The 55,547-nt window shown below is 62.7% G+C and carries 58 protein-coding genes and 1 other RNA gene (2 of these 59 only partly in view); 34 read left to right on the forward strand and 25 right to left on the reverse strand.

Translation table 11 applies throughout. From position 1 onward, the window contains the following. Positions 1-573 carry the 5' portion of a DMT family transporter gene (locus ACR0LD_RS08620; protein ID WP_170357230.1) on the reverse strand. 336 nt of this gene lie to the left of the window's left edge, so the window shows 573 of its 909 coding nt (coding positions 1-573); it begins with the start codon at positions 571-573; the stop codon falls past the left edge of the window. Positions 574-613: 40 nt separating this feature from the next. Continuing rightward, positions 614-1,213, reverse strand: a complete 600-nt coding sequence (locus ACR0LD_RS08625; protein WP_093964771.1) for a LysE/ArgO family amino acid transporter — start codon at positions 1,211-1,213, stop codon at positions 614-616. An 84-nt stretch (positions 1,214-1,297) separates the two neighbouring features. Here ACR0LD_RS08625 and ACR0LD_RS08630 point away from each other — a divergent pair, with 84 nt between their 5' ends. After that, the gene (locus ACR0LD_RS08630) at positions 1,298-2,182 is read left to right on the forward strand and encodes a LysR family transcriptional regulator ArgP (RefSeq protein ID WP_480636477.1); all 885 of its coding nucleotides are present in this window, start codon (positions 1,298-1,300) and stop codon (positions 2,180-2,182) included. A 21-nt stretch (positions 2,183-2,203) separates the two neighbouring features. On the opposite strand, the gene ACR0LD_RS08635 is transcribed toward ACR0LD_RS08630, so the two are convergent. Both ACR0LD_RS08635 and ACR0LD_RS08640 read right to left on the reverse strand, forming a co-directional pair. After that, complete coding sequence (locus ACR0LD_RS08635) at positions 2,204-3,469, reverse strand: permease (protein ID WP_480636479.1); 1,266 nt, start codon at positions 3,467-3,469, stop codon at positions 2,204-2,206. A 177-nt stretch (positions 3,470-3,646) separates the two neighbouring features. Further along, a complete protein-coding gene (locus ACR0LD_RS08640; RefSeq protein WP_170340180.1) occupies positions 3,647-4,387 on the reverse strand; it encodes a YebC/PmpR family DNA-binding transcriptional regulator in 741 nt (246 codons plus the stop codon). 110 nt (positions 4,388-4,497) lie between these two features. Between ACR0LD_RS08640 and ACR0LD_RS08645 the strand changes: the two genes are divergently transcribed. From ACR0LD_RS08645 to ACR0LD_RS08660, 4 genes are all read left to right on the forward strand, one after another. Beyond that, complete coding sequence (locus ACR0LD_RS08645) at positions 4,498-6,270, forward strand: SLC13 family permease (RefSeq protein WP_170365637.1); 1,773 nt, start codon at positions 4,498-4,500, stop codon at positions 6,268-6,270. A gap of 40 nt (positions 6,271-6,310) precedes the next feature. Further along, positions 6,311-7,045, forward strand: a complete 735-nt coding sequence (locus ACR0LD_RS08650; RefSeq protein WP_170371600.1) for a glutamine amidotransferase — start codon at positions 6,311-6,313, stop codon at positions 7,043-7,045. A 72-nt stretch (positions 7,046-7,117) separates the two neighbouring features. Next, positions 7,118-7,975 carry a bile acid:sodium symporter family protein gene (locus ACR0LD_RS08655; protein WP_480636481.1) on the forward strand — a complete coding sequence of 286 codons (858 nt, stop codon included), beginning with the start codon at positions 7,118-7,120 and terminating at the stop codon, positions 7,973-7,975. Between the two features lie 11 nt (positions 7,976-7,986). Further along, positions 7,987-9,648, forward strand: coding sequence for an FAD-binding dehydrogenase (locus ACR0LD_RS08660; protein WP_480636483.1), 1,662 nt, complete (start codon positions 7,987-7,989; stop codon positions 9,646-9,648). A 13-nt stretch (positions 9,649-9,661) separates the two neighbouring features. Here ACR0LD_RS08660 and ACR0LD_RS08665 read toward each other — a convergent pair whose 3' ends face one another. From ACR0LD_RS08665 to ACR0LD_RS08675, 3 genes are all read right to left on the reverse strand, one after another. Continuing rightward, positions 9,662-10,399, reverse strand: a complete 738-nt coding sequence (locus tag ACR0LD_RS08665; protein ID WP_170460462.1) for a YbaY family lipoprotein — start codon at positions 10,397-10,399, stop codon at positions 9,662-9,664. A 99-nt stretch (positions 10,400-10,498) separates the two neighbouring features. Then, positions 10,499-12,277 carry an SLC13 family permease gene (locus tag ACR0LD_RS08670; RefSeq protein ID WP_480636486.1) on the reverse strand — a complete coding sequence of 593 codons (1,779 nt, stop codon included), beginning with the start codon at positions 12,275-12,277 and terminating at the stop codon, positions 10,499-10,501. A gap of 90 nt (positions 12,278-12,367) precedes the next feature. Beyond that, complete coding sequence (locus ACR0LD_RS08675) at positions 12,368-13,180, reverse strand: TIGR00282 family metallophosphoesterase (RefSeq protein ID WP_480636487.1); 813 nt, start codon at positions 13,178-13,180, stop codon at positions 12,368-12,370. 129 nt (positions 13,181-13,309) lie between these two features. Here ACR0LD_RS08675 and ACR0LD_RS08680 point away from each other — a divergent pair, with 129 nt between their 5' ends. After that, positions 13,310-13,540, forward strand: a complete 231-nt coding sequence (locus ACR0LD_RS08680; RefSeq protein WP_170357220.1) for a putative hemolysin — start codon at positions 13,310-13,312, stop codon at positions 13,538-13,540. Positions 13,541-13,543: 3 nt separating this feature from the next. Here the strand turns inward: ACR0LD_RS08680 and ACR0LD_RS08685 are convergent, their stop codons facing one another. Together ACR0LD_RS08685 and mgtE are read right to left on the reverse strand one after the other, a co-directional pair. After that, entirely contained in the window at positions 13,544-14,101 is a 558-nt protein-coding gene (locus ACR0LD_RS08685; RefSeq protein WP_480636489.1) for a 5-formyltetrahydrofolate cyclo-ligase, read from the reverse strand. Further along, positions 14,098-15,492 (reverse strand): magnesium transporter, encoded by a 1,395-nt coding sequence (mgtE, locus tag ACR0LD_RS08690; RefSeq protein ID WP_170357218.1) that lies wholly within the window; start codon positions 15,490-15,492, stop codon positions 14,098-14,100. Before mgtE ends, ACR0LD_RS08685 begins: the two co-directional genes overlap by 4 nt. A 138-nt stretch (positions 15,493-15,630) precedes the next feature. Here mgtE and guaD point away from each other — a divergent pair, with 138 nt between their 5' ends. Continuing rightward, positions 15,631-16,920, forward strand: a complete 1,290-nt coding sequence (guaD, locus tag ACR0LD_RS08695; protein WP_170440699.1) for a guanine deaminase — start codon at positions 15,631-15,633, stop codon at positions 16,918-16,920. A 7-nt stretch (positions 16,921-16,927) separates the two neighbouring features. Here the strand turns inward: guaD and ACR0LD_RS08700 are convergent, their stop codons facing one another. The 3 genes from ACR0LD_RS08700 to ACR0LD_RS08710 all read right to left on the reverse strand — a co-directional run bounded on the left by ACR0LD_RS08700 (position 16,928) and on the right by ACR0LD_RS08710 (position 19,583). After that, complete coding sequence (locus ACR0LD_RS08700) at positions 16,928-18,262, reverse strand: 8-oxoguanine deaminase (protein ID WP_480636491.1); 1,335 nt, start codon at positions 18,260-18,262, stop codon at positions 16,928-16,930. Positions 18,263-18,375: 113 nt separating this feature from the next. Then, the gene (gene hisN, locus ACR0LD_RS08705) at positions 18,376-19,167 is read right to left on the reverse strand and encodes a histidinol-phosphatase (RefSeq protein WP_480636493.1); all 792 of its coding nucleotides are present in this window, start codon (positions 19,165-19,167) and stop codon (positions 18,376-18,378) included. A gap of 44 nt (positions 19,168-19,211) precedes the next feature. Further along, positions 19,212-19,583 carry a helix-turn-helix domain-containing protein gene (locus ACR0LD_RS08710; protein ID WP_093964756.1) on the reverse strand — a complete coding sequence of 124 codons (372 nt, stop codon included), beginning with the start codon at positions 19,581-19,583 and terminating at the stop codon, positions 19,212-19,214. A 301-nt stretch (positions 19,584-19,884) separates the two neighbouring features. On the opposite strand from ACR0LD_RS08710, the gene ACR0LD_RS08715 reads away from it, so the two are divergent. After that, positions 19,885-20,841 (forward strand): NADPH:quinone oxidoreductase family protein, encoded by a 957-nt coding sequence (locus ACR0LD_RS08715; protein ID WP_480636496.1) that lies wholly within the window; start codon positions 19,885-19,887, stop codon positions 20,839-20,841. A gap of 5 nt (positions 20,842-20,846) precedes the next feature. On the opposite strand, the gene ACR0LD_RS08720 is transcribed toward ACR0LD_RS08715, so the two are convergent. Continuing rightward, positions 20,847-21,728: a LysR family transcriptional regulator gene (locus ACR0LD_RS08720; RefSeq protein WP_093965049.1), complete on the reverse strand. Its 882-nt coding sequence runs from the start codon at positions 21,726-21,728 to the stop codon at positions 20,847-20,849. Positions 21,729-21,855: 127 nt separating this feature from the next. Here ACR0LD_RS08720 and ACR0LD_RS08725 point away from each other — a divergent pair, with 127 nt between their 5' ends. Continuing rightward, positions 21,856-22,071 (forward strand): DUF1127 domain-containing protein, encoded by a 216-nt coding sequence (locus ACR0LD_RS08725; protein WP_170340757.1) that lies wholly within the window; start codon positions 21,856-21,858, stop codon positions 22,069-22,071. Positions 22,072-22,244: 173 nt separating this feature from the next. Then, entirely contained in the window at positions 22,245-22,982 is a 738-nt protein-coding gene (locus ACR0LD_RS08730; protein ID WP_170340154.1) for a Bax inhibitor-1/YccA family protein, read from the forward strand. A 139-nt stretch (positions 22,983-23,121) separates the two neighbouring features. Here the strand turns inward: ACR0LD_RS08730 and ACR0LD_RS08735 are convergent, their stop codons facing one another. Both ACR0LD_RS08735 and rpmG read right to left on the reverse strand, forming a co-directional pair. Next, positions 23,122-23,628, reverse strand: coding sequence for a lipoprotein (locus tag ACR0LD_RS08735; protein WP_170340151.1), 507 nt, complete (start codon positions 23,626-23,628; stop codon positions 23,122-23,124). 219 nt (positions 23,629-23,847) lie between these two features. Continuing rightward, positions 23,848-24,015, reverse strand: coding sequence for a 50S ribosomal protein L33 (rpmG, locus tag ACR0LD_RS08740; protein WP_007799108.1), 168 nt, complete (start codon positions 24,013-24,015; stop codon positions 23,848-23,850). A 292-nt stretch (positions 24,016-24,307) separates the two neighbouring features. Here rpmG and ACR0LD_RS08745 point away from each other — a divergent pair, with 292 nt between their 5' ends. From ACR0LD_RS08745 to ACR0LD_RS08755, 3 genes are all read left to right on the forward strand, one after another. Then, on the forward strand, positions 24,308-24,943 hold the full coding sequence (locus ACR0LD_RS08745) for a DUF1326 domain-containing protein (protein WP_149774645.1): 636 nt from the start codon (positions 24,308-24,310) through the stop codon (positions 24,941-24,943). Further along, positions 24,930-25,784, forward strand: coding sequence for a DUF2182 domain-containing protein (locus ACR0LD_RS08750; RefSeq protein WP_480636498.1), 855 nt, complete (start codon positions 24,930-24,932; stop codon positions 25,782-25,784). The genes ACR0LD_RS08745 and ACR0LD_RS08750 overlap by 14 nt, the downstream gene beginning before the upstream one ends. A gap of 77 nt (positions 25,785-25,861) precedes the next feature. Next, positions 25,862-26,194, forward strand: a complete 333-nt coding sequence (locus ACR0LD_RS08755; RefSeq protein WP_480636500.1) for a GYD domain-containing protein — start codon at positions 25,862-25,864, stop codon at positions 26,192-26,194. A 7-nt stretch (positions 26,195-26,201) separates the two neighbouring features. Here ACR0LD_RS08755 and rnpB read toward each other — a convergent pair. The 5 genes from rnpB to gatC all read right to left on the reverse strand — a co-directional run bounded on the left by rnpB (position 26,202) and on the right by gatC (position 29,853). Further along, an RNA gene (gene rnpB, locus ACR0LD_RS08760) (RNase P RNA component class A) lies at positions 26,202-26,617 on the reverse strand. A 12-nt stretch (positions 26,618-26,629) separates the two neighbouring features. Beyond that, a complete protein-coding gene (locus ACR0LD_RS08765) occupies positions 26,630-27,397 on the reverse strand; it encodes an N-acetylmuramoyl-L-alanine amidase (RefSeq protein ID WP_170357210.1) in 768 nt (255 codons plus the stop codon). Beyond that, positions 27,336-28,034 (reverse strand): hypothetical protein, encoded by a 699-nt coding sequence (locus tag ACR0LD_RS08770; protein WP_093964748.1) that lies wholly within the window; start codon positions 28,032-28,034, stop codon positions 27,336-27,338. Before ACR0LD_RS08770 ends, ACR0LD_RS08765 begins: the two co-directional genes overlap by 62 nt. Positions 28,035-28,074: 40 nt before the next feature. After that, positions 28,075-29,562, reverse strand: a complete 1,488-nt coding sequence (gene gatA, locus ACR0LD_RS08775; protein ID WP_480636502.1) for an Asp-tRNA(Asn)/Glu-tRNA(Gln) amidotransferase subunit GatA — start codon at positions 29,560-29,562, stop codon at positions 28,075-28,077. Positions 29,563-29,565: 3 nt separating this feature from the next. Continuing rightward, entirely contained in the window at positions 29,566-29,853 is a 288-nt protein-coding gene (gene gatC / locus ACR0LD_RS08780) for an Asp-tRNA(Asn)/Glu-tRNA(Gln) amidotransferase subunit GatC (protein WP_005981734.1), read from the reverse strand. Between the two features lie 227 nt (positions 29,854-30,080). Between gatC and ACR0LD_RS08785 the strand changes: the two genes are divergently transcribed. The 3 genes from ACR0LD_RS08785 (at position 30,081) to ACR0LD_RS08795 (ending at position 31,772) form a co-directional block, all read left to right on the forward strand. Beyond that, on the forward strand, positions 30,081-30,242 hold the full coding sequence (locus ACR0LD_RS08785; RefSeq protein WP_170340142.1) for a hypothetical protein: 162 nt from the start codon (positions 30,081-30,083) through the stop codon (positions 30,240-30,242). A 201-nt stretch (positions 30,243-30,443) separates the two neighbouring features. Next, positions 30,444-31,007 carry a DUF4202 domain-containing protein gene (locus ACR0LD_RS08790; RefSeq protein ID WP_480636504.1) on the forward strand — a complete coding sequence of 188 codons (564 nt, stop codon included), beginning with the start codon at positions 30,444-30,446 and terminating at the stop codon, positions 31,005-31,007. Between the two features lie 6 nt (positions 31,008-31,013). Then, positions 31,014-31,772: a class I SAM-dependent methyltransferase gene (locus ACR0LD_RS08795; RefSeq protein WP_480636506.1), complete on the forward strand. Its 759-nt coding sequence runs from the start codon at positions 31,014-31,016 to the stop codon at positions 31,770-31,772. Here ACR0LD_RS08795 and ACR0LD_RS08800 read toward each other — a convergent pair. Then, a complete protein-coding gene (locus ACR0LD_RS08800) occupies positions 31,732-32,418 on the reverse strand; it encodes a ceramidase domain-containing protein (protein WP_170365592.1) in 687 nt (228 codons plus the stop codon). The genes ACR0LD_RS08795 and ACR0LD_RS08800 overlap by 41 nt on opposite strands. 57 nt (positions 32,419-32,475) lie before the next feature. Between ACR0LD_RS08800 and ACR0LD_RS08805 the strand changes: the two genes are divergently transcribed. Together ACR0LD_RS08805 and ACR0LD_RS08810 are read left to right on the forward strand one after the other, a co-directional pair. Beyond that, entirely contained in the window at positions 32,476-33,168 is a 693-nt protein-coding gene (locus ACR0LD_RS08805) for a metal-dependent hydrolase (protein ID WP_480636508.1), read from the forward strand. After that, entirely contained in the window at positions 33,165-34,343 is a 1,179-nt protein-coding gene (locus tag ACR0LD_RS08810) for a M24 family metallopeptidase (protein ID WP_480636510.1), read from the forward strand. Before ACR0LD_RS08805 ends, ACR0LD_RS08810 begins: the two co-directional genes overlap by 4 nt. 7 nt (positions 34,344-34,350) lie before the next feature. On the opposite strand, the gene ACR0LD_RS08815 is transcribed toward ACR0LD_RS08810, so the two are convergent. After that, the gene (locus ACR0LD_RS08815; protein ID WP_480636512.1) at positions 34,351-34,821 is read right to left on the reverse strand and encodes a nucleoside deaminase; all 471 of its coding nucleotides are present in this window, start codon (positions 34,819-34,821) and stop codon (positions 34,351-34,353) included. On the opposite strand from ACR0LD_RS08815, the gene ACR0LD_RS08820 reads away from it, so the two are divergent. The 16 genes from ACR0LD_RS08820 (at position 34,820) to ACR0LD_RS08895 (ending at position 52,113) form a co-directional block, all read left to right on the forward strand. Further along, a complete protein-coding gene (locus tag ACR0LD_RS08820; protein ID WP_480636514.1) occupies positions 34,820-35,695 on the forward strand; it encodes a pseudouridine synthase in 876 nt (291 codons plus the stop codon). The genes ACR0LD_RS08815 and ACR0LD_RS08820 overlap by 2 nt on opposite strands. A gap of 177 nt (positions 35,696-35,872) precedes the next feature. Beyond that, complete coding sequence (locus ACR0LD_RS08825) at positions 35,873-36,787, forward strand: 5-bromo-4-chloroindolyl phosphate hydrolysis family protein (RefSeq protein ID WP_480636516.1); 915 nt, start codon at positions 35,873-35,875, stop codon at positions 36,785-36,787. Between the two features lie 30 nt (positions 36,788-36,817). Then, the gene (locus ACR0LD_RS08830) at positions 36,818-38,008 is read left to right on the forward strand and encodes a toxic anion resistance protein (protein ID WP_170364697.1); all 1,191 of its coding nucleotides are present in this window, start codon (positions 36,818-36,820) and stop codon (positions 38,006-38,008) included. Between the two features lie 13 nt (positions 38,009-38,021). After that, positions 38,022-38,975, forward strand: coding sequence for a DUF2927 domain-containing protein (locus ACR0LD_RS08835; RefSeq protein WP_170357199.1), 954 nt, complete (start codon positions 38,022-38,024; stop codon positions 38,973-38,975). Between the two features lie 22 nt (positions 38,976-38,997). Then, a complete protein-coding gene (locus ACR0LD_RS08840; RefSeq protein ID WP_170357198.1) occupies positions 38,998-40,146 on the forward strand; it encodes an SPFH domain-containing protein in 1,149 nt (382 codons plus the stop codon). Between the two features lie 9 nt (positions 40,147-40,155). Then, positions 40,156-40,473 (forward strand): CPCC family cysteine-rich protein, encoded by a 318-nt coding sequence (locus tag ACR0LD_RS08845; RefSeq protein WP_480636518.1) that lies wholly within the window; start codon positions 40,156-40,158, stop codon positions 40,471-40,473. A gap of 6 nt (positions 40,474-40,479) precedes the next feature. After that, positions 40,480-41,595, forward strand: coding sequence for a TFIIB-type zinc ribbon-containing protein (locus ACR0LD_RS08850; RefSeq protein WP_170365570.1), 1,116 nt, complete (start codon positions 40,480-40,482; stop codon positions 41,593-41,595). A gap of 99 nt (positions 41,596-41,694) precedes the next feature. Beyond that, positions 41,695-42,375 (forward strand): nitroreductase family protein, encoded by a 681-nt coding sequence (locus ACR0LD_RS08855; RefSeq protein WP_170365568.1) that lies wholly within the window; start codon positions 41,695-41,697, stop codon positions 42,373-42,375. Between the two features lie 24 nt (positions 42,376-42,399). Then, on the forward strand, positions 42,400-42,837 hold the full coding sequence (gene dtd / locus ACR0LD_RS08860; RefSeq protein WP_170340719.1) for a D-aminoacyl-tRNA deacylase: 438 nt from the start codon (positions 42,400-42,402) through the stop codon (positions 42,835-42,837). Further along, the gene (locus ACR0LD_RS08865) at positions 42,837-43,940 is read left to right on the forward strand and encodes a glycerate kinase type-2 family protein (protein ID WP_480636520.1); all 1,104 of its coding nucleotides are present in this window, start codon (positions 42,837-42,839) and stop codon (positions 43,938-43,940) included. Before dtd ends, ACR0LD_RS08865 begins: the two co-directional genes overlap by 1 nt. Before the next feature lie 51 nt (positions 43,941-43,991). Beyond that, positions 43,992-45,986, forward strand: coding sequence for a CocE/NonD family hydrolase (locus ACR0LD_RS08870; protein WP_480636522.1), 1,995 nt, complete (start codon positions 43,992-43,994; stop codon positions 45,984-45,986). A 127-nt stretch (positions 45,987-46,113) separates the two neighbouring features. Further along, complete coding sequence (locus ACR0LD_RS08875; RefSeq protein ID WP_480636524.1) at positions 46,114-47,700, forward strand: ABC transporter substrate-binding protein; 1,587 nt, start codon at positions 46,114-46,116, stop codon at positions 47,698-47,700. A 15-nt stretch (positions 47,701-47,715) separates the two neighbouring features. After that, a complete protein-coding gene (locus ACR0LD_RS08880; RefSeq protein WP_170340107.1) occupies positions 47,716-48,672 on the forward strand; it encodes an ABC transporter permease in 957 nt (318 codons plus the stop codon). Further along, on the forward strand, positions 48,669-49,484 hold the full coding sequence (locus ACR0LD_RS08885; RefSeq protein ID WP_170340710.1) for an ABC transporter permease: 816 nt from the start codon (positions 48,669-48,671) through the stop codon (positions 49,482-49,484). The genes ACR0LD_RS08880 and ACR0LD_RS08885 overlap by 4 nt, the downstream gene beginning before the upstream one ends. After that, positions 49,481-51,118, forward strand: coding sequence for an ABC transporter ATP-binding protein (locus tag ACR0LD_RS08890; protein WP_170357191.1), 1,638 nt, complete (start codon positions 49,481-49,483; stop codon positions 51,116-51,118). The genes ACR0LD_RS08885 and ACR0LD_RS08890 overlap by 4 nt, the downstream gene beginning before the upstream one ends. 158 nt (positions 51,119-51,276) lie before the next feature. Further along, the gene (locus tag ACR0LD_RS08895) at positions 51,277-52,113 is read left to right on the forward strand and encodes an alkaline phosphatase family protein (protein WP_480636525.1); all 837 of its coding nucleotides are present in this window, start codon (positions 51,277-51,279) and stop codon (positions 52,111-52,113) included. A 6-nt stretch (positions 52,114-52,119) separates the two neighbouring features. Here ACR0LD_RS08895 and ACR0LD_RS08900 read toward each other — a convergent pair whose 3' ends face one another. The 3 genes from ACR0LD_RS08900 to ACR0LD_RS08910 all read right to left on the reverse strand — a co-directional run. Further along, on the reverse strand, positions 52,120-53,043 hold the full coding sequence (locus tag ACR0LD_RS08900) for an alpha/beta hydrolase (RefSeq protein ID WP_480636527.1): 924 nt from the start codon (positions 53,041-53,043) through the stop codon (positions 52,120-52,122). A gap of 12 nt (positions 53,044-53,055) precedes the next feature. Further along, the gene (locus tag ACR0LD_RS08905; RefSeq protein ID WP_170369560.1) at positions 53,056-54,945 is read right to left on the reverse strand and encodes an acyl-CoA synthetase; all 1,890 of its coding nucleotides are present in this window, start codon (positions 54,943-54,945) and stop codon (positions 53,056-53,058) included. A gap of 154 nt (positions 54,946-55,099) precedes the next feature. Further along, a protein-coding gene (locus tag ACR0LD_RS08910) for an ABC transporter transmembrane domain-containing protein (protein WP_170340700.1) crosses the window boundary here: on the reverse strand, positions 55,100-55,547 show its 3' portion. Its footprint extends 1,373 nt past the window's final position; only the last 448 of its 1,821 coding nucleotides appear in the window; the start codon falls outside the window, past its right edge; the stop codon is at positions 55,100-55,102.

Genomic DNA, 55,547 nt, shown 5'->3' on the forward strand with positions numbered 1-55,547 from the left:
CGTCCAGATCGACAGATGCGCCACAACAACCGAAGGCCGCACGTCCTGCACCATCGCTTTGGCCAGCAGGTACGACCCCCCCAACATCAGCGAGGTGCCCAGCATCGCCAGATGTCCGGCGGAAATCTCGCGGAACCCGGGTCGTAGAATGATCACAGCGCCCACGATGGCGACAAGAACGGCCGCGATACGGCGAAAGGCCATCGTCTCGCCCAGAAAAAGCGCGGCGCCCAAGGTCACATAGACCGGCGTCAGGTAGTTCATCGCAGTCACTTCCGCCAGCGGGATACGGGTCATCGCAAAGAACCACAACATGACCCCGACCGCATGTATGGCCCCACGCAGTCCAAACAAGGCGATATGCCGGCGGGTCAGATGCGTGGTCAGGATCGCCCGCATGGCTGGCAGCAGAAAGACCAGCCCCAAAGCATAACGCAGGAACGCAGCCTCAATCGGATCCATCGAGGTACCCAGAGATTTGACCAAGGCTGTCATCGCCACAAAAGACAGCCCAGCGCTGAACATCCAGAACATTCCGGCAAGCGGGCGGGATTGGGTGGCGATCGTTGTCATGGGTCCGGTTGAACACGGAAACCCGGCGACGAACAAGCCTCTACATTGCGACCAGCTTCCAGGCGATCGCCAACATGACGATACCAATCAGCACATCCAGCACCTGCCATGCCCTGGGCCTTGCGAAAATGGGAGACAGCACCCGGGACCCATATCCCAGAGAGAAGAAGAAAACGAAACTGGCGGACATGGCGCCGATGGCGAAACCCATCCGGTCTTCATACTGCGCCGAAATCGAACCGATCAGCACCACCGTGTCCAGATAGACATGCGGATTGAGCCAGGTGAAAGCCAGAACGGTCAGCAAGGCCGCGCGCAGACTTGTACGCTTCGCCTCTCCGACCTCAAGCGCGGCGCCGCCGCGCCAGGCTGACGCCAGACTGCGCAGTCCGTACCACGTCAAGAACAGCGCGCCGCCGTATCGCATCATCGGCTCGAACCACGGCGCCGCAGTTGCCAGGCTGCCGAAACCCGCGACACCTGCGGCGATCAGAATGGCGTCCGACACGGCGCATGTCAGGCACAACACAAAAACATGCTCGCGCCGGAGCCCCTGCCTGAGGACAAACGCATTCTGAGCGCCGATTGCCAGGATCAAACTGAAGCCAAGCGCAAAGCCGGCGATGACGGATGTAGACATGGACCCTCCTGTTCAGGTCCGTTGACTACGCGACAGATACGCATGTATCAAATTAAAGAGAATGAGCCATAATTAGTCTTTCTAATGCACTTGGACCCACATCACCTGGCCGCGTTGGCCGCTATTCTGCGGCATGGCAGCTTTGACGCCGCCGCTGCGGAACTTGCAGTAACGCCATCTGCGATTTCGCAACGGATCAAGGCGCTGGAGGATCGGGTCGGCGTATCGTTGATTCACCGCGGCACACCCTGCACCGGAACCCCGGCTGGCTTGCGGCTTGCCCGCCATGCCGAAGACATCGGCCTGCTTGAAGCGCAACTCAATCGCGAGCTTTCGCTGGAACAGGGCACAGGCCCCACCCGGGTCAGGATCGCGGTTCCGGCGGATGTTCTGTCCACCTGGTTCATAGACGCGATGGCAGCCGTTGGTGATATGCTGTTTGACCTTGTGATCGACGATCAGGATCACTCGGCAGAATGGTTGCGGCGTGGAGATGTCAGCGCTGCCATCTCGGTCGGCGGGCAGACCGTCCCGGGATGCGATTCCATTGCCCTCGGCACGCTCAGATACCTGCCGACGGCAAGCCCCGAGTTCATGGCTCGTTGGTTCTCTGGCGGAGTGAATGCTCAGAGCCTGTCGCAGGCACCCTGCCTGACCTTCAACAGGAAGGATGCCCTGCAAAAGGCCTGGATGCATGCGCAAACGGGTAGCCGGCTGTCTCCGCCGACCCACTTTCTGCCCTCGTCTCACGGGTTCGTAGCCGCTGCTGCCGCAGGTTTGGGTTGGGGGATGAACCCCGCGCATCTGGTCCAAAGCGCGATCGCGGATGGCCGTCTGCGCGAGCTTGTGCCCAACACCCCGTTGGATGTGCCTCTGACCTGGCAGGTCGGGCGTATCCTTGCACCGGCGCTTTCACCGTTGACGCGAGCGGTCCGGAAAGTTGCGGCGCAAGTGCTGGCAAACCCGTAACACCACGCTGTGATCGATGGCTCAGGTGGCGCGTTCCGCATCCTTCCGCTGCGGCGTGACCAGACGATAGCATGCGATTGCCGACCAGAAGCTGCACAGGGTGAGGAAAGCGACCGCCAGTGCGACCTCGTTCATATGCGCAACCGCCGCCAACCCGGCCGACCCGACAATCGCCACGAGTCTGCAAATGCTCTTGATCGCGGCCGACGCCTTGACCCGCTGTTCCTTGGGCGCGGTGTCGATGAAATACAGCTTGCGCGCACTGCCGATGCCGGTTGTCGCGACGGTCGCCACGAACAGGGCGATCGCGTGCAAGTGAACGTCGTGGTCAAGGTGCAAACAGTGAACCGCAACCAGAACGACGCCCGTCACCCCCACCATCAACGACCCGGCCACCATGACCGCCCGGTGTGACTTCATGTTCACGAGCTGCCACAGGGGCGCGGCGACCAGATAGCCGGTCGCCGACGAAATGATCAACGCCGTCAGTCCCTTGGCCGATCCATGATGCGCCTCGGCTGCGATCAATGCAAAGAACGGCACCGACAGAGAAACCCCGACCAGCGGCAACCGCATGGTCAGATACCGTCGGAACCAGGCGAATTCGAACATGGCCCGAGCGTCCGACAGGAACTGCCCCGCCGCTCGACGACCGGTTTGCGCCTGGGGTTGCGACCGCGACAGTTCGGCCAGGGCAAGAATGGACAATCCGGACAGCACAAAGAACCCGGCAGACACCGCGATCACGGTCGAGTGACGCGAGAATGGCGGGTTGTCCGAAGTCAGATGATGCAGCGTCAGTGTCAGCCCGATGGCCCCAAGCCCCCCTGCCCCCAGTTGAAGATAGCTCATCCAGATCCGGGATTTCGAGCGCAGGTGATCCCCCCAAAGGTCAGTGAACATCAGCGCCTGGACCTCTTCGATCATGCCGATTGCAAAGAAGGCTAGGACGAAAGCCGCAGCCACCACGGGCGAGCCCCCGATCGCCGCAACCACGATGGCTGCCAGAAGGCACGCACCAATCGCGACCTCGGTCAGGGCAATGGAACGTTTCTTCTGCTGCTTCGCGGACACAGGGACCGCAAAGAACATGTCCGAAATCATGTTGCCTGCCTGACGCACGGAAACCAGCGCCCCGGCAAGAAACATGGGCATCTCCAATGAGACCGCCAGAAACGGCAAGACGATCGAAGGGCTGCCCATCGTCCACGCGACCTGGGACAGCACGCTTTGGCTTGCCAGAACCGGCACATTTCGCCGCTCCAATTCCGTGGATTTGCCTGTCATGTCCTGTCGTGCCGGCCCCGACCTGTCTGTCGCAAGGTCTCTGCCAGCTCCTTTGTGCGCGGTTCAACCCTAAGGGTATGCGCAGGACCCATATGCGCCAAGGACCAACTGCGACGCAGGCAAAAAAAGAAACCCGGCCGTGTTCGGCCGGGCTCCAAAAACAACCGAGTGCGACGCTTAGAGTTGCGCCATCACCTCGTCGGTGGCCTCGAAATTGGTGGTCACGCGCTGAACGTCGTCATCGTCTTCTAGCGCCTCGACCAGCTTCATCAGGCGCTGCATGTCCTCAAGGCCCAGTTCGGTGGTGGTCGTGGGTTTCCACACCAGCTTGGTGGATTCAGATTCACCCAGAGCCGCCTCGAGCGCACTGGAAACTTCGTTCAGGTCGGTATCCGCACACCAGATGATATGACCGTCTTCCGAGCTTTCCACATCCTCTGCCCCAGCCTCGATGGCCGCCTCGAAGATCGTGTCGGCATCGCCCGCCGATGCGGGATAAATCACTTCGCCTTTCCGGTCGAACATGAACCCGACCGAGCCGGTCTCGCCCAGGTTTCCGCCATTCTTGGAAAAGGTCGACCGCACGTTCGACGCAGTGCGGTTGCGGTTGTCGGTCATCGCCTCGACGATCACGGCCACACCGTTGGGACCGTAGCCTTCGTACCGGATTTCTTCGTAATCCTCACCGTCGCCCGCCTGGGATTTCTTGATCGCGCGTTCGATCACGTCCTTCGGCACCGAGTTCGACTTGGCCTCTTTGACCGCCAGACGCAAGCGCGGGTTCTTGTCGGGATCGGGGTCGCCCATCTTGGCGGCCACGGTGATCTCTTTCGACAGCTTGGAAAACAGCTTGGACCGCGCGGCGTCCTGGCGCCCCTTGCGGTGCTGGATGTTGGCCCATTTTGAGTGGCCTGCCATGTCGCGTCCTCGTAATCGTGATTGCGTATTCGCCGCACATATAGACTTTTGCGGGGCAAAGGATCAAGACACCCGCTTGCTCGTGCAGTCAGCGCGTTTATGGTGGCCCAATGACGACAGATCAGATCATTCTCTTTGCACTCTTTATTACGGTATTCGGTCTGCTGCTTTGGGGGCGGTTCCGCTATGACCTTGTGGCGTTTGCCGCCTTGATGGTCGGCGTGATCCTGGGCGTTGTTCCGGTTGACAAAGCCTTTGCAGGGTTTGGCCATCCGGCCACGATCATCGTGGCGCTGGTGCTTGTGGTCTCGGCCGGGTTGGTGCGGTCGGGTGCGGTGTTCCTGATCACCCGCACGCTGGTCGATGCCTCGCGGGGTCTGGGTGCGCATATCGCGCTGATGGGCGGGATCGGAGCGGTTCTGTCCGCCTTCATGAACAACGTGGCGGCGCTTGCGCTGCTGATGCCTGTCGACATTCAGACCGCGCGCAAGGCGGGGCGTTCAGTTGGGCTGACGCTGATGCCGCTGAGCTTTGCCACCATTCTGGGCGGCATGGCCACGTTGATCGGCACACCGCCCAACATCATCATCGCGTCGATCCGACAGGAAACCCTGGGCGAGCCGTTCCACATGTTCGATTTCGCCCCGGTTGGCGGGCTGGCGGCCATCGCAGGTCTGGCCTTCGTCGCCCTGATCGGCTGGCGACTGATCCCCAACCGCGGCGAACAGACCGAGAGTTCGGAAACGCTGGCGGAATATATCGCTGAACTGACAATCCCGGCCGAGTCACCCCATATCGGCAAGCGCGTCGCCGAGCTGGACGAGGTGGCCGAGAAATCCGACGTCGCCATCATCGGCCTGATCCGGGACGGCAAGCGCCGCTATGGCCGGGCGGCAAACGCGATCCTTCAGGAAGGTGACGCTCTGGTGCTGGAAGCCAGCCCCGAGGCGCTGGACGAGTTCCGTGCCGCGCTGAACCTGGATTTCTCGGATGCCCGCCGGCAAGAGCTGCTGACCGCGGCCGGCGACGGGTTGGAGGTGATCGAAGTCGTCGTACCCGAAAGCGCCCGCATCAATGGCCGAACGGCACAGGGGCTGGGGCTGGCCTGGCGGCAGAACACGATCCTGATGGGCATTTCCCGCCAGGGCCGGCGCATCACCCAACAGGTCCGCAAGACCGAGGTACAGCCGGGCGACATCCTGCTGTTGCTGTGCCCGCGCGACCGGGGCGCGGACGTGACCGAGTGGCTCGGCTGCCTGCCTCTGGCCCAGCGCGGCCTGAACGTGACCGCGAATGACAAGGCGTGGCTGGCGATCGGCTTGTTCGCCGCTGCCGTTCTGGCCGCCAGCATCGGCCTGATCTACCTGCCGATCGCGCTGGGGCTTGTGGTGATCGCTTATGTGCTGACCAAGATCATCCCGATCACCGAGATCTACAATCAGATCGAATGGCCGGTCGTGGTCCTGCTAGGCTCGATGATCCCGCTGGGCAGCGCGCTGGAAAGCTCGGGCGGGACGGAACTGATCGCGAACGCGCTGGTCCAACTGACCGACGGCCTGCCGGCATGGGCCATCCTGACGGTTCTGATGGTCGTGACCATGACGCTGTCGGACGTGCTGAACAACACAGCAACCGCCATCGTGGCCGCGCCGGTGGGCATCCAGATGGCGCGCACGCTCGAGGTTTCACCCGATCCGTTCCTGATGACGGTGGCGGTGGCCGCCTCGGCGGCGTTCCTCACCCCGATCGGGCACAAAAACAATACGCTGGTGCTGGGGCCCGGCGGCTATCGTTTTGGCGACTATTGGCGTATGGGCCTGCCGCTGGAAATTCTGATCGTGGCGGTTTCGGTCCCGGCGATCCTCGTGTTCTGGCCGCTGTGAGGGCTTGCGTGACTGCCGGACCGCGCGCTAAGGGCAGCGCATGAAACGCTTTCTGATCCTGCAGCTGCGCCCCGAGACCGATGCCTCGGACGCCGAATATGCCTCGATCCTGAACCGGTCCGGGCTGACACCCGAGCGTACCCACCGCATCCGTCTGGATTGCGAGGCCCTGCCCGAAGGTCTTGACGTGACCGACTATGCTGGCGTGATCGTGGGCGGCGGGCCGGGCTGCGTCAGCGACGACCCGGCCAGCAAATCTCAGATGGATGCCCGAATCGAGGGCGCGATCATGGGGCTGATGCCGCAGATCACGGCGCACGATCATCCTTTCATGGGCTGCTGCTATGGCCTGGGCATTCTGGCCGCGCATCTGGGCGCGCCGGTCAGCAAGGACCGCTATGGCGAGCCGGTCGGCCCGTCGCGCTGCCACCTGACCGAGGATGGCGCCCGCGACCCGCTGACCGCCGGGCTCGAGCCCGACTTCGATGCCTTCGTCGGTCACAAAGAGGCAGTGCAGGCCCTGCCCGCGGGCTGCGTGCATCTGGTCGCGTCAGACCCCTGCCCGTTCCAGATGATCCGCTGGGGCCAGAATGTCTATGCCACGCAGTTCCACCCCGAAGCCGACGCCAAGGACTTTGAACAGCGCATCCACATCTACAAGGACCACGGCTATTTCCGTCCCGAGGACGCCCAGCCGCTGATCGAACGCTGCCACGCGGCCGAGGTCACGCAGCCCGGCGAAATCCTGCGCCGTTTCGCCCAGCGCTACGGGTGACCCAACGGCGCGGTTGCCTGACCGGGGACCGCGCGCTTAGGTTGGACCGAAACGACTTTGGGAGGGGTTGTTTTGGATCTTTTGATAAACGTGGGCCTGCCGGTTTCGCTGGCCATCATCATGCTGTCTCTGGGCATCGGGCTTGAGGTGGCAGATTTCCGGCGGGTGATCAGTCGGCGCTATCCGTTTGCGATCGGCGCGGTCTGCCAGGTGGTTCTGCTGCCGGTCGCGGCCTTTGCCACGGTCAAGCTGTTCGCGCTGCCGCCGGCAATTGCGGTCGGGTTCATGCTGCTCAGCTTTTGCCCGGGCGGCGTCACCAGCAACATCCTGTCAAAATTGGCGAAGGCCGATGTGGCGCTGTCGGTCAGCCTGACGGCGGTGATCAGCCTGCTGTCGATCGTCACGGTGCCGGTTCTGGCGGCTTGGTCGATCGACCACTTCCTGGGCGAGGACGCACCCGAAGTGTCGATCAGCGGTCTGGCGCTGGCGATGTTCTTGATCACCACACTGCCCGTCGCCATCGGCGTTGGCCTGCGCCATTTTGCAACCGGTTTTGCCAACCGGATCGACGGCCCCCTTTCGAAACTGGCCACCATCCTGTTCGTGCTGATCGTGATCGCTGCGCTGGCTGGAAACTGGCAACTGTTCGTCGACAATCTGGGCATCATGGGCGCCGGGCTGATCTCGCTGAACCTCGCGCTGCTGCTGATCGGATTGGGGTTGGCGCGAGTGGCGAAACTGTCGTGGAATGAGGCCAAGACCATCTCGATCGAAACCGGCATCCAGAACTCGACCCTGGGCATCACGCTGGCTGCCCTGATCACCGGAACCGAAAGCGGCTTCAGCCCGCTGGCCCTGCCCTCGGCCGTCTACGGGATCACCATGTACGCCGTCGCGATCCCCTTCATCGCCTGGTACCGCAACCGCTGAAAGGACAGAGCATGACCGAAAACACTGCTGATGCGATCGTCGTGGGCGGCGGGCTGGCCGGGCTGGCCGCGGCAGCCGAACTGGGAGACCGCGGCAAGAAGGTGATCGTGCTGGACCAGGAACCCGAGCATTTCCTGGGCGGTCAGGCATTCTGGAGCCTGGGCGGCCTGTTCATGGTCGACACGCCCGAGCAGCGCCGTATGGGTATCCGCGACAGCCGCGACCTGGCCCTGCGCGACTGGATGGGCAGCGCCCAGTTCGACCGGGACGAGGACGCCTGGCCCCGCAAATGGGCCGAGGCCTATGTCGAATTCGCCGCCGGTGAGATGCGCCCCTGGCTGCACCAGATGGGCCTGCGCTGGTTTCCCGTGGTCGGCTGGGCGGAACGCGGCGGGTCCTATGCCGACGGTCACGGCAACTCGGTCCCGCGGTTCCATATCACCTGGGGCACCGGCCCGGGCGTGCTGGAGCATTTCATCCGCCGGGTCCGCGAGCATGTCAGCGCCGGCCTGATCCAGTTGAAGTTCCGCCATCAGGTCAGCCACATCATCATGCAGAACGGCGAGGCCAAGGGCGTCTCGGGCGAGGTTCTGGCCGATGACGCGGCCCAGCGCGGCGGCAAGACCAACCGCGACGAAGTGGGCGAGTTCGAGGTCTATGCCCCGTCGGTCATCGTCACCTCGGGCGGGATCGGTGGCAATTTCGAGATGGTGCGCCAAAGTTGGCCCCGCGACCGCCTGGGGGAACCGCCCAAAGACATGGTGGCGGGTGTGCCCTTCCATGTGGATGGTCGGATGATCGCCATCAGTGAAAAGGCCGGCGGCCACGTGATCAACGGCGACCGCATGTGGCACTACACCGAAGGCGTGCGCAACTGGGACCCGATCTGGCCCGCGCATGGTATCCGCATCCTGCCCGGCCCCAGCTCGATGTGGTTCGATGCGCGCGGCAACCGGCTGCAGCCCCCCTGCCTGCCCGGGTTCGACACGCTGGGCACCCTGCGCGAGATCCTGAAAACCGGCTATGAATACAGTTGGTTCGTTCTGACCCAGAAGGTCATCAAGAAGGAATTCGCCCTGTCCGGGTCTGAACAGAACCCCGATTTCACCTCGGGCAGTTGGAAGGAAGTGATCCGCCAGCGGGTCCTTTCGGGGTCGAAGGCCACCGGGCCGGTCGAAGCGTTCAAGGAAAAGGGCGAGGATTTCGTCGTCGCCAACACGCTGACCGAATTGGTGAACGGGATGAACCATCTGGGCGGCGGCCTGATCGACGAGGCGCATCTGCGCGCCCAGATCGAAGCCCGCGATTCACAGGTGGACAATCCGTTCTCGAAAGATGCGCAGATGATGGCGATCCTGGCGGCGCGGAACTATCGCGGTGACAAGCTGATCCGCACCGCCAAACCGCACAAATTCCTTGATCCGAAAAACGGGCCGCTGATCGCGGTCAAGCTGCATGTGCTGACCCGCAAGACGCTGGGTGGTTTGCAGACCAATCTGGACAGTCAGATGATCGGGGCGGACGGCCACATGCTGCCCGGCCTGTTCGCGGCCGGCGAAGTCGCGGGTTTCGGCGGCGGGGGCTATCACGGCTACAACGCGCTCGAGGGCACGTTCCTGGGCGGATGCATCTTCTCGGGCCGCAATGCCGGGCGGTCGAGGGCCGTCGCCTGACGGCCCTTGCGCGCTATTGGTCGCGGCGGAACTGCAAAACCGGGTCACCTGCCGCATCGAGCAGAACCAGAGTGTCCCCGCGCTGAACAAAGCTTGCGACCTTTGGCAGAGCAGCAAGGAATTCCCGCTCAACCTCGTCCAGCGGCGGCGGGCAGGCCATCAGGGTGGCGGCCATGTTGTCGGGGAAGGACATCGACTTGCCCGATATCTCGGCCTGTCCGCTGAACCGGTTGCACCCGCCCGTTCCCCCAAAGGCTCCGCCTTCGGCAAAGGTAATCTGCGGGCGTTTCTCGGTGTCCAGCGCAACGCCGTTCACCTCGGTTGCGGTCCATTGCGTGTTCTCAAGCATCGCCGCACCCCGTTCCTGCACCTTGACCATGACCAGATCGACCGAGTTTCCGGCGTCGTTGGTCAGAACCGGGTAAGCGGTATCGGTGGTGAACAGCAGTTTGCCGTCCTGATGCACCGAGGCTCGCACCACATAGCGGTGCCGATCCTGAATCAACGCGTCGTCATAGGTCAGCGCGAACTGGGCAGGCACGCCCGTCAAAGCATAGCGCTGCGCAGCCAGCGTGACGGCTGGCGCGTCAGCCAGTGAAACGTCCTGCAGTTCGACGAACAGGGTTGCCCCGGGCGGAACCGCGATACGTTCGCGATATGTGGCTGTTCCCTCAACGGTCCCCGCCTGGGCGGCGCCCCACACGGCTGCCCACAACGCGGTTCCTGCCAGCAGGCTTTTTGCGGTTTGCATTGTCCGATCCCTTTGTCACCAGTTTCCAGCACAAAAGATCGGGACATCAGCGCGATTTACAAGGTTTTTCAGTTCCAAGCGGCAAATTCGTGCCGGAGATCAAAGCGGCCAGAGGAACGGGATGATCAGCGAAGCCAGCAATCCAACCGTCAGGTTCAGCGGAATCCCGACCTTCATGAAGTCCGTGAACCGGTACCCGCCGGGGCCGTAGACCATCATGTTGGTCTGATACCCGATCGGCGTTGCAAACGAGGCCGAAGCCGCGACCATCACCGCCACCACCAGTGGCCGCGGATCCACCCCCACAGCCTGCGCCAGACCGATGGCGATCGGCGTCACGACAACCGCCACGGCATTGTTCGAGACCAGTTCCGTCAGCACAGAGGTCAGCAGATAGATCGCCCAGACGATGAGGAACGGCGGCAGGTTGGCAAAGGACGGTGCAATCGCGTTGGCGATCAGGGTGACCGCACCCGAGCTGTCCAGCGCAGCCCCGATCGCCAGCATGGCAAAGATCAGCGCTAGCAGACGGCCTTCGACAAAGGAAAACGCCTCGTCCGCGTCGATGCATCGCGTCAGCAGCACAACCGCAACCGCCAGAATCGACAGCAGGAAAATCGGCGCCACGCCGAGCGCCGCCAACACCACGATCCCAATCAGCGCAGCAATCGCGATCGGAGCATGACCGCGCCGGAAGGCGCGGGCCGATGGCTGGGTGACGTCGACCATGTCCATGTCGGCAGCCAGTTTGCTGATATCGGCCGGCGAGCCTTCAAGCAGCAGCGTATCACCAACCCGGACGACCAGATCGTCAAGTTGCCCCCCGATATTCTGATTTCGCCGGTGCACGGCCAAGACGTAAACCCCATAGCGACGACGCAGCCGCAACGCACCCAATGTGCGCCCGACCATGCGACAACCGGGGGTGATCAGAACCTCAACCGTACGTGTTTCGACCGCCGAAACTTGATCAACGCGCTTGAGTTCCTTGTTGCTTTGCAGGCTCAGCAGCTCGGTCATTTCCGTGCGCAACACCACGCGGTCACCGACCTTCAGTTCGACCCCTTTCAGGTTCCGCCGCAATGACTCGTCGCCGCGGATCACGTCGATGAGCCGCACACCCGGACGTTTGAACAGCTGCACGCCGGTCACTTCACGGCCAATCAGGTTGCTGTCGGGCGGAATGACCGCCTCGGTGAAGAATTTCATCTTCGACCGATCGCTGAGCATGGTTGCCATGCTGTTACGTTCGGGCAGAAGGCGCGGCGCGATGAAGCGCAGGTAAATCATACCGTAAATGACAAGAATGATGCCCAACGGCGTGACCTCGAAAATCGTGAAGGCCGGCAGGCCCTGTGCCCTGGCCACACCATCGACCAACAGGTTCGTCGAGGTTCCGATCAGGGTCAGCGTCCCGCCGAGAATCGCAGCGTAGCTGAGCGGGATCAGCAGCTTCGACGCTGAAATATTCAGCGTGCGGGCAATCTGGATGAACACCGGGATCATCACGACGACGACGGGCGTGTTCGACACGACCGCCGAGGCCAGGACGACAAATGCCATCAGCAAACCGATGGCAATGCGCGGGTTGACCTGCGCCTGTTTCTGCGCCGTCGCTGTAAAGGCGTGCAGGGCACCGGTCCGGACGAGGGCGCCCATGATGATGAACATCGCCGCGATGGTCCAGGGCGCCGGGTTCGACAGAACCGCCAGTGCGCTTTGGTAGGGAAGCACGCCGGTGACCAGCATCACCGAGACGCCGCCTATGGCAACGACCTCGGTCGGATAGACCTCGCGCATGAACATGATGAACATGCCCGCAACAACCGCCAGCGCAAGTATCGCGCTGCCCATATCTGACAATTGAAGGAGTTGCATTCGTGGTGTTCTGTCCGAAACCTGTCCCGGCCCAAGCGCCTGAGAGTCAGTTTCACGTATTGCAGGCCGCAGAGCAAGCCTGACGTGCGTTCACGGTGCTGCCTGCTGCAGGCGCCCGCCAACCCGGACCAAGCTGATTTTCTTGGCTTGCCCGTCACGGTCATCAGTTTCTACGAAAACGCCGCTTAGCGTCGCTTCGCCATTGGCCGGGGTGAACCGAGCCTTGGGCATCCCCGTGATGAAGCGGCGCATCGGCTCCTGCTTGTCCATACCGATTACCGAGTCATAGTCGCCGCACATGCCCGCATCGGTCAGGTAAGCAGTGCCGCCGGGCAGGATCTGGGCATCGGCAGTCGGGACATGGGTATGGGTTCCCACGACAAGGCTGGCGCGTCCGTCGCAGTAGTGGCCCATGGCCATCTTCTCCGAAGTCGCCTCGCAATGCATGTCCACGATGATGGCCTGCGCCTGACCGCCCCGCGGGTGAGACTTCAGGATCGGTTCCACCGCCGAGAACGGATCGTCGAACGGCCGTTTCATGAACACCTGTCCCAGCACCTGAACCACCAACACCTTGCGTCCGCCCGGCGCGGTGAACAGTCGATGTCCGCGACCGGGAGCACCCTTGGCGAAATTAACAGGGCGCACGATCCGGGGTTCGCGTTCGATGAATTGCAGCATGTCTTTCTGGTCGAAAGCGTGGTCGCCCAACGTCAGACAATCTGCGCCTGACTCCAACAGCAGCTTGGCATGATCGCCGGTCAACCCCATGCCGTTCGAGGCATTCTCGCCGTTGACCACCACGAAATCCAGCCGCCACTCGTCGCGCAGACGGGGCAGATGCTGTTGAACGGCGGCGCGGCCCGCGCGCCCCATCACGTCACCCAGGAACAAGATTCTCATATCGCGGTCCTAGGCCCTGCAAACGGCAATAACAAGGCGGAACGATGCAATTCGCGGGCCGCATGCGGGTTGAATTCCGGTGGAAACCTGCAATTCTGGCGCAACCGGTTTTTTCACTCGGAGATTTCGATGAAACGCATAGTCCTGACCGCAACTGTCTCTCTCGCTATATCGGGCAGCTTTGCTCACGCGACGACCAAGACCACAATGGCAAATCCGGCCGCGACCTTCTGCATCGAAAACGGCGGCGAATATCAGATCCGCAAAAACACCGATGGATCGGAATACGGCGTGTGCATCCTTGAGGATGGAACCGAGGTTGATGCCTGGGACTATCTGCGGAGCCACTTTGAGAACTGACGCCTAAAACGTCAGGACCCTGGTCTCGGTAACGATCATGTCCAGCGGCTGGTCCGTCGGTTCCAGCGGCAGGGATTCGGCCTCTTGCGCGTCGAAGGCGAATCCGATGGCCAATGTGGGACGTTTGGCGCGCAGCCCTTCAAGCGTGCGGTCATAAAACCCGCCCCCATAGCCCAATCGCCCGCCTTGCGGATCGAATGCCACAAGGGGCACGATCAGGATTTCAGGGTCAAAATAGTCGTCCGTCTCGGGCACCTTGGCGCCAAATGGACCATCTTTCAGCGGTCCTTCGGGTGTCCAGCGCGAAAACCGCAGAGGCCGTCCGGCGCCCTGGATGACCGGAACACCCACGGGACCATAGGCTGCGGCCTCGGCCATCGCGGGCAGAGGGTCGATTTCGGTGCGGATCGGCATGTAGCCAGTCAGCGGAACCCCACGAAATCCGGCCAGCACCTCGGACAGGCGGCCCGCGGCGGCCGGCGGCCCCGCGTCAAAGGCCGCTTTGCGTCGGGCAAAGGCAGCCTTGCGCGCTGCGGCCTTGATTTCGGTCAGATCGGTCACAGCAGCACCACGCTTGCAAGCCCTAGAAAGATGAAGAACCCCATCACATCCGTCGTCGTCGTAACGAAGGTTCCCGAGGCCAATGCCGGGTCTACACCCAGGCGATCCAGCACCACCGGTACTACCGTACCCGCGAACCCGGCGATGATCATGTTCACGACCAAGGCGGAACCGATCACGACACCCAGCAGCGGGGATTCAAACCACATCATCCCCACCGTCCCCAGAACGATGGCGAAACACAGCCCATTCAACATGCCCACCAGCAATTCTCGGCGGATGACTCGCGCCACGTTCGAGCCCGTCAGGTCGCGGGTCGCCAACGCCCGTACGGCAACGGTCAGCGACTGTGTTCCGGCGTTGCCACCCATCGAGGCAACGATGGGCATCAGAATTGCCAGCGCCACGATCTGCTCGATTGCCGCCTCGAACTGTGAAATCACCAGCGAGGCACAAATGGCGGTACACAGGTTGACCGTCAGCCAGGGCAAACGACGACGACTGGTTGCTGCAACACTGTCTGAAATCGAGCTGTCATCACTGACACCTGCCAGTCGCAGCATGTCTTCCTCGATTTCTTCATCCAGAACGGCCATCGCGTCGTCAATCGTGATGACCCCGACCAGCCGTTTGTCACTGTCCACCACCGGCGCGGAAATCAGGTGGTATTGGTTGAAAGCATAGGCAACGTCTTCTTCATCCTGATCGACCGGGATGATGTGGAACTCGTCCTCGGCGATGTCCTGCAACTTGGTATCGCGCCGCGCGGCCATCAACTTGCCCAACATGACCTGCGCCACCGGCTTCAGCCGCGGATCGACCAGAACAACGTGATAAAACTGCTCGGGCAGATCGTCCTGCGAGCGCATATAGTCGATCGCCTGCCCGACCGTCCAATGATCGGGAGCCATGACCACTTCGCGCTGCATCAGTCGGCCTGCCGAGTTCTCGGGATAGGCCAGCGCCTGCAGGGCCGCGATCCGTTCCGAGGCCTCAAGGGCCTCCAGCACCGCTTCCTGCTGCGGCTCCTCCAGATCCTCCAGAAGGTCCACGACATCGTCGCTTTCCATCTCTCGTACGGCCTCGGCCAGAACGTCGGGCCGCAGAACTCCAATGACCTCTTCGCGGACGGATTCGTCCAGTTCAGACAGAATGTCCCCGTCGAATTCCCGGTCATACAGGCGGATCAGCCGCGCCCGGTCGTAGGGGTTGATCTGTTCCAGAAGGTCGGCAATATCGGCCGCGTGCAGCGGCTCCATCAGCTCGATCAGCTTCTCGCGATCCTCGACATCCACGGCGTAAAGGATTGCGGCCACCGTTCGCCGGTCCAGCGCATAGACGTCATCATCGCGGGAGGGGTCGGTTCTGTTGTCTTCGGTGCCGGTCGTCATGCGCTGCCCCTTGTTCTGGGAATTGGCCCCTAAATAGAAGAAGCTGCTACCGGAAAACAATGACAATGGTGCGATTTACCCGCATCTTTCACATGCCTATGCTGCAAGCCGGATTCACCAAGGCGGAGATCACGGCGGATGGCGCAAAAGACGCTTCTGACAGGGCGCGTACTGAGTTTCGAACACTCCCCCTTCGAAACGCAACCGGATCAGGCGGTCCGGCTGCACGAAGCCGTTCTGATCGAGGGCGGGAAAATCCGGGAGTTGGGAAGTACCGCTGATTTGCAAACCGCGCACCCCGAGGCGGCCATTCATCACCATGGCGAAAACCTGATCCTGGCTGGTTTCATCGACCCCCATGTCCACTACCCCCAGACGGCGATGATCGCGAGTTGGGGCAAACGGCTGATTGATTGGCTGAACACCTACACTTTTCCAGAAGAGATGAAGTTCGGTGATGCAGACTACGCTGCCGAGATTTCGAACCGATATCTTGACCTGACCGCCGCACACGGCACCACGACCATGTGCAGTTTCTGCACCATTCATCCCGAAAGCGTCGATGCCTTTTTCACGGCCGCCCAGCAGCGCGGTCAGCGTGTCGTGGCCGGGAAGACCTGCATGGACCGCAACGCGCCCGAAGGTCTTCGGGACACGGCCCAAACAGCCTATGACCAGTCGAAGGCTCTGATCGGAAAATGGCAAGGTGTCGACCGGATTTCCTATGCGATCACGCCGCGGTTTTCCCCGACCTCGACCCCCGAACAACTTGAGGCGATGGGTGCGCTGTGGGCGGAACACCCAGATTGCCTCATGCAGACGCATCTCAGCGAGCAGACGGACGAAATCGAATGGGTTCGGTCGCTGTTCCCCGAGGCGCGCGACTACTTGGACACCTATGAAAAATTCGGACTGCTCGGCGCGAACGGCCTCTATGGTCACGTGATCCATCTGGAACCGCGCGAGCGAGACCGCCTGCGTGAGGTCGATGCGTCGCTGATCCATTGCCCCACCTCGAACACTTTCATCGGTTCGGGTCTGTTCGATTTGCACGGGCTGATGCGGGATGGCCATCGTATCGGCCTGGCAACCGACACCGGCGGCGGGTCCAGCTTTTCCATGTTGCGGACCATGGCGGCCGCCTATGAAATCGGCCAATTGCGCGGACATCCGCTGCACCCGGCGCAACTGCTGTGGCTGGGCACCGCAGGCTCGGCCCGGTCGCTGCGGATGGACGACCGCATCGGCAATATCGCCCCCGGAATGGAGGCGGACCTGATCGTGCTCGACCTCGCCTCGACCCCCGCGATTGCCCAGCGAGAGGCCAATGCCGAGTCCCTTTGGGAGGCGGTGTTCCCGACAATCATGATGGGCGACGACCGCGCCATCGCCGATGTGTGGATCGGCGGACGGCGCGTTTCGACCTGAGGGCAGATCAGACTTGCAAGGCGAGGGCCAACCTGTTCTGCCGTTCGATCGCGCGCGGCAGGTCGAATGTGGCAATGTTGCCGTCCCGGACGACCTGTCGCCCCTCGACAAACAGGTGTTTGACGTGCACCGGACCTGCCAGCAGCAGGGCAGCCGGGTCCCAACTGCCTGCGCATTCCACACCCCTTGTGTCCCAAACAGCGATGTCCGCGCGTTTGCCCGGCATCAGGCGGCCGCAGTCCGGCCGGTTCAGCACGTCCGCCCCACCCCGCGTTGCGATTTCCAGAGCCTCGCGCGCCGACATGGCATCGGCACCGTTCGCCACGCGTTGCAGAAGCATCGCCTGCCGCGCCTCGGCCATCAGGTTGCCGCTGTCGTTGCTTGCGGAACCGTCAACGCCCAAGCCAACCCTTACCCCGTTGTCACGCATCGCGCGCACCGGCGCGATCCCCGAGCCCAAACGGCAATTCGAACAGGGACAGTGCGCCACCCCGGTGCGTGACCGAGAGAACAGGTCGATCTCTGCCCCGTCCAGCTTCACGCAATGGGCGTGCCAGACATCGGGGCCGGTCCAGCCAAGTTCCTCGGCATACTGGCCGGGTCGACAGCCGAACTGGGATTCTGAATACAGGATATCCTCGTCGTTTTCCGCCAGATGGGTGTGCAGCATGACCCCCTTGTCCCGTGCCAGCAGTGCGGCGTCGCGCATCAGATCCCGACTGACCGAGAAGGGCGAACAGGGCGCAAGTCCAACCCTGCACATTGAGCCTTCGGACGGGTCATGGAACGCATCGACCACACGGATCATGTCATTCAGGATGTCGGCCTCGGCCTCGACCAACGTATCGGGCGGCAGACCGCCGTCGCTTGCGCCGATGCTCATCGCGCCGCGGGTCGGATGGAACCGCAGCCCCACCTCCGCAGCGGCCGCGATCGTGTCATCCAAGCGTGACCCATTCGGATACAGGTACAGATGGTCGGAACTGAGCGTGCAGCCCGACAAGGCCAACTCGGCCAGACCGATCTGAGCCGAAGTGAACATTTCGTCAGGACCGAACCGCGCCCAGATCGGATAGAGCGTCTGCAGCCAGCCAAAGAGCAGCGCATCCTGGCCCGCGGGAACAGCTCGGGTCAGTGTCTGGTAGAGATGGTGGTGGGTATTGACCAACCCCGGCGTCACGACACAGCCGCCAAGGTCATGCACCTCTCCGTCGGTGGTCAAATCTTGGCCGATGCGGGCAATTTGCCCGTCACGGATCATCAAATCTGCGCCGGCCAGTTCTTGCCGGCTGTCGTCCATGGTCAGGATCGCATCGGCGTTTCTAAGAAGGATTTCGGGCATCTCGCACTCCTGCATCTGCCCGCCTCATGCCAGAAATGCGTGTGCCGGTGGAAAACGGGCGCAAGAACCGGCGCTCTGACCCTAGTCAATCGCGGCCGCAGCGGCAACCGTCGTCAGAAGTCGCGCAGAATCTCGAGGGCCGCGGCGTGGATTTCAGGGTTCGCAGCCGCCAGTGCCCGCCCCCCCTGATGGGCCGGCCCGCCCTGCCAGTCGGTCACTACGCCGCCGGCGGCCTCGATCACCGCTATCGGTGCCTGAATGTCATACGCGTTCAGTCCAGCCTCGATCACCAGGTCGACCTGCCCGGCCGCCAGCAGCGCGTATGCGTAGCAGTCCATGCCGTAGCGCGTCAGTTGCACCTGTCCAGCCACGGCGCGAAAGGCGTCTCCTTCGGCGGTCGTGCCAACTTCGGGGAATGTCGTGAACAGGATTGCGTCCCGCAAGGCATCCGTCCGACGGGTCGCCAAGCTGGTTCTGCCCAGGGGACCGGTCATGAACGCACCGTCTGCATGACCCACAAACCGTTCGCCGATATAGGGTTGGTCAATCACCCCCATGATCGGCCCGCTATCGTCGCCTAGCGCGATCAGAACGCCCCATGTCGGTGTGCCGCTGACGAAACCGCGGGTGCCGTCGATCGGGTCCAACACCCAGGTTCGTCCCGATTTGCCTTCGAGCGCACCGTACTCCTCGCCCAAGATGCCGTCGTCGGGGCGAAGCTCGGCCAGAACGGATCGCATGGCCTGTTCGGCTGCGCGATCGGCCACGGTCACTGGGTCATATCCGCCTTGCAGCTTGTTTGAGGTTTCAAGATTCGACTGGCGAAAATACGGCAAAATGGCCGCACGCGCCGCGTCGGCCATTTTCTCGGCAACTTCAAGGTCACTTGCGGAGGCGTTGGTCATGCGCCACTGGTGCGCTCAGCCCTGTGCGAAGTCAAGTCCCGGTCTCAGGCCACGTCGCTGAGAACGCGCGCAAGCTCAAACAGGCGCCGGCGCTGGTTTTCCGGGATCGCGTAGTAGGACCGAACCAGATCCAACGCTTCCTTGTCGCCCATCAGATCAGCGGGAACCGATTTCTTGCCCGAGTCTTCCTTCTGGGCGTCCTCCAGACCTTCAAAGAAAAAGCTGACCGGAACGTCCAGAGCTTCGGCAATGTCCCAAAGGCGTGATGCGCTGATGCGGTTGGCCCCGGTTTCGTATTTCTGGATCTGCTGGAACTTGATACCGACCTGCTGTGCCAGCTGCTGCTGCGTCATGCCAATCAACCAGCGGCGATGCCGTACGCGCTTGCCCACATGGACATCGACGTGATGGGTCATTGGTATTCTCCTCTGTTACACACAACCGCCCGGGAAAACGCTAACTGAACCATGACCGCACACTAGCGAGACGCTTGTAAAGAACTCTCTAATACGGAACGTGCCCCCCGAAACAGCACTGACAAGCAATATTGCCGCTTTTTGGAAAATTTTCAAGATGGTTGAATCTGCGCGCCTGAAGGAAGGTTTACGGTTGTGCACGATTTGGCCTGTGCGACAAAGACGCCCCGGCCATTCCCTTCCGGAATGATTGACAAGTCAGGGGCGGCCCCGATCAATGGCACCAACATGGAGATTTGAGATGCTGGCCTACCAGATCCAGTCTGCCGGAGAGCAGGCCAAATTGCGCGAGATACCCGTTCCTGCACCCGCCGAAGGCCAGATCCGCGTGGCCATTCGCGCCTGCGGGCTGAACTTTGCCGATCTTCTGATGCAGAAGGGCACGTATCAGGATACGCCAGCGGCCCCTTTCACATTGGGGCTTGAGGTTGCGGGGGTCGTAGACGCGATCGGCGCAGGGGTCAGCCATCTGAAGCCCGGAGACCGGGTCGCGGTATACTCAGGCCAGGGTGGATTGGCGCAATACGGGGTTTTTGACGCCGACCGCGCCGTGCTCATGCCCCAGTCGTGCAGCTTTGAAGACGCGGCAGCCATCCAGATCGCCTACGGCACCAGCCATATGGCGCTGGACCATCGGGCGCGACTGCAGCCGGGCGAGACCCTCTTGGTGACCGGTGCCGCTGGCGGGGTCGGGCTGACGGCGGTCGAGATTGGCAAGCTTATGGGCGCGACGGTGATCGCACAGGCCCGGGGCGCCGATAAACTGGCGGTCGCCCGCGCGGCCGGGGCCGATCACCTGATCGACGCGGACGAAGATCTGCGCGAGCGCGTGCTGGCATTGGGCGGCGCAGACGTTGTCTATGACGCCATCGGTGGCGATGTATTCAAGGCTGCCTTCCGGGCGACCAATCCCGAAGGCCGCCTGCTGCCGATAGGTTTTGCCGGCGGCGAAGTCCCGCAGATACCGGCCAATCACTTGCTGGTGAAGAACCTGACCGTGATCGGGTTCTACATCGGTGGCTATCTGAGGTTCCGGCCCGAGGTCGTTCGCACCAGCTTTGAGACCCTCTTCGTCTGGCATGCCGAGGGACGCATCCGGCCCCATATCAGCCATACCCTGCCGTTGTCCGAAGTGGCGCAGGGCATGGCTATGCTCAAGGAACGAAAGTCGACCGGGAAAGTCGTCATCACGATCTGACCGGATCAGCCCACCACGGCGCGCAGCGGTGTTCCGCCAAGCATGTGGAAGTTCTGCCGCACCAGCGCGGCGAGGGCCTCAACCACTTCGCCGCGCCCCTGATCGCCTCCGTAAAGGTTGATCATATGCGCCGGCAATTCGGGCAGAACCCCACCTGAATCGATCTTCTCCAGATGTGCCGCCTCGGTCCCCTCAAGCATGGCGTGGACGGCGAGGTCCGCGCTGACGGTTGCCTCGATCGTGCGGTCGTTCTCGGTTTCGACCGACAGCTCCCATGGAATGCCTGCTGCATCCAAGGCGGCAATGACCTGAGGCCGGAAAAGGCAGCGCCGACCCAGCGCCAAAGGAAGCGGCCGGCGCCGCCAAGCCGAGCCTCCTGACGCGCCGATCCAGCGCAGGGGTAGCTCTGCAATGGTTTCCCCGCCATCCGAGTTCGCAGCCTCAGTCGTCAGGATCACGTCGCATTCGCCACGCCGAAACATCTCTTTCAACTGGATTGAATAGGATGAAACCAACTGCACCCGCACGCGCGGGAAGTCGGCATTGAACCGCTGCAGAACCCGTGGAATAGCCGGGTAGACGATATCGTGCGGCACCCCGAGCACCACCTCGCCTTCAAAGGCCTGATCGGTCAGTTTCGAGATGACCTCGTCATTCAACGCCACCATTCGCCGGGCATAAGCCAACAGCTGTTCGCCAGAGGCCGTCAACGCGATGGTCCGCCCAGACCGGTCCAGCAATTCCAGGCCCAACAGCTCTTCCAGACGCTTCAGCTGCATGGACACAGCCGACTGTGTCAGATGCAGGAAACCGGCGGCGCGCGTCACGCCCCCGTGGTCCGCGACCGCCACGAATGAGCGCAGGGTGGTGATGTCCAGGTTCCGCATCATCAACAATCCTTATGGATCAATTCAAAAACATTCATTTTCAAAATATGCCACAACCGGCCATATAGTTCAAGGAAGTTGATGCGAAAACAGCTTTACATCACCGACCGATGAAAGGACACAAGTCATGACCCAAATTGCAGCACACCGACCCTGTGCCTCGGCATCGATCAGAACGGGCAATTGGTTTCAGCGTATGCTTGCGGCCGCTCATCAACGGCGGGAGCTGGCTCGGCTGGATGACCGCGCCCTGCAAGACATCGGGATCACCCGATCAGAGGCCCTGACAGAAGCATCCCGCCCGTTCTGGGACGCGCCCGAAACCTGGCGCAAGCGGCCCTGAATGCGCAACCTGGAACGGATTTCAGCGCCACCTTCCAAAGCGGCGCTGAAATTGTTGACCATATTGCTGAGTTTTGGCCCCAAAACCCTTGAAACATGCGCTACACTCTCCGATATTTGCAGGGAAATCGCCCCGCAACCGGGGGCTGAAAGCTGAATCCAAGGGAGACCTCTATGGCACAATTCGATACGATCCGGACGGCGACTGGCGCGCGCGCTGCCGAGATTGACGAGGGCCTGCGCGCCCACATGAACAAGGTCTACGGCACGATGTCCGTGGGCATGCTGATCACCTTTGCGGTTGCATGGGCCGTCGGCACCAGCCCGCAGCTGCTGTCGGTATTCCGCGATCCGGTGACCCTCAGCCCGAACATTCTGGGCTGGATCGTCATGTTCGCCCCGCTGATCATGGTGTTTGCCTTCGGCGCGGCCATCAACCGCCTCAGCGCAGCTGGCGCCCAATTGTTCTTCTACGCCTTTGCGGCGGTGATGGGCCTGTCGCTCAGCTGGATCTTCGTGGCCTTTACCGGCATTTCGATCGCCCAGGTCTTTCTGGTGACCTCGATCGCCTTCGCCGGTCTGTCACTGTACGGTTACGTCACCAAGAAGGACCTGTCCGGTATGGGCACCTTCCTGATGATGGGTGTGATCGGCCTGATTGTGGCCATGGTCATCAACCTGTTCCTGCAATCGCCAGCCATCATGTTCGCCGTGTCGATCCTGGGCGTTCTGATTTTTGCGGGCCTCACCGCCTATGACACCCAGAAGATCAAGACCACCTACATCCAGATGGCCCATGCGGGCGATCAGGAGTGGCTGGGCAAAGCCGCCATCATGGGTGCGCTGAACCTGTACCTGGACTTCATCAACATGTTCATGTTCCTGCTGCAGCTGCTCGGCAATCGCGAGTAAGACTGCCGGAACACCAAATCAAAGGGCGGGCCCGAAAGGCCCGCCCTTTTTTGTTCCGGCGTCAGCAAAGCCAGCCCAAAGAAAAAGGCCCCAGCCAAATGGCAAGGGCCTTACATCATTGTAATCGCAACGGATCCGATCAGCTGCAGTTCAGCGGAACCGCGAAACCCGAGCTGCGCGACGACCCGCCCTTGCGGTATACGTCGCCGGCAGGCAGACAGCCGGTAAAGCGCTCGGTCTGGCTGCCGAACGCGGCCCCAACCGAGTTGTCCACCTTGGTGCTGTTGTTTTCGGTGCGCAACACGCCGAACAGGGTTCCGTTCACGCTCACCGTGCTCAGGAACATGGTGCTGCTGCTGCCGGTCAACTGTACGGCCGTGGTGTCGGACCGTCCGCCATTGTCGATGGCAACGCCCGCGACCTTGTCGAATTCTGTCTTGTCAGTGCTGGCCTGAATGGTCGGCAATTCAGCCAACTCAGCTGGGACGTTCGTCGCAGGCGGAACAAAGGCAACGGCGCCTTTGACGTCCGAAACGGTTCTTGGTTCGCCATCAATGCCGGTGAACCCGACGCCTTGGCGGTTGAACGGGTCCTCACAGGCCGAAAGTGTCAGAATGGCGATTGCGGGCAACAAGATTTTTTTCATGGCGCTCAACATTTTGTGGCGGTTTGCTGAACCGTACTGGCAGGCGGGGCAAAAAAGCAAGCCAACACCAATCAGAATACCTGTCGGCCTGATGCGCCTCTGCAACGGCCCTAAACGGCCGGATCGGGCGGCGTCAGGGCTACACGACACGGTCAAAACAACGAAAAAGGGTCCTGCCGAAGCAGAACCCCCTAAGCTTTCGCGTCGAAAAAAGGCAGATTACTTGATCTTGCCTTCCTTGTACTCGACATGCTTCCGAACGACCGGGTCGTACTTACGAACGGTCATTTTCTCGGTCATGGTGCGAGCGTTCTTTTTGGTCACGTAGAAGTGGCCCGTGCCCGCGGTCGAGTTCAGACGGATCTTGATTGTCGTCGGCTTCGCCATGGTTATCTCCTGCGTCCGGAAAGGCAGGGGCCTTTCGGTTGAATTCCTATGAGCGTGCGCTTTTACCCGGTCGCGCGCCCGAGTCAACCGGAATCGGCGGTGTTTCAACACAAATCACAGTATCCGACACACAGTGGATCAGCGCCCGGTTTGGACAGGTCACGGTTTCGTGATATGATCGCGTCACAGCATCCCAGAACGCCGCGGTCCAAGGTTGTGCGGCGTGAGGCAGCGAAACCGGGCAAGACCCTCTGTCAGCAGAGTTTTCTTGTACGTCTGCTTGGGGGAAATCATGACAGAATGGAAACTTCAGGGCGAGACTCTGGCCAATTGCAACTGTGATTTCGGTTGCCCCTGCCAGTTCAGCAGCCTGCCCAGTCACGGGAATTGCGAGGCCGTGGTCGTCTTTGACATCACAAGCGGCCACTACGGGGACACGGATCTTTCCGGCCTGCGGGCTGCGGGTGTCTACCACTGGCCAGGCCCGATTCACGAGGGCAACGGGCAGATGCAACTGATCATCGACGAACGGGCGGACGCCGATCAGCGGGCCGCCCTGCAGGCCATCATGTCCGGTGAGGACACCGATGAAATGGCCACCATGTGGTATGTCTACAGCGCCATGGCGCCGACCAAGCATGAGACACTGTTTGCTGAAATCGACGTGAACTGGAGCCGCGAAGACCGGACCGGCTACGCGAAGGTCAAGAACGTGTTCGATGTGGACGTCAAGCCGATCGCACATATCGTCTCGGGCCAACCGCATCGCGCGTCGATCCAGTTGCCGCATGGATTCGAATACCGCCACGCCGAGGTCGCCTCGGGAACGGCCAGGACAAGCGGTTCAGCCATAGACCTGACCTTCGAGTCCTCACATGCCCATCTGGCGCATTTAAATATCTCAGGTCATGGCGTTGTCGGGCCATAGCGCGGACGCGTCGGAACAGGCCCGCCCTGCCCGAACGATCAGCCTCGAGCGAGTGCTGCAAAAAGAACGTCTGATCGTCGCTGGAAGCGTCCTTCTGATCGTTTCGGGTGCGGTCTGGTACACGGTCGCCGGTGTCGGGATGCAGATGTCGGCCGTCGAGATGACCCGAATGGCCGGTCCAATTGGCCAGCCCATGTCGATGGGGGCCGGTGCCGTCTGGACGCTTTGGTACGCCGCATTGGTCTTTGCCATGTGGTGGGTGATGATGGTCGCGATGATGACGCCCAGCGCGGCCCCGACAGCGCTGTTGTTTGTGGCGTTGAAACGGGTTGGGCCCGACAGGCAGCGCAGCGCCAGCTTCGGATTGGCCTTTCTGTCGGGGTATCTTTTTGCCTGGGCCGTGTTCAGCCTTGGGGCAACCGGACTGCAATGGGGCCTGCAACAGATCGGAGCGATGGATGGCCCGATGATGACCATCCGGTCCGGAATCTTGGCGGGCATCGTTCTCTGTGCTGCCGGGATGTATCAGTTCAGCGGGTTGAAATCCGCGTGCCTCCGCCATTGTCAGAGCCCGGCTGCCTTTCTGACCCGCCACAACCGGCCCGGGCATTGGGGTGCGTTTCGATGCGGCGCCCTGCACGGAGCCTACTGCTTGGGCTGCTGCTGGGCCTTGATGGCACTGCTGTTCGTCGGCGGCATCATGAACCTTTGGTGGATCGTCGCAATCGCCGTCTACGTCGCGCTGGAAAAGCTGTTGCCCCGGGCGGGATGGCTGACGCCGGTCGTCGGTGTCGTTTTGATCGGATTGGGAGCCTGGGTGTCGATCACCGCATTGGTTTGATGCGGCAAGCCTGTCTTCCGGGCCAAGGAGCCGGCCAATTGGAGCGCTCTGCACATTTCGTTCACGAGGAGATCGTCATGCCTGTCTTCGTCACTTATGCCTCTTATTCCAACGCCGGTGTCAAAGGGATGCTGAAGAAACCGGAAAACCGCACCGGGCCGGTGGCGGCGCTGCTGGAGAAGGTTGGCGGCAAACTGCTGGCGTTCTACGTGACGACCGGAAGCAATGACGTGGTGGTCATCAGCGAAGCTCCGGACGGAACGGATGCCGTGGCCGTTGGTATGGCCGTTGCGGCTTCGGGGGCGGTTTCGCGTGTCGAAACGGTTCGGGCCTGGTCGGCCGACGAATTTGTTGCCATCACCGAGAAAGCCTCGAAACTGGTCGCGGCCTACACACCGCCCGGAGGATGAAGAAAATACGCGCGGAGGGCCTGTAAGCCGGATCCTGTTCCGGGGTTGCCCCCTTCGATGACCATTCCTCTAGGCCGAGCATTGCTGCGCGGCTCGAGCTGCCAACCCGGTCCCTCTCGGCCAAGGCGAGCCTAGCGGCGGTATCGGCTGACGCCGACCGGCCCGCGCGGGGACCCTATTCGGCATTGCTCCCGGTGGGGCTTGCCGTGCCGCCGCTGTTGCCAGCGGCGCGGTGGGCTCTTACTCCACCGTTTCACCCTTGCCATGATGTGCCGGAGGCGAACCTCCGATCCGTCATGGCGGTCTGTTTTCTGTGGCGCTTTCCGTCGGGTTTCCCCGCCCGGGCGTTACCCGGCACCGTTGCCTTGTGGAGTCCGGACTTTCCTCTCGGGCCTGAGCCCCAGCGGCCATCCGGCCCTCCGCGCGGTTGTCGGGTTAAACGTCCACCCGAATACCGTCAAGGTGTTCCATCAAACCAGCCAGTCGTTCGATGTCGCCCATATCCTTCTTGGACAGGGGCCCGCGCCGCCACGGGGCAAACCGGCTTCGGAACGCTTTCAGCAGATCCGCAGCAGGGGCTTTGGGGTACCCGGCCCTCTTGGCAACCAATGCAAAGTATTGGTCGTCTGGCGGCAATTCATCAAGGCATATACCCTTCAGAACGGCCGGCCCCGCTGCCATTTTTTGTTGCGCGAGACGATCCCAATCAAACTTGGGACCGGGATCAAGCTTTCGCTCGGGGGCCATGTCCGAATGGGCGATAACGTTCCAGGGCTTGATCCCCAACCGCTCTTGCAGATGTGAAAGCAGGTTTTCCAATACCGCCATCTGCGGTTCAGAGAAAGGATGATCGCCGCGATTGTCGAGTTCGATCCCGATGGAGCGGGAATTGATGTCGCTGAACCCCCGCCACGCACCTGCACCGGCGTGCCAGGCACGATCTTCCTCACGGACCATCTGCCAGAGCGTTCCGTCGCAGCCGATCAGATAGTGGGCCGATACCTCGGTGGCCGGGTCGCACAAACGCTCGAGCGCGGCTTGAGCGCTGTTCATCGCGGTGTAGTGAAGCACCACCAGCGACGGCTTCAACCCATCCCGGCGGGGGCCGAAATTGGGGGATGGGTGCCAGATCGGCGAGAGCTCAGTTGCCGACGGCACTGCGGAACGGGCTGGGGTCCCAGCCGCAGGCAAATCCGTCGCCATCCGGGTCCAGGCCCTTGCGGTCGCGCTGGGGGCCACCATTGGCCAGGAAATCGATCTGTGCCTGGTCAGGCGATGCGTATCCCGCGCAGTTGCGTTGTGCCTTGGCCTGCAAATTGAACCCGGCTCGGCTGTAGAGCTGTGTGCCAACCGGATTGGTCGTGGTCAGAGCATATTGGACGATATTGGGCTGTCCGTCCGACCCGCGCTGAGGAACCGCCGTCGGCGCGACAACCTCGTATGTCTGACGGTTCTGCTGAATCAGCGCGGCATCATCCTGGATGCTGCGGCTGCTTGAAACCGCTGCGAAATCCTGCTCGTTCGAAATGCCGTTTGAGCTTACGGCCACCGGTGCAGTCGGCTGCGCCGATGTGCTCGCCAATGCCGCCGCGGTCTGGTTGGCAATGTCCGTGGCGCTGTCGCCCGTCGTGAAGGGGGCAGGACCGGCTTCGGCATTCAACTGCTCCTGCGAAATGGCCGGGGGCGGCAGCAGCGGGTTGCCTGCTGCGCCCTGCCCGGCCAGCTGCGCCTCGCGTTCGGCCTGATACTGCGGCGTGTTGAAGCCGGAGTCCGTGACTGGCGCCACGGTATCGCAAGCCGCGACGAACCCGAAGGCCGGAATGAGAAGCATTTTGCGCATGGAACTGCTCCGTCCTCGCGTTGTTACCGCTGCCTGAGGGTTACCACCATTTGCCCGGCTTGGCCACAAACCCGGCGGCATTCTCAAGCGCGTAGGCGGTATTCAGAAGGTCACCTTCTTCCCACGGGCGACCGATCAGCTGCAGCCCCAGTGGCAAGCCCTGCCCGTTAAGACCGGCGGGCACCGAGATACCCGGAAGACCCGCGAGGTTGACGGTCACGGTGAACACGTCGTTCAGATACATCTGCACCGGGTCGGCCTCGGTCATTTCGCCCAGACCGAACGCCGCCGAAGGTGTCGCCGGTGTCAGGATCGCATCGACGCCTGCGGCAAAGACATCCTCGAAGTCTTTCTTGATCAGGGTCCGCACCTTGCGGGCGCGGTTGTAGTAGGCGTCGTAGAAACCGGCTGACAGCACGTAAGTGCCGACCATGACGCGGCGCTGCACCTCGTGGCCAAAGCCCTCGGCCCGGGTTTTTTCATACATCTCGGTGATGCCGTCGCCCTGCGCCAGCTGCGCACGGCGGCCATAGCGCACGCCGTCATAGCGCGCCAGGTTCGACGACGCCTCGGCCGGCGCGATTACATAGTAGGCCGGAAGCGCGTATTTGGTGTGCGGCAGCGAGATGTCGACGATCTCGGCCCCTGCGTCGCGCAGCATCTCGGCGCCGTCGGCCCAGAGCTTTTCGATCTCGGCGGGCATACCATCCATCCGGTATTCCTTTGGAATGCCGATTTTCTTGCCCTTGATGTCGCTGGTCAGCATGGCCTCAAAATTCGGAACAGCCAGCTCGGCGCTGGTCGAGTCCTTCGGATCGTGCCCGCACATCGCCTCAAGCATGATGGCTGCGTCGCGCACGTTCTTGGTCATCGGCCCGGCCTGATCCAGCGAGGACGCAAAGGCCACGATGCCCCAGCGCGAGCAACGGCCATAGGTCGGCTTGATGCCGGTGATTCCGGTAAAGGCGGCGGGCTGCCGGATCGAGCCACCGGTGTCGGTGCCGGTCGCTGCCAGGCACAGATCGGCTGCGACGGCAGACGCCGAACCACCCGAGGAACCGCCCGGGGTCAGCTGCGCGTCATCATTGCCGCGCCGCCAAGGGTTCACCGCATTGCCATAGACCGAGGTTTCGTTCGACGAACCCATGGCGAACTCGTCCATGTTCAGCTTGCCCAGCATCACCGCGCCCGCATCGGCCAGTTGCTGCGAGACCGTGGATTCGTATTCGGGCTTGAACCCGTCCAGAATCTTGGACGCAGCCTGCGAGGGCACGCCCTTGGTGCAGAACAGATCCTTGATGCCGATCGGCAGGCCACACATGGCAGGCGCGTCGCCCGCCTTGATGCGCTCGTCTGCGGCCTTCGCACGCTCCAGCGCGATTTCCGGGGTCTTGTGCACGAAGGCATTGAGCGCATCGGCTGCGTCGATCGCCTTCAGGCAGGCCTCGGTCAGCTCGACCGAGGTCACATCTCCGTTGCGCAGGGCATCGCGGGCCTCGGCAAGGCTCAGTTTGTTCAGATCGGACATGTCTTACTCCACCACCTTGGGAACCGCGAAAAAGCCTTCGCGCGCGTCGGGAGCATTGGACAGGATCTTGTCCTGCATGTTCCCGTCGGTCACCACGTCCTCGCGCCGCTTCAGCCGCATCGGGGTCACCGAGACCATCGGCTCGACCCCTTCGACGTCAACTTCGTTCAGCTGTTCGATGAACCCCAGGATCGTATTGAATTCCGAGGCCAGCGCGGGCAACGCGTCATCCTCGACCTTGATCCGGGCCAGTTTGGCCACCTTGGCGGCGGTGCTTTGGTCAATCGACATGGGAAACCTCATATGCGTTACAGGGGCATTTACCCGTCTGATGCAGCAGTCGCAAGACCACTGAGCCACAGCGATTTGTCCAAAGTCCACGCGGTTGCCGACAAGCCAAACAATTTTGAATACCCGCTATGCAAAAAAGTGAACGAATTAGTTCACTTTGATGATTGAAGCCGGCGCAAAAAGTTACTTTATGAACTGAACGAAACCGTTCAGTCCGGAGAATAATCATGAAACGCATGTTGATTGCTGTGTCCGTTGTTCTGACAACCGCTGCCGCACCGGCGCTCGCGCTGGGGGTTCCCATGGGCGACCTGACACCGACGCTGACCTTCCCCGATCAGCACCCCTCGGACCAGGTGAGCCAGGAGAAATCTTCGCTCCGCAACTAACCGTACCGCTTCCCTGTTGGATCGGGCCGGTTCTCCCCCCTTTTTCCGCCCCGATCCTGCACCTGCCCTCGTGGCGCCGCCGGCCCTGAATGGGTCGGCGCTTTTTTGTTGAAGCACGGTGCTCTATCGTTCATTCACTCAAGAGTTTCAGGTCAGCATGACCGAATGTCCCGAGGTGCCGTTGCCAAAGCAGGAGATGCCATGACAGAGCGCAAGCAGAAGGTTCTGGATGCAATTGATACGGCCAATTCGGCCGATCCCACCCAGGAAGACGGCCGCCCCGCCGCGCTGCTTTATGGCGAACGGATGAGCGCTGAGTTGGATCGACTGTTCCCCGACGCCTCCGAGCCGTTGCAGATCGCCGCCCGAGGCCAGCATGTCGAGCGCTGGAAGCTGGCCCGCTCGGAATACCCTGAAGGGCGCGCGGGTTATCTGGCCTGGCGCAAGGCCCAGGCCGAGCATCACGCGCAGGTCGTGGCCGAGTTGATGTCCGAGGCCGGTTACGATCAGGCCGAGATCGACGCCGCCCGTCGCATGTTGCGCAAACAGGGCATCAAGCGCGACAACGACGTTCAGGCGCTGGAAGACGTGATCTGCTTTGTCTTTCTGAAATGGTATTTTGCGCCCTTCGCCACGAAACACTCGGACGAAAAGGTCCAGCGCATCGTCGAAAAGACCGCCCGCAAGATGTCGGCCGAGGCGCGCCGACGCGTGCTGGACGAGTTCGACCTGCCCGAAGACCTGGCCAGCGCCTTCAAGGATTGACGGGTCATGACTGATGACATGCAGCTGTTGATCGACCTGCACCTGCCCAACGACCGGCAAGGCCCCGGCAGCGACGCGGCAACGCAACTGGCGCTGACGCTGGCGGGCGTACAAGCCGATCCCGGACTGAAGGTCGCCGACATTGGCTGCGGAACCGGCGCTGCGGCCTTTTGCCTTGCGCGCCATCTCGGCGCATCGGTGACGGCGGTGGATTTCCTGCCGGAGTTTCTGACCGAGTTGAACAGACGCGCGCAGGGCTTGGGTCTGGCGGCCCGGGTTCAGACGCTTGAGGCGTCGATGGAGGACCTGCCCTTCGACGATGCCAGCCTTGACGTGATCTGGTCGGAAGGCGCGATCTACAACATGGGGTTCGAGAACGGCCTGAACGCCTGGCGTTGGTTCCTGAAACCAGGCGGGGTCCTGGCTGTGTCCGAGCTGACCTGGCTGACCGATCGACGCCCCGAACCGCTGACAAGGCACTGGGATGCCGCCTATCCCGAAGTTGCAACCGCCGGAGAGAAGATCCGCCAGATCGAGACCGCTGGCTATGAACCAGTCGGCTATTTCCCGCTGGGCACCGACTGCTGGATGGAGAACTACTACCTCCCCCTTCAACGCAGCTTCCCTGCCTTCCTCGACCGGCATGGCCATTCCGAGCAGGCCAAGGCGCTTGTCGATTCCGAACAGGCCGAGATCGCATTGTATGAAACCTATTCCGACTTTGTCAGCTATGGGTTTTATCTGGCGCGGCGTCTGCCGGACTGACCGCATCCGTCATGGCCCGGCGATAAACCTCGATCATCCAGCCCAGCATGGTGGCGTTCAGGATGTGCCACATGAAATGCGTTCCCATCGGGATGCGGGCGCAAAGCGGAGCATCGAGCGCACGGAAGGTGATCGACGCGATCAGGATCGCAGCCCCGACCGCCAGACCCCGGGCCACTTGCGGCCTGCGCACGCGCAAAAGATACGCATAGATCAGGATCAGCAACGGCACCGGAGCATAGGCGGCCGACCCGCCCAACCCGGGAACCAGCTGAAACGCCGGAATGGTCAGCGCCGCATAGGGAATGAACAAGGCCGTTAGCCCCGCCGCCTTCGGCGTGGATAGCTGCCAGATGTCCCGGTTCACCGCGAAGATATAGATCAGGATGAACAGCAAGATCGGCGTCGTATCCGCCAGCGCGGCCCAGACCTGCGCATGGGTATGAAACAGATAGCTGCCAATACCGATCACCGCCAGAATGGCGACCAGCAGGCGGGCCAAGGGCAGACCCTGCCCGTGCACCCGCCGCCACATCACCCATGCCGCCAGCAGAAAGGCCGCGTTGGTCACGGCGTTTACGGGTTCGGCCCAATAGGTCGGCGACAGGCGCTCGCAATAGCCGTCGATTTCTCGCATCCAGTCCATGGATTTTTACATAGCCGATGCTAGGCTGACCCTGAACCGGTTTCAGGAGGGTCTTTCATGAAAATCATCTGGTTGGGGCATGGCAGCTTCCGAATTCACGCGGCAGGACAGGTCCTGCTGATCGACCCCTGGCTCAGCGGCAACCCGATGCTGCCCGAGGATCAGCACGAGGCCGCCGTCCAGGGCGCCACGCATATCCTGCTGACCCACGCACATTTCGACCACGTTGCCGACGTTCTGCCGCTGGCCAAACGCCTGAACATTCCCGTCGTGGGCCAATACGACGTCATGGCGCATTGGGCCGAGGCCGAAGGGATCGAGACCATCGGCTTCAACAAGGGCGGCCGGGTCGATCTGAACGGGGTCAAGGTCGACATGGTGCCGGCCTCGCACAGCTCGACCTTTGCTACGCCCGACGGCCCGCGCGCCGGTGGGTCCGAGGTGGGGTTCATCCTGTCGGCCGATGGTCACACGGTCTATATCTCGGGCGACACCACGATCATGGCCGACATGGAGTGGATCGGCGACTATTACAAACCCGATATCGGCATCCTGTCGGCGGGCGGCTATTTCACGATGGACATGAAAGCCGCCGCCTATGCCTCCCGGCGGTATTTCGACTTCAAGACGGTGATCCCCTGCCACTATCGGACTTTCCCGATCCTGGAACAATCCGCCAAGGACTTGGCGGACGGGCTACCGGGCGTAACCGTCATCGAGCCGGAGGTCCTGCAGGAGATCGAGCTTTGACACCCGCGCTGGCCTTCTCGGCGGAAGAATACGCGGCGCGGCTGGCCAAGACCCGTTCCGCGATGGCCCAGCGGGGTGTCGAGACCCTGCTGGTTGCCGACCCGTCGAACATGGCCTGGCTGACGGGCTATGACGGCTGGAGCTTCTACGTCCCGCAGATGGTGATCGTCCCGCGCGACGGCGTGCCCCTGTGGTGGGGCCGGACGCAGGACAAGCCCGGCGCGGCGCAGACCACCTGGCTGGACCCCGCCGACCTGTTCGACTGGCCCGAAGAACATGTGCAGCACCCAGACCATCACCCGGTCGAGGCGCTGGCATCGCTGCTGCGCGCGCGCGGCTGGACGACCCATCTGGGTGTCGAGATGGACAATTATTACTACTCGGCCGCCAGCCACCGGATCCTTGAGACCGCGTTCGGCCGGGATGCGCTGATCGACTCGACCGGGTTGGTGAACTGGCAGCGCGCGGTCAAAAGCGAGGCCGAGATCGCCTTGATGCGCAAGGCCGGGCAGTTGACTGCGCATATGCACGCGGTGCTGCGCGACGGGTTCCGCGCCGGGATTCCCAAGAACGTGCTCGTGGCCGAGGTTCAGGCGGCGGGCATCGCCGGGCTTCCGGGTCTTGCGGGCGACTATCCCGCGATCGCGCCCATCGCGCCTTCGGGGGCCGAGGCCTCGGCCTCGCACATCACCTGGAACGACCGTCCGCTGACACCGGGCGAGGCGACCTATTTCGAAATCTCGGGCTGCCACCGCCGCTATCACTGCCCGGCCAGCCGCAGCCTGTTTCTGGGCGACCCGCCCGCCGATATCCGGCGCGCGGAAACCGCGATCCTCACCGCGATCGAGGACACGCTGGCCGCCGCCCGCCCCGGCGCCACCTGCGAAGAGGTTGCCGCCTGCGTCTATGACAGCTTTGCCCGGGCCGGCTATGTCAAAGGCAATCGCACGGGCTATCCGGTGGGCCTGAGCTATCCGCCCGATTGGGGCGAGCGCACCATGAGCCTGCGCCCGGGCGACAGCACCGTTCTGCAGGACAACATGACCTTTCACCTGATGCCGGGTCTGTGGACCCCCGACTGGGGGCTGGCCATCACCGAAACCTTCGTGGTCACGCCGACGGGCGGGCAACCCTTGGCCGACATTCCCCGCGAACTGGTCGTGAAACCGGCCTGAGCGCGCCTCAGCCCTTGGACCCGCCAACACCGCGCTGCGCGGCAAAGAAATCGCGCAGCAACTGGGCGCAGTCCTCGGCCGCAATTCCGTCATAGACCTCCGGGCTGTGATGGGCCTGAGGGTGCGAGAACACCCGCGCCCCATGCGCCACGCCGCCCGATTTCGGATCGGCGGCCCCATAGTAGATCCGCCGGATCCGCGCGGCCGCCAGCGCCGCGGCGCACATGGCGCAGGGCTCCAGCGTGACATACAGGTCATGCCCCGTCAGCCGCTCGGACCCGACGGCCCGGCAGGCGGCGCGCAGGGCCAGGATCTCGGCATGCGCGGTCGGGTCGTGCAACTCGCGCGTACGGTTGCCGTCTGCCGCGATGATCCGGCCATCGGGCGCCACAATCACCGCGCCCACCGGAACCTCGCCCCGATCACCCGCCGCGCGCGCCTGTTCCAGCGCCTTGTCCATATGCGTTCTGAAGACCATGCCCCTGACTGCCCCAGAAACCCACCTTTCGCAAGCCGCGCCGATGCGCTATGCGCAGGGCATGAGCAACACCCCTCCTCCTGGCGACCGGATCGCCAAAGTGCTGGCCCGTGCCGGCATCGCCTCGCGCCGCGAGGCCGAACGCATGATCGAAGCGGGCCGCGTAACCGTGAACGGCAAGACCATCGACAGCCCGGCGCTGAACGTCACGCCCGGCGACAGGATCACCGTCGACGGCAAGCCCGTGGCCGAGCCCGAACCCGCGCGCCTGTGGCTGTATCACAAGCCAACCGGCCTTGTGACCACGAACCGCGACGAAAAGGGCCGCCCTACGATCTTCGACAATCTGCCCGAGGACATGCCCCGCGTCATGAGCGTCGGCCGGCTGGACCTGAATTCCGAGGGCCTGCTGCTGTTGACCAATGACGGGGCCATCAAGCGCAAGCTTGAACTGCCCTCGACCGGCTGGCTGCGCAAATACCGGGTGCGGATCAACGGCCGCCCCAAGGATGAGGATTTCGCCCCCCTGCGCCAGGGTCTTGTGATCGAGGGCGACAAGTTCCAGCCCATGACCGTGACGCTGGACCGCCAGCAAGGCGCGAATGCATGGCTGACGATCGGACTGCGCGAGGGCAAGAACCGGGAAATCCGCCGCGCGATCGAAGACATCGGCTTTACCGTGAACCGGCTGTTGCGCGTGTCCTACGGGCCATTCCAGCTGGGCAATCTCAAACCCGGCGAGGTCGAGGAAATCCGCCGCCGCGTTCTGCGCGACCAGTTGGGTCTGGAACCTGAAACCCCACCGGCTGCTGCGAAACGCCCAAGCCGCCCTCAAAGATCCCGCAGGCCGGTCGGCAAGAAATCACGCAATTGACGCGGGTTATCGAACCTTCCCCCTAGCGCCAAGCCCCTTGATCCCCTAGGTTTTCAAGGGGACAACCGCAGTTGGAGGACGTCATGTCCGGGACCGGAGTGCAAAAAATGGCCTACGCGGCCCTACTGGTACTGTTGTTCGGCGTCTGCACCGGTTGGCTTGGGGGGCTCTGACGCCATGGCCAAACGATACGGCGGAAAGTTCAGCCCCGACGGCCAGTCCGACACCGACGCGCCCGCCCCGCGCGGGCAATACGATGGTGCCCGAGTGAACCCGGTCGGCGCCCGCGCCAATGTGATGTTCGTTCCGGCGATCCCGCTGGTCTTTCTGTCGCTCAACGACGGCGCGATCGGGATGACACTTGGATTGGTCGCCGCCGGCATTCTGACCGCTGCGGCCTTTCTGCTGCGCGAAGGGTTGAAGGCCGAGGATGCCTACAACGCACGCCGCACCGCGCGCCGCCCAGCCTTTCCCCGCAAGATCTTCTCGTCGGTGTTGACCGGGCTGGGGGTGGGTCTGGCCGCTTATCGCAACGACTATCTGGATGCCGAGACCGCCAGCCAGGTCAGCCTGCTGGCGCCGGTCTTGTTCGGCGGCGTGGCAACGGCCCTGCATTCCGTCGCCTTCGGGCTCGACCCGATGAAAAACAAAGGCATGGAAGGTGTGGACACCTATCAACAGGACCGGGTCGCCCGCGTGGTCGAAGATGCCGAAGCCCATCTGAACCAAATGACGGATGCCATCAAACGGGCCGGCGACCGCAGGATCGAAGCTCGGGTCGAGCGGTTTCAGACCACCGCTCGCGATCTGTTCCGCACGGTCGAGGAGGACCCGCGCGATCTGGCCGGTGCCCGCAAATACCTGACCGTCTATCTGCAGGGCGCCCGCGATGCGACGATCAAGTTTGCCGATGTCTTTGCGCGCACCCGCGACCCGCAGGCTCTGTCCGATTACTCGGCGCTGCTGGACGACCTCGAGCAGAATTTCTCGGCCCGCACCCGAAAGATGCTATTGGATGACCGCAGTGATCTGACGGTCGAAATCGACGTGCTGCGTGAACGACTGCAGCGCGAAGGCGTCCGGCTCGACTGACCGGCCAAACCAAGAACAGGGAAGCTTCTCATGTCTGACGAAATCAAGAAAAAGGCGGCCGAGGCCGAAACGCTGGTTCAGGAAGTTGCAGCAGTCTCTTTGCCCGAGCCGAGTTCCGAGATCGTGCCGTTGGAAGAGGCCGACGAACCGGTGGGCGCCGAAATCCGCAAGCGCATGTCCGAAATCGACATGGGCGACACCAACTCGATCGTTGCTTTTGGATCGGCTGCGCAGGCCGAGCTGCAGGAAATCAGCCAGGCCATGCTGGCTGACGTGCGCAACAAGGATGTCGGCCCCGCCGGTGACAGCCTGCGCGACATCGTCACCACGATCCGCGGCTTTTCCGTGTCTGAACTGGACGTGCGCCGCGAGCGCAGCTGGTGGGAGAAACTGCTGGGCCGCGCCGCGCCTTTCGCCAAGTTCACCGCGCGCTACGAAGAGGTGCAGGATCAGATCGACCGGATCACCGACAACCTTCTGTCGCACGAGCACACGCTTCTGAAGGACATCAAGTCTCTGGATCTGCTGTATGAAAAGACGCTGGATTTCTATGATGAACTGGCGCTGTACATCGCGGCCGGCGAAGAGAAGCTGACCGAACTGGACAGCCATGACATCCCCGAGAAAGAGGCCGAGGTGCAGGCCGCCCCGGAAGATCAGCAGGTGATGAAGGCGCAGGAACTGCGCGACCTGCGGGCCGCCCGCGACGATCTGGAACGGCGTGTGCATGACCTGAAGCTGACGCGACAGGTGACGATGCAATCGCTGCCCTCGATCCGGCTGGTTCAGGAAAACGACAAGTCGCTGGTGACCAAGATCAACTCGACGCTGGTGAACACCGTGCCGCTGTGGGAAACCCAGCTGGCGCAGGCGGTCACCATCCAGCGCAGCGCCGAGGCCGCCGCCGCCGTGCGCGACGCCAACGATCTGACGAACGAGCTGCTGACCTCGAACGCCGCGAACCTGCGCCAGTCGAACAAGATGATCCGCGAGGAAATGGAGCGTGGCGTGTTCGACATCGAAGCGGTCAAGAAGGCCAACGAGGATCTGATCGGCACGATCAATGAAAGCCTCGCCATCGCCGACGAGGGCAAGGCCCGCCGCGCCGCCGCAGAAGAAGAGCTGAAGAAGATGGAAGCCGAACTGCGGGACACCTTGGCTTCGGCCAAGGCTCGGAAAGACGGGCTGGGCGACACGGCCGGAACCGCCGTTCCGGGCTGAGGAGAGATCGCAGGTGCGGCTTCGGAGATTTCTAGGGCACGGGTTGGGGGCAGCTGCATTGCTGATCTTGGCCAATTGCGATGACGCGCTCGAGTCCTCGATTGCCCCGCAGGCGCGCCCGTCCCAGCCGCAGTTGGCCAATGCTTATGTCGAACCTTCGGCCGCAAGCCGGGATCTGGCGCGATATTATCAGCGCGTCGAGCGCGACCTGTTGACCCGTGGTCTGATGCGTACAGACGGTGGCGGGCCGGACACCCCGTTTGATGCGGATGATTTGGCGCGGAATTTCGAAGCCATCGCGTTCTACAGCGAGTATCCCGGCGCCGCCGTATCCGGCAGCAGCCAACGTACCATCGGAAGGCTAAGCCGCTGGTCTGGCCCGGTCCGGATACAGGCAGAGTTCGGGCCGTCAGTATCGCCAGACCAACGTGCGGCCGACAAGGAACAGATCCGGGCCTATTCCGAACGCATGTCGTCCTTGACTGGCCACCCGATCTCGACCGTAACCAGAAACGCGAACTTCCATGTGTTCGTCTCCGGCGATGATGATACGGAATTCGTGCAAACGCGACTGCGCCAGTTGTTTCCCAATATCGGACAGGCTCAGTTGAACCTGTTTCAAGATTTACCGCGCTCGTTCTATTGCTTTGTCTTCGCCTCGGCGTCGAACGGGGCACCCAACACCTATACTGGTGCGGTTGCGTTGGTGCGGGCCGAGCACCCTGACTTGATGCGGCTGAGCTGCATCCATGAGGAAATCGCCCAGGGGCTGGGCCTGCCCAATGACAGCCCACGGGCGCGGCCGTCGATCTTCAATGATGACGACGAATTCGCCCTGCTGACCAGCCATGACGAAAAGCTGCTGACGATGTTGTATGATCCGCGCCTGAAACCCGGCATGACCGCGCAAGAGGCCGCGCCGGTGGTGCGGATCATCGCCCGTGAATTGATGGGGCAGTCGCTCTGACCCCGATGACAGGAGAACCCAGATGGGAATTTTCGATTTTCTGACCGGAGAATTCATTGATGTCATTCATTGGGTGGACGACACCCGCGACACGATGGTCTGGCGGTTCGAGCGCGAAGGCCACGAGATCAAGTATGGCGCCAAGCTGACCGTGCGCGAGGGCCAGGCGGCCGTATTCGTGCACGAAGGCCAGCTGGCCGACGTGTTCACGCCCGGCCTCTACATGCTTGAGACCAACAACATGCCGATCATGACGACGCTGCAGCACTGGGATCACGGGTTCCAGTCGCCGTTCAAGTCCGAGATCTACTTCGTCAACACGACCCGGTTCAACGACCTGAAATGGGGCACCAAGAACCCGATCATGCTGCGCGACCCGGAATTCGGCCCGACCCGGATCCGCGCCTATGGCACCTACACGATTCGTGTCAAGGACCCGGCCCGTTTCCTGGTCGAGATCGTCGGCACCGATGGCGAATTCACCATGGACGAGATCAGCTTTCAGATCCGCAACATCATCGTGCAGGAATTCAGCCGGGTCATCGCAGGCTCGGGCATTCCGGTTCTGGACATGGCCGCCAACACCGCCGATCTGGGCAAGCTGATCGCGGCCGAGGTCTCGCCTGTGCTGGATGGCTACGGGCTGGAAATGCCGGAATTCTACATCGAGAACATTTCGCTGCCACCGGCGGTCGAGGCGGCGCTGGACAAGCGTACTTCGATGGGGCTGGCGGGGGATCTGGGCAAATTCACCCAGTATTCCGCGGCCGAGGCGATGACGGCGGCCGCCAGCAACCCGAACGGAGGCGGTGGCATGGGTGCTGGCCTTGGTATGGGAATGGGCATGGCGATGGCGAACCAGATGTCGAACATGGCAGCGGGTCAGCCGTCTGGCCCGTGGGGCGCGCCCGCGCCCGCTGCCCCGCAACCATCAGCGCATGCGGCCCCGCCGCCCCCGCCGCCAGTCGAGCATGTCTGGCATATCGCGGTGGATGGCCAGACGAGCGGTCCGTTCTCGAAGGCCAAGATGGGCCGCATGGCCAGCGAGGGAGAAATTACGCGGGACACTTTCGTGTGGACGCCCGGTCAGGACGGCTGGAAGAAAGCGGGCGAGGTGCAGGAACTCGCGCAGCTGTTCACGATCCTGCCGCCTCCGCCGCCCGGGGCGTGAGGCATCGGCATGCCCGCATCGCGGAAACGCTCGAAGACAGGCGGGCGCAAAGCGCCGCAGCCGCCGCAATTCATCTGCCCGTGCTGCGGTTATGTCACCCTGGCCAAGCGCGGGGCCTACCTGATCTGCGCGATCTGCTTTTGGGAGGACGAGGACATTCTGTACGACAAGAACCCCCGCGAGCCCTCTGCCGCCAATCACGGCCTGACGCTGGCCGAGGCGCGCGAGAATTTCAGGGCGATCGGGGCCTGCGAAACGGCGATGCTGCCGCATGTCCTGCCTGAGGAGCAGCGCGCAGCCTATCTTCACTTTCCCCTCGACACGTGACCACCCATGACACAGCCCCCTGCTCCGCCACCCGGTTCTGCGGAACATCGTTTTCCATGTGACAATTGCGGCGCGGACTATCGGTTCGACCCGCAATCCGGCACGCTGACCTGTGACCATTGCGGCCATTCCGAACCGATCGGGGCTGGCCCCTGGGGCGGCGCCAGCCTGCGCGAACTGGACTTCGACGCCGCCATCGCCGACCGCTTGCCCGACAGCGAGATCGAAGAGACGCGGGTTCTGACCTGCCCCAACTGCGCGGCGCAGGTCGAGTTCGACCCCAACACCCACGCCGCGGAATGCCCGTTCTGCGCCACCCCGGTGGTGACCGATACCGGCGTGAACCGGCACATCAAACCGCGCGGCGTTCTGCCCTTTGCGCTGGACGAACGCGCCGCGCACAAGGCCATGAGCGACTGGCTGGGGCGGCTGTGGTTCGCGCCGAACGGGCTAAAGGACTATGCCCGCAAAGGCCGCAGGATGCAGGGCATCTATGTGCCCTACTGGACGTTCGACGCCGATACGAAATCGGCCTATCGCGGCGAACGGGGCGTGGTCTATTACGAAACCCGGACGGTGGTGCGTGACGGCAAGCGGGTGCAGCAGCAAGTGCCCAAGGTGCGCTGGACGCCGAAATCCGGCCGGGTGGCCCGGTTCTTCGACGACGTGCTGGTGCTGGCCTCGCAATCGCTACCCAAGTCATACACCGACGCGCTGCAACCTTGGGACCTGCCCGCGCTCGAGCCCTATCAGCCCGAGTACCTGGCCGGGTTCCGGGCCGAGGCCTACACGGTCGATCTGCAGCAAGGTTATCAGGAAGCCCGCGGCCACATGGCCCGCGTGATCGAGCGCGACGTCCGCTTTGACATCGGCGGCGACCGGCAGCGCATCCACGCGATCGAAACCGAGATCTGCGACGTGACCTTCAAGCACATCCTGCTGCCGGTCTGGATGGCCGCGTACAAGTATCGCGGCCAGACCTATCGCTTTGTCGTCAACGGTCGCACCGGTCAGGTGCAGGGTGAACGGCCCTGGTCGGCGATCAAGATCACGATTGCGGTGGTCCTGGGCCTGCTGGCGGCAGCCGGCATCGGGTATCTGGTGGCGACCGGACAGCAATGACCGCTGGGTTCCGCCGCCGAAAACTCTGCCTCGGAACCCCTTGAACATCCCAGCCTTCTCACCCATCCTGCCGCCGGCTGCCCCGGAGGAGAGGACGACGTGACCCTGGCCGATCTGAACACGCTTCTGACCGCGCGCCAGTCCTGCCGCGCCTTCCGGTCCGATCCGGTGCCGCGGGGTGACATCGAACAGATTCTGACCAGCGCCGCCCAAGTGCCCAGCTGGTGCAACGCGCAGCCCTGGCAGGTGGTCGTGACCAGCGGCGCGGAAACGGATGCGTTCCGCAGCGCCTTGCGGGCCGAAGCCAAGACCGGCCAGGCGCAGCCCGACCTGCCCTTTCCGACCGGCTATTCCGGCGTCTATCAGGACCGGCGCCGCGCCTGCGGATGGGCCCTGTACGAGGCCGTGGGCGTGGAAAAGGGCGACCGCGCTGGATCGGCCCGGCAGATGATGGAAAACTTCAACCTGTTCGGCGCCCCGCATTGCGCCATCCTGTCCAGCCCGGCGGAACTCGGCCCCTATGGCGCGATGGATTGCGGCGGGTTTGTAACGGCTTTCACCTTGGCTGCACAGGCCTTGGGCATCGCCACGATCCCACAGGCGGCGGTGGCCGCCTATGGGCCGTTCCTGCACCGCTATTTCAACATCCCCGATGACCGGCTGATCCTGTGCGCGATTTCCTTCGGCTATCCGAATGTCGATCATCCGGCCAACCAATTCCGGACCGAGCGCGCCACGCTGGACGAGTTCGTCAGTTGGCGTGAGGCGCCGGCCGAGTGAGCGGAGTTTGAGAAAGACACTGTCATGCGCGCATTGATACAAAGGGTGTCCGAGGCATCGGTCTCGGTCGAGGGGGAAGTCATCGGCCAGTGCGGGCCGGGGCTACTGGTGCTGGTCTGCGCCATGCAGGGCGACGACGACTCGCACGCCGAGCAACTGGCGGCCAAGATTGCCAAGCTGCGGATCTTCAAGGATGACGCGGGCAAGATGAACCGGTCGGTGTTGGATATCGGCGGCTCGGCCCTTGTGGTCAGCCAGTTCACCTTGGCCGCCGACACGTCGCGCGGGAACCGGCCCGGATTTGCGGCGGCGGCCGATCCGGCAACCGGTGAACGCCTGTACGAACACTTTGCCCGCGCGCTGGCCGCGCTTGGGGTTCCGACCGAAACCGGGTCTTTCGGAGCGGATATGGCGGTGTCCCTAGTCAATGACGGCCCGGTTACGATCTGGATGGACATGTGATGACGATGCAGGATCAGGCGATCGCGATCTGGAAGGCGGGCGTTGCCGCCGTTGACGGCTATGGCGCGGTCAAGGCGGCACTGCCTAATGTTCCGCGCCCCGATTTGATTCTGGCGGTGGGCAAGGCCGCGGCGGCGATGATGAATGCGGCGCAGGATCATTTCGGCAGAACACCGGGCCTTGTGGTCACGAAAGACGGCCATGCCGAAGGGCTGCCGTCACATCTGCAGGTCATCGAAGCCTCTCACCCCGTGCCCGATGCCCGCAGCCTGAAGGGTGGCCAGGCCCTGCGCGCGGCTGTTCAGGCCATGGAGCCTGGCACGCATCTGTTGCTGCTGGTCTCGGGCGGTGCGTCTTCGCTGGCCGAGGATCTTGTGCCGGGGGCCACCCTCGAAGATCTGGCGCGGCTGAACGCGCAGTTGCTGTCCGAGGGGCTGGACATCACAGCCATGAACGCCTGCCGGCGCGAGATGTCGCGGATCAAGGGCGGCGGTCTGCTGACCGGTTTCGGCGGAGCGCGCGCGACGGTCCTGGCCATTTCGGACGTGCCGGGGGACGACATCGGCGTCATCGGATCGGGCATCGGCGCCTTGCCCAACGCCCCGCAATTCGAAGCGAGTGTCGAAATCATTGCCTCGAACGCCCATGCGCGCTGCGCCGCAGCCGACGCGGCACGTGCCGCCGGTCTGGACGTTTTGGCTGAGGAAGAGGCCCTGCACGACGACTATCTGTCCGTCGCCGCAGATATCGGCGCGCGGCTGCGTCAGATGCCGCCGGGCGCGATGATCTTTGGCGGAGAGCCGACGGTCGTCCTGCCCGAAAACCCGGGCCGAGGCGGGCGCAACCAGGCGCTGGCACTGGCGTTGGCGCGCGAGATTCAAGGATGCGAGGGGCTGTGTGTCGTGGTCGGTGGAACCGACGGCACCGACGGGCCGACTGATGCGGCCGGCGGTGTCGTGACCGGCGCGACATGGGCCGATGGGGCGGACCCAGCCTTGCGCGAGGCCGATGCGGGGACGTTCCTTGAGCGAGCCGGCGCTCTGCTGGTGACCGGCCCCACGGGAACCAATGTCATGGATCTGCTTGTCGCAACGAAGGAATGAATTGACGCTTTTCCTCGCACACCATCCGCCGATGCGCCTGAGACTAGGCACATGACTCAGGCGAAGAACTCACTGGCCGAGATCGAAGACGTTCCGGATCAGGGCATCATTCTGTCGGACGGCTGCCGCCTGTCGGCGCGGATCTGGCGGCCTGTCGATGCGCCGCAGCACCCGGTGCCCGCCATTTTGGAATACCTGCCTTATCGCAAGCGCGACGGCACGACGGCGCGCGATGCCCTGACCCATCCCTGGTTTGCCAAACGTGGATACGCCTGCATCCGCGTCGACATGCGCGGCAACGGCGACAGCCAGGGACTGATGGAGGATGAATACACCCAGCAGGAACTGGACGACGCCGTCGAAGTGATCGAATGGCTGGCCCAACAGCCCTGGTGCAGCGGCGCGGTCGGGATGATGGGGATCAGCTGGGGCGGCTTCAACGCGCTGCAAGTGGCGGCGCTGCAACCCGCGCCGTTGAATGCCATCATCACCCTGTGTTCGACCGCCGACCGTTATGCCGATGACATCCATTACAAGGGCGGCTGCCTTCTGAACGAGAATCTGGGCTGGGGGGCCACCATGTGGTCGTATTCGTCCCGCCCGCCCGACCCGGCGCTGCGTGACGACTGGCGCGAGATGTGGCTGCAGCGGTTGACGGCCGAACCGTTTCTGCCCTCGGTCTGGCTGCGGCATCAGACCCGCGATGCCTATTGGCGACATGGGTCTGTCTGCGAAGACCCCGGCGCGATCCGAGCCGCGACACTGGCGGTGGGCGGCTGGGGTGATGCCTACAAGAACACGGTGCCCTGGCTGGTCGAGAACCTGACTGCGCCGGTCAAGGGCATCGTCGGCCCCTGGGTGCACAAGTACCCGCATTTTGCCGTGCCCGAACCACGCATCGGCTTCCTGCAAGAGGCGCTGCGCTGGTGGGACCGCTGGCTGAAGGGCAAAAAGACCGGAGTTGAACAGGACCCGGCCTATCGCGCCTATCTGATGGATGGCGTGCGCCCGGCGCGCTGGTATGCCGAACGCCCGGGCCATTGGATCACCGAGGATGCCAGCGCCACGTCCCACCTGCCGACGGTCACCCTTCCGCTTTCCGAAGCCGGGCTGGGTAAGGACGGCCCCTTGGATACCAAAATCCGCTCGCCGCATCATTGCGGCATGGATGGCGGCGAATATTGCGCCATCTGGCTGGGTCCGGACATGCCGGGCGACCAGCGGGCAGATGACGCTCTGTCCGCCTGTTTCGACACGACCCCTCTGACCGCAGATCTGGACATTGTCGGTGCCCCGCGCCTGCGCTTGAAGCTGAGTGTCGACAAACCACAAGCCCAGATTGCCGTTCGGCTGAACCAAATCCACCCCGACGGAGCTGCGACTCGGATCACCTATGGTGTATTGAATCTGACCCATACGGAGGGGCATTCGTCCCCCAAAACGTTGATACCCGGACAGGTCTACGACATCGAAGTTGTGCTGGACCACGTCGCCTACCGGGTTCCCAAGGACCACAGCCTGCGCGTTGCCGTCTCAAGCGCCTATTGGCCGCTGATCTGGCCTTCGCCGGAAACAGCGGAGCTCCACCTGACAGGCGGCACGTTCACGATCCCCCAGCGCGACAGGTCGGATCGGGATGAATGGCAATTTGCCCCACCCGATGCGGACTCTCCGTGGCAAGTGACCCAATTGCGAGAGGCGACCCATGCGCGGCGCGTCGAAACTGACATGACGACCGGCGTCATCGATCTGGTCATCGAAGATGATTTCGGCTTGGTCGAAGACGCGGATCATGGTCTGGTCAGCGGCGGAACCGCTTTTGAACGGTGGTCGATCCATCCGGACGATCCGCTGAGCGCGCGCGGTTGCTGCGAATGGGTACAAGAGACCCGTCGCGACGGCATCCAACTGCGAACCGAGGCCAATTGCGAGATGTGGTCGGACCGATCCAGCTTTCATCTGCGCGCGACGCTTGATGCCTTTGAAAACGATGTGAAGATTTTTTCCAAAACCGTGGAGGACACCATACCTCGTGATCAGATGTGATTTTGCTGGTGGCAAGTCCCCGAGATTTGACCTTGCCCGCCGCGACGAAATGCGCCAACGTTGACTCATGCGTCAATAAAAAGCCCGTAAAACGGGCACACAAAACACTCAACTGGGAGATATCCGAATGAACGAACAACTCACTCACATGGCCAGCCAGGTGACCGCCGGAAAACTGACCCGACGTGAATTCATGGGGAAGGCAGCCGCATTGGGTGTATCGGCTGCCATGGCCAGCACCGTCTTCGCCGACGCGGCCCGCGCCGCTGGCGCCAAGAAAGGTGGCGATCTGAAACTGGGCCTGCAGGGCGGTGAATCCACAAACTCGCTGGACCCGGCCACCTATGCCAGCTCGGTTCCGTTCCAGAACGGCAAGCAGTTCGGTGACCAACTGGTCGAAGTCGCCCCCGACGGCACGATCGAGCCGCGCCTTGCCGAAAGCGTTGAAGGCAGCGCCGATGCCAAGGTGTGGACGTTCAAACTGCGTCAAGGGGTCGAGTTCCACAACGGCAAGACCATGACCAGCGAGGACGTGCTGAAAACGATGCAGCGCCACTCGAACGAAGATTCGAAGTCGGGCGCGTTGGGCATCATGAAGGGCATCGAGTCGATGAAGGCCGATGGCGAATATTTTCAGGTCACCCTGAACGAGCCGAACGCCGATCTGCCTTACCTGATGGCCGACTATCACCTGATCATCCAGCCGGACGGCGGAATGGACAACCCGGGCGCCGGTATCGGCACCGGTCCGTACAAGCTCGAAGCGGACGAACCCGGTGTGCGCCACCTGTTCACCAAATTCGAAAACCACTGGAACCCGGATTTCGGCAACTTTGACAGCGTCGAAGTTGTGGTCATCAACGATGCCACGGCCCGGACGGCTGCGCTGCAGTCGGGTCAGGTCCACGCGATCAACCGGGTTGAGCCCAAGGTTGCCGACCTCTTGGGTCGTGCGCCCAACCTGACCGTACACTCCACGGCAGGACGCGGCCACTACGTGTTCATCATGCATTGTGACACGGCGCCGTTCGACGGCAACGAACTGCGGACCGCTCTGAAATACGCGATCAACCGCGAAGAGCTGGTCGAGAAGGTACTGCGCGGCTATGGCTCGGTCGGGAACGACATGCCGATCAACGCAGCATACCCGCTGTTCGATGAGACGATCCCGCAGCGTGAGTTCAGCGTCGAAAAAGCCGCGGAACACTACAAGAAGTCCGGCCATGACGGGTCGCCCATCATTCTGCGTGTGGCCGACGGAGCCTTCCCTGGCGCCGTGGATGCCGCAGCCCTGTTCCAGCAGACTGCCCAGCAGGCCGGCATCCCGCTTGAGATCAAGCGCGAGCCGAATGATGGCTACTGGTCCGAAGTCTGGAACGTACAGCCGTTCTGCGCGTCCTACTGGGGTGGCCGTCCGGTGCAGGACCAGATGTACGCAACGGCCTACCTGTCCACCGCCGACTGGAACGACACCCGGTTCAAGGTCAAAGAGTTCGACGACCTGCTGTTTGCCGCGCGTGCCGAGCTGGATCCGGCAAAGCGCAAGGCCATCTACAGCCAGATGGGCATGATGGTCCGTGACCAGGGCGGCCTGATCTGCCCGATGTTCAACGACTTTGTCGAGGGCATCAGCAACCAGCTGGATGGCTGGGAGACTGATCCGACCCAAGAGATGATGAACGGCAACATGTCCCGCAAGATGTGGTTCGTCTAACTCGGATCGACAGGTATGCATCCTATTATCAAACTGGTTTCCCAGCGCCTGGCGCTGGGATTCCTCTTGCTGTTTGGCGCTTCGGCCCTGATTTTCGGGTTGACCGAGGCCCTACCCGGAGACGCCGCGCAAGCCGTCCTGGGGCAGTCCGCCACCCCTGAATCCCTTGCCAACCTCCGTGAGGAGATGGGGCTGAACCGTCCCGCCTTGACCCGGTATTTCGAATGGCTTGGCGGAATTGTCCAAGGTGACATGGGCACGTCCCTGACCAACAAGCTGGACATCGCCGAGTCGGTTAGCAACCGATTGGGCAATACGTTGTTTCTTGCCTTTTGGGCGGCCATCGTCTCGGTCCCCCTAGCAATTTTTCTTGGCCTCGTCGCGGTACGCTACCGCAACCGCTGGCCCGACAAGCTGATCTCAGCCGTTACTCTGACGACAATCTCGATCCCGGAATTCCTGATCGGCTACGTCCTTGTCTATTTCATCGCGGTCAAGCTGGGCATGTTCTCGCCGCTGGCGATGATCAATGACAGCATGTCCTTTTGGCAAAAGCTGAACTCGATCGCGCTGCCCGTGATCGTGCTGACCATGGTGGTTCTGGCGCATATGATGCGCATGACTCGCGCCGCGATTTTGAACGTGATGCAGTCGGCCTATGTCGAAACGGCCGAACTGAAGGGCCTGAGCAACTTCAAGGTCATCTGGCGCCATGCCTTCCCGAACGCCATCGCCCCCATCGTGAACGTGGTGATGCTGAACCTGGCCTATCTGGTCGTGGGTGTCGTCGTGGTCGAGGTGGTGTTCGTCTATCCCGGCATGGGACAGTATCTGGTGGACCATGTGACCAAGCGCGATGTGCCGGTGGTGCTGGCCTGCGGCGTCATCTTTGCCGCCATCTATATCGGGCTGAACATGGTTGCCGACATCGTCGCGATCCTGGCCAACCCAAGGCTGAGGCACCCGAAATGAAGAACATCCCAATCTCTGCAATGATCGGGCTGGCCTTCACCGCCCTGTATTTCATCATCGCCGTCTTTGCGCCCTTCCTGGCGCCCTACGGCATGGCCGAGGTGGTCGGCGACGTGTGGGAGCCCTCGAGTTCGGAATTCTGGCTGGGCACCGACAATATCGGCCGCGATCTTCTCAGCCGAATGATCTATGGCGGGCGCACCACGATCTTCATCGCCACCGCCGCCACCATCCTCAGCTTCGTCACCGGTTCGATCCTGGGCTTTCTGGCGGCCGTGCTGGGAGGCTGGGCCGATCAGGTGATGTCGCGGACCGTGGACCTGATCATGTCGATCCCGTCGCTGATCACCGCGCTGGTGGTTCTGGCCATGGTGCCGGTCACCATCCCGGTTCTGATCGTGGTCATGGGCCTGCTGGACGCCACCCGCGTCTATCGTCTGGCCCGGGCCGTGGCCGTTGACATCGAAGTCATGGACTATGTCGAGGCCGCCAAGCTGCGCGGTGAGGGCCGCGGCTGGATCATCTTCCGCGAGATCCTGCCCAACGCGCTGTCCCCGCTGGTGGCCGAACTGGGCCTGCGCTTCATCTTCATGGTGCTGTTCGTCTCGACCCTGTCGTTCCTGGGCCTGGGCGTTCAACCTCCGCTGGCCGATTGGGGCGGTATCGTGAAAGAAAACAAGGACGGCATCGTCTATGGCATCGGCGCGGCGCTGTACCCGGCGGTGGCCATCGCCACGCTGGCCATCTCGGTCAACCTGGTGGCCGACTGGATCCTGAACCGCACCACATCGCTGAAAGGAGGCCGGGGATGAGCGATACCCTTCTCAAGGTCCGCGACCTCAAGATCGGCGCAACCGTCTACCCGCCGGGCGAAAAGCCCCGCGACATCGAAATCGTGCACGGGGTCAGCTTTGACCTCGAGCGCGGCAAGGTGCTGGGGCTGATCGGGGAATCCGGTGCGGGCAAATCGACCATCGGGCTGGCATCGATGGCTTATGGCCGGGGCGGCGTTAAGATCACCGGCGGTGAGGTCTGGGTGAACGGGCGCGACATCCTCAAGACGTCGCTGTCGGATATCCGCAAACTGCGCGGCGGCGAGGTGACCTATGTGTCGCAATCGGCGGCGGCGTCCTTCAATCCCGCCAAGAAGATCATGGATCAGGTGGTCGAAGCCGCGGTCGAGCAGAAGAAGTTCAGCCGCAAAGAGGCCGAGGCCCGTGCGCGTGAGCTGTTCGCCAAGCTGGGCCTTCCCGACCCGGACAACATCGGCAACCGCTATCCGCACCAGGTCTCGGGCGGGCAGCTGCAGCGTTGCATGACGGCGCTGGCGCTGTGCCCCGAGCCGGATCTGGTGGTGTTCGACGAACCCACGACCGCGCTCGACGTGACCACCCAGATCGACGTCCTGATGGCGATCAAGGAAGCAATCCGCGACACCGGCGTGGCCGCGCTGTACATCACCCACGATCTGGCGGTCGTGGCGCAGGTCAGCGATGACATCATGGTGCTGCGCATGGGCGACACGGTCGAATACGGCACCACCGACCAGATCATCAACAACCCACAAGAAGAGTACACGCGGGCGCTGGTCTCGGTCCGTTCGATCGAACACGAGGAAAAACAGCCCACGCCCGAACCCGTGCTGCAGGTCGATGGCATCACGGCCCGTTACAAGGGGCTGAATTTCGACGTGCTGCACAACGTCAATGTCGAGGTACATCCGGGCCAGACGCTGGCGGTCGTGGGGGAATCGGGGTCGGGCAAGTCCACGCTGGCCCGGGTGATCACCGGCCTGCTGCCCCCGCGCGACGGCGAGATCACCTTTGCCGGGCGCAAGCTCAGCCCCGATCTGGCCGGACGCTCGCGCGAGGACCTGCGCGAGTTGCAGATGATCTACCAGATGGCCGATGTTGCGATGAACCCGCGCCAGACGGTGGGTACAATTATCGGCCGGCCGCTCGAGTTCTACTTCAACATGCGCGGCGCCGAGAAGCGCAAGCGCATCGTTGAACTGCTGGACGAGATCGAACTGGGCGAAGGTTTCATCGACCGGTACCCGGCCGAGCTGTCCGGCGGTCAGAAACAGCGTGTGTGCATCGCCCGCGCGCTGGCGGCCAAGCCCAGGATGATCATCTGTGACGAGGTCACCTCGGCGCTGGATCCGCTGGTGGCGGACGGCATCCTCAAGCTGTTGCTGGACCTGCAGAAGATCGAGGACGTGGCCTATCTGTTCATCACCCATGACCTAGCGACGGTGCGCGCGATCAGCGACAGCATCGCCGTGATGTATCAGGGGCGCGTGGTGCGCTATGGACCCAAATCGCAGGTGCTGAGCCCGCCGTTCGACGACTATACCGATCTGCTGCTCAGTTCGGTGCCGGAAATGCATCTGGGCTGGCTGGAAGAGGTCGTGGCCCACCGCAAGATGGAGAGCGCCGGCAACTGAGCCGCTGGCTGTGCAAGCCGACAAAACACTCTGAAATCCCGACACTTTGTTTCTATCGAAGTGTCGGGATTCTCTCATTCCGGACGGGAACAGGCAGCCTTGGCTGACCGAATCTCCTAGGGTGGGCCAAACAAGTGATCCAATACGAGGGCCATGCGATGGACCGCAAGCTTCTGCTCATCATTCTCGACGGAGTTCCCTGGCGCAATTTCCGCCGGCTATTCGGCAACCTCGAAGGCTGGGTCGACAGCGGCGAAGCGCGGGTTTGGAAGCTGCGTTCGGTGCTGCCTTCGATCTCGGCCAGCTGCTATGCCTCGATCCACACGGGCGTGACACCGCAGGAGCATGGCTGCACCGGAAACGGCAACGTGTTCCGGCTGGACCACAAGGACATATTCAGCCAGGTGCGCGAGGCCGGCGGCCTGACCGGGGCCGTTACCCACAGCTTCTGGTCGCAGTTCTTCAACCGCCACCCTTTCGACTATGTGCGCGACATCGAATACGACGAGCCGGACAGCGCCACCATCAACCACGGCCGCTTCCACTCGATGACGGGCTATGGCAAGGCGAACCAGATGACTCCGTCCGACGTCGACCTGTTCGCGACTCTGACGAACCTGTGCCTGCGGTTCGGGCTGGATTACGGCATTCTCCATACCTGTACGCTCGACAGCATGGGCCACCGCTTCTACCACGACTGTGAAGAGATGGATCACGCCTGCTTCGTCATGGACGAGATGCTGGCCCCTTTCATCCCCCGCTGGCGGCAGTTGGGATACGAGGTGATCGTGACCGCCGATCACGGCCAGGACGAGCGCGGCCACCACGGCGGGCGCAGCGCGCTGCAGCAGGAAACGGCGCTCTACTATTTCGGCGATGCCGAGGGCCCCGATGCGGAAACGGTCATTGACCAGCTGCAGTTGGCGCCCACGATCCTGACCCGCATGGGCGCTCCGGTGGCCGAGACGATGAAGGCCAAGCCGTTCCTGCGCTGAGCGCCGTCAGTCGTAGTTCCACAACCCCTGCCCCAGCGCCTCGACCGCGATCGAGATCCGCTCGAAACTGTCGGCGGCGCGGGTCACCGAATGGCGGGCGCGCAGGTAGCCATGCACGAGGCCGGCCTCGTTGATCCAATGCGCCTGCCCGCCGGCGGCGGTGATTTTGGCGCAGTACGCGGCTCCGTCATCACGCAGGGGATCGCAGTCGGCGGTCACCACCACCGTCGGCGGCAGCCCGGAAAAGTCTGTATCGTGCAGCGGGGCGAATGTGGGGTCATGTTCCGGGACGGCGCCGCCACACCGGACTTTTTCATAGAACAGGACCTCGTCGCGCGTCAGCATCGGGGCGTGGGCGTGTTCGATATACGATCCCTGGTTCGGGTCGCCACCCAAACCGGGATAGATCAGAACCTGCCCCAGGATGTTCCCGATGCGCCCGCGCGCGTGATGGGCGACGGCTGCGGTCAGGCTTCCGCCCGCGCTGTCCCCGGCCAGAACCAGCGGATCGCCGAATTCGGATTCCACCCAGTTCACCGCGGTCCAGCAATCCTGGAACTGCGCCGGATGAACATGTTCAGGACACAGGCGGTAGTCGACCGCCACCACCCGATAGCCAGTTTGGGCGCACAGTTCGGCGCAGACGTCATCGTGGCTGTCCAGCCCGCCCACGACGAACCCGCCGCCATGCATGTAGACGACGGTTCGGGTTGGATCTCCGCAGGAATAGACGCGCACCCCGACCCCATCGGCCGAGCTGTCCCGCGTTTCGACGCCCGGTGGACGCGGCTGCCGAAACGCGCGGCACATGTCGTCATAGACGCGGCGCTGGTCCTCGATGGACCGATCCACCGCGTCTTCGGGATAGCTTTCGGCGGTGCGCCGGATGAACGCCCAGGTCTCCTCGTCGATCAGACGTTCATAGTCCATTGCCCCTCCGGATCAGTCGGCCCACTCCCACGGCCGGGTGAAGTTGCCCAGCACTTGGTTCACATCGTCTTCGGATGAGCCGTTCGCGTCAAGCTGCGCGACAAGGCCGCGCTTTTTGTCGTCGATGACCGACACGACCCGCGCCGCAACGCCGGCGGTTTCCAACGCCTGGTTGTAGACCCGAGTGATCGCCTGTTTGCGCAGTTCTGGCTTGAATACTTTGCCCACCGCCGTCTTCGGCAGTTCGGGCAAGATGGTCATGTGCTTGGGATGCGCGGCGCGTTCGTGCACGTGCACCTTGCAGTATTCCAGAAGTTCTTCCTCGGTCACGCTGGCGCCTTCGACCAGTTCGACAAAGGCACAGGGCACCTCGCCCGCATGGGCGTCGGGCTGGCCGATAGCGCCGGCAAAGGCCACCGCGTCATGACCCAGCAAGGCCTCTTCGATCTCGGCCGGGTCGATATTGTGACCGCCGCGGATGATCAAGTCCTTGGCACGGCCCGTGATCCACAGATACCCGTCCGCATCGAACCGACCCAGGTCGCCGGTGCGCAGGTACTTGTCGAAATAGTAGAGATCGACGTTCTTGTCTTCCTCGGTATAGGTGTTCCCGGCATAGACACCCGGGTTCGACACGCAGATCTCGCCCACTTCGTCCACCGCGCATTCCTTGGGGCCGTCGGGACTGTCGCGCAGGATCTTGACGTCGGTGTACGGGAACGGAATCCCGATCGAGCCAATTTTCTTCTCGCCATCCACCGGGTTGCAGGACACCAGGCAGGTGGCCTCGGTCAGGCCATAACCTTCGACGATGGTCACACCGGTCGCTTTCTCGAACCGGCGGAACAGTTCGACCGGCAGCGGAGCCGAACCCGAGAAGGCCGTCTTGACGGTCGAGATGTCGGCATCCACCGGACGCTGCATCTTGGCCGAGATCGCCGTGGGCACGGTGATGATGAACGAAACTTTCCAACGTTCGATCAGCTTCCAGAAGTTGTCGAACACGCCGTCGCCGCGATAACCGGCGGGGGTCGGGAACACCACATGGGCGCCCGACGACACCGCCGCCATCACGATCACATGGCAGGCAAAGACGTGGAACATCGGCAGCGGGCACATGATCACGTCCTCTTCCGAGAACAGCAGCGTGTGGCCCAGCCACCCATTGTAGATCATGCCGGAATATTTGTGCTGCGCGACCTTGGGCATACCTGTGGTGCCGCCGGTATGGAAATAGCAGGCAACCCGGTCCTCTTTGCTGTCCTCGAAGGTCAGCGTGGTGGGTTGCTTCGCCAGTTCCTTGTTGAAATCCAGATAATCGGCGTGGGCCAGATGCTCTTTGTCGGCCATCTTGGGCCGGACCAAAGGCACGATCCACGATTTCGGCGGCGTCAGGTACCGGTTCAGGTCAATCTCCAACACGGTGTTGACACCCGGCGCGTGGCGCACGGCCTCGGCGACCTTCTGCGCGACGTCCGTTTTCGGGAATGGCTTCAGCGTGACCACGACCTTGGCCTTGGTCTCACGCAGGATCGACGCGATCTGCTCTGGCTCGAGCAGCGGGTTGATCGGGTTCACGATCCCGGCCACCGCGCCGCCCATCATGGTGACCAGCGTCTCGTTGCAGTTGGGCAGCACATAGGCCACCACGTCGTTTTCCTTGACCCCCAAAGAGCGGAACAGGTTGGCCGCCTGGTTCGTCTTGGTCAGCAGTTGCGACCATGTCAGGGTTTCGGCCTTGTCCTTGGGGCCGGACAGGATCTGGAAACTGATCGCGTTGCGATCCGGGAACTTGGCGGCCGTCCGCGAGAGCAGTTGATGGAACGTGACGGGGACGTCGCGGTCCTCCCACGGCATTTCCTGCTCCATTCTCAGTTTGTCTTCCTTGCCCACAAAGGCCATGTGGTTCCTCCCCTTTTTTACCCTGCATTTTTGCAGGCTGTCTTGCGTCCAAGATGTAAGCAAATGCAGCCCTGCGCAAGCGAGGGCTTACCCTCGGGCAAGGGGAAAAAGTAGAATGACGCTACGGCGGTTCGCGAAATGCCCGCGCGTCACTTCACTCGGCGGCCACACCATCGGTGAACTGGAGACGCGCCAGACGCGCATAAAGCCCATCTTGCGCCACCAGATCGTCATGGGTGCCCTGCGCCACGATCCGGCCGTTCTCCATCACCACGATGCGATCGGCCTTTTTCACGGTGGCCAGACGGTGCGCCACGATCAGGGTGGTGCGCCCGGCGCGCATCTGGTCGACAGCGGCCTGAACGGCGCGCTCGCTCTCGGCGTCCAGCGCCGAGGTCGCCTCGTCCAGCAGCAGAACCGGAGCGTCGCGCAAAATCGCCCGCGCGATGGCGATGCGCTGTTTCTGACCGCCCGACAGCATCACGCCGCGTTCGCCGACGAAACTGTCATAGCCTTCGGGCAGGGCCGAGATGAAATCATGCGCCGCGGCGGCACGGGCCGCGGCCTCGACCTCGGCATCCGAGGCGTCCAGCCGTCCGAAC

Source organism: Ruegeria sp. BF8 (assembly GCF_056538625.1).

Bases quoted from the DNA above. Each gene is read 5' to 3' on its own strand.
- ACR0LD_RS08625 (WP_093964771.1), bottom strand. From the start codon at position 1,213: ATGTCTACATCCGTCATCGCCGGCTTTGCGCTTGGCTTCAGTTTGATC.
- ACR0LD_RS08630 (WP_480636477.1), top strand. From the start codon at position 1,298: ATGCACTTGGACCCACATCACCTGGCCGCGTTGGCCGCTATTCTGCGG.
- ACR0LD_RS08635 (WP_480636479.1), bottom strand. From the start codon at position 3,469: ATGACAGGCAAATCCACGGAATTGGAGCGGCGAAATGTGCCGGTTCTG.
- ACR0LD_RS08640 (WP_170340180.1), bottom strand. From the start codon at position 4,387: ATGGCAGGCCACTCAAAATGGGCCAACATCCAGCACCGCAAGGGGCGC.
- ACR0LD_RS08645 (WP_170365637.1), top strand. From the start codon at position 4,498: ATGACGACAGATCAGATCATTCTCTTTGCACTCTTTATTACGGTATTC.
- ACR0LD_RS08650 (WP_170371600.1), top strand. From the start codon at position 6,311: ATGAAACGCTTTCTGATCCTGCAGCTGCGCCCCGAGACCGATGCCTCG.
- ACR0LD_RS08660 (WP_480636483.1), top strand. From the start codon at position 7,987: ATGACCGAAAACACTGCTGATGCGATCGTCGTGGGCGGCGGGCTGGCC.
- ACR0LD_RS08665 (WP_170460462.1), bottom strand. From the start codon at position 10,399: ATGCAAACCGCAAAAAGCCTGCTGGCAGGAACCGCGTTGTGGGCAGCC.
- ACR0LD_RS08670 (WP_480636486.1), bottom strand. From the start codon at position 12,277: ATGCAACTCCTTCAATTGTCAGATATGGGCAGCGCGATACTTGCGCTG.
- ACR0LD_RS08675 (WP_480636487.1), bottom strand. From the start codon at position 13,180: ATGAGAATCTTGTTCCTGGGTGACGTGATGGGGCGCGCGGGCCGCGCC.
- ACR0LD_RS08680 (WP_170357220.1), top strand. From the start codon at position 13,310: ATGAAACGCATAGTCCTGACCGCAACTGTCTCTCTCGCTATATCGGGC.
- mgtE (WP_170357218.1), bottom strand. From the start codon at position 15,492: ATGACGACCGGCACCGAAGACAACAGAACCGACCCCTCCCGCGATGAT.
- guaD (WP_170440699.1), top strand. From the start codon at position 15,631: ATGGCGCAAAAGACGCTTCTGACAGGGCGCGTACTGAGTTTCGAACAC.
- ACR0LD_RS08700 (WP_480636491.1), bottom strand. From the start codon at position 18,262: ATGCCCGAAATCCTTCTTAGAAACGCCGATGCGATCCTGACCATGGAC.
- hisN (WP_480636493.1), bottom strand. From the start codon at position 19,167: ATGACCAACGCCTCCGCAAGTGACCTTGAAGTTGCCGAGAAAATGGCC.
- ACR0LD_RS08710 (WP_093964756.1), bottom strand. From the start codon at position 19,583: ATGACCCATCACGTCGATGTCCATGTGGGCAAGCGCGTACGGCATCGC.
- ACR0LD_RS08715 (WP_480636496.1), top strand. From the start codon at position 19,885: ATGCTGGCCTACCAGATCCAGTCTGCCGGAGAGCAGGCCAAATTGCGC.
- ACR0LD_RS08720 (WP_093965049.1), bottom strand. From the start codon at position 21,728: ATGCGGAACCTGGACATCACCACCCTGCGCTCATTCGTGGCGGTCGCG.
- ACR0LD_RS08725 (WP_170340757.1), top strand. From the start codon at position 21,856: ATGACCCAAATTGCAGCACACCGACCCTGTGCCTCGGCATCGATCAGA.
- ACR0LD_RS08730 (WP_170340154.1), top strand. From the start codon at position 22,245: ATGGCACAATTCGATACGATCCGGACGGCGACTGGCGCGCGCGCTGCC.
- ACR0LD_RS08735 (WP_170340151.1), bottom strand. From the start codon at position 23,628: ATGAAAAAAATCTTGTTGCCCGCAATCGCCATTCTGACACTTTCGGCC.
- rpmG (WP_007799108.1), bottom strand. From the start codon at position 24,015: ATGGCGAAGCCGACGACAATCAAGATCCGTCTGAACTCGACCGCGGGC.
- ACR0LD_RS08745 (WP_149774645.1), top strand. From the start codon at position 24,308: ATGACAGAATGGAAACTTCAGGGCGAGACTCTGGCCAATTGCAACTGT.
- ACR0LD_RS08755 (WP_480636500.1), top strand. From the start codon at position 25,862: ATGCCTGTCTTCGTCACTTATGCCTCTTATTCCAACGCCGGTGTCAAA.
- ACR0LD_RS08765 (WP_170357210.1), bottom strand. From the start codon at position 27,397: ATGGCGACGGATTTGCCTGCGGCTGGGACCCCAGCCCGTTCCGCAGTG.
- ACR0LD_RS08770 (WP_093964748.1), bottom strand. From the start codon at position 28,034: ATGCGCAAAATGCTTCTCATTCCGGCCTTCGGGTTCGTCGCGGCTTGC.
- gatA (WP_480636502.1), bottom strand. From the start codon at position 29,562: ATGTCCGATCTGAACAAACTGAGCCTTGCCGAGGCCCGCGATGCCCTG.
- gatC (WP_005981734.1), bottom strand. From the start codon at position 29,853: ATGTCGATTGACCAAAGCACCGCCGCCAAGGTGGCCAAACTGGCCCGG.
- ACR0LD_RS08785 (WP_170340142.1), top strand. From the start codon at position 30,081: ATGAAACGCATGTTGATTGCTGTGTCCGTTGTTCTGACAACCGCTGCC.
- ACR0LD_RS08790 (WP_480636504.1), top strand. From the start codon at position 30,444: ATGACAGAGCGCAAGCAGAAGGTTCTGGATGCAATTGATACGGCCAAT.
- ACR0LD_RS08795 (WP_480636506.1), top strand. From the start codon at position 31,014: ATGACTGATGACATGCAGCTGTTGATCGACCTGCACCTGCCCAACGAC.
- ACR0LD_RS08800 (WP_170365592.1), bottom strand. From the start codon at position 32,418: ATGGACTGGATGCGAGAAATCGACGGCTATTGCGAGCGCCTGTCGCCG.
- ACR0LD_RS08805 (WP_480636508.1), top strand. From the start codon at position 32,476: ATGAAAATCATCTGGTTGGGGCATGGCAGCTTCCGAATTCACGCGGCA.
- ACR0LD_RS08820 (WP_480636514.1), top strand. From the start codon at position 34,820: ATGCCCCTGACTGCCCCAGAAACCCACCTTTCGCAAGCCGCGCCGATG.
- ACR0LD_RS08815 (WP_480636512.1), bottom strand. From the start codon at position 34,821: ATGGTCTTCAGAACGCATATGGACAAGGCGCTGGAACAGGCGCGCGCG.
- ACR0LD_RS08825 (WP_480636516.1), top strand. From the start codon at position 35,873: ATGGCCAAACGATACGGCGGAAAGTTCAGCCCCGACGGCCAGTCCGAC.
- ACR0LD_RS08830 (WP_170364697.1), top strand. From the start codon at position 36,818: ATGTCTGACGAAATCAAGAAAAAGGCGGCCGAGGCCGAAACGCTGGTT.
- ACR0LD_RS08840 (WP_170357198.1), top strand. From the start codon at position 38,998: ATGGGAATTTTCGATTTTCTGACCGGAGAATTCATTGATGTCATTCAT.
- ACR0LD_RS08845 (WP_480636518.1), top strand. From the start codon at position 40,156: ATGCCCGCATCGCGGAAACGCTCGAAGACAGGCGGGCGCAAAGCGCCG.
- ACR0LD_RS08850 (WP_170365570.1), top strand. From the start codon at position 40,480: ATGACACAGCCCCCTGCTCCGCCACCCGGTTCTGCGGAACATCGTTTT.
- dtd (WP_170340719.1), top strand. From the start codon at position 42,400: ATGCGCGCATTGATACAAAGGGTGTCCGAGGCATCGGTCTCGGTCGAG.
- ACR0LD_RS08865 (WP_480636520.1), top strand. From the start codon at position 42,837: ATGACGATGCAGGATCAGGCGATCGCGATCTGGAAGGCGGGCGTTGCC.
- ACR0LD_RS08870 (WP_480636522.1), top strand. From the start codon at position 43,992: ATGACTCAGGCGAAGAACTCACTGGCCGAGATCGAAGACGTTCCGGAT.
- ACR0LD_RS08875 (WP_480636524.1), top strand. From the start codon at position 46,114: ATGAACGAACAACTCACTCACATGGCCAGCCAGGTGACCGCCGGAAAA.
- ACR0LD_RS08880 (WP_170340107.1), top strand. From the start codon at position 47,716: ATGCATCCTATTATCAAACTGGTTTCCCAGCGCCTGGCGCTGGGATTC.
- ACR0LD_RS08885 (WP_170340710.1), top strand. From the start codon at position 48,669: ATGAAGAACATCCCAATCTCTGCAATGATCGGGCTGGCCTTCACCGCC.
- ACR0LD_RS08890 (WP_170357191.1), top strand. From the start codon at position 49,481: ATGAGCGATACCCTTCTCAAGGTCCGCGACCTCAAGATCGGCGCAACC.
- ACR0LD_RS08895 (WP_480636525.1), top strand. From the start codon at position 51,277: ATGGACCGCAAGCTTCTGCTCATCATTCTCGACGGAGTTCCCTGGCGC.
- ACR0LD_RS08900 (WP_480636527.1), bottom strand. From the start codon at position 53,043: ATGGACTATGAACGTCTGATCGACGAGGAGACCTGGGCGTTCATCCGG.
- ACR0LD_RS08905 (WP_170369560.1), bottom strand. From the start codon at position 54,945: ATGGCCTTTGTGGGCAAGGAAGACAAACTGAGAATGGAGCAGGAAATG.